The organism is Affinundibacterium nitidum (assembly GCF_014284155.1).
Taxonomy (GTDB): domain Bacteria; phylum Pseudomonadota; class Gammaproteobacteria; order Burkholderiales; family Burkholderiaceae_D; genus Undibacterium; species Undibacterium nitidum.
Window position 1 is genome coordinate 993230 of sequence record NZ_JACOFZ010000001.1, and the last position, 57671, is coordinate 1050900.

General features: G+C 47.9%; 52 protein-coding genes (2 of these 52 running past the window's edge). 33 read left to right on the forward strand and 19 right to left on the reverse strand.

The genetic code is table 11. The features are described 5' to 3' along the window. The 7 genes from H8K36_RS04330 to H8K36_RS04360 all read right to left on the reverse strand — a co-directional run. On the reverse strand, nt 1-723 hold the 5' portion of the coding sequence (locus H8K36_RS04330) for an acyl-CoA dehydrogenase family protein (protein WP_186914914.1). Its footprint begins 468 nt before the window's first position; only the first 723 of its 1191 coding nucleotides appear in the window; its start codon is at nt 721-723; its stop codon lies beyond the left edge, outside the window. Nucleotides 724-726: 3 nt separating this feature from the next. Then, the gene (locus tag H8K36_RS04335; protein WP_186915735.1) at nt 727-1581 is read right to left on the reverse strand and encodes an enoyl-CoA hydratase family protein; all 855 of its coding nucleotides are present in this window, start codon (nt 1579-1581) and stop codon (nt 727-729) included. 399 nt (nt 1582-1980) lie between these two features. Beyond that, nucleotides 1981-2514, reverse strand: a complete 534-nt coding sequence (locus H8K36_RS04340; protein ID WP_186914913.1) for a MarR family winged helix-turn-helix transcriptional regulator — start codon at nt 2512-2514, stop codon at nt 1981-1983. Beyond that, nucleotides 2511-3308, reverse strand: a complete 798-nt coding sequence (locus tag H8K36_RS04345; protein ID WP_230404286.1) for an SDR family NAD(P)-dependent oxidoreductase — start codon at nt 3306-3308, stop codon at nt 2511-2513. The genes H8K36_RS04340 and H8K36_RS04345 overlap by 4 nt, the downstream gene beginning before the upstream one ends. 2 nt (nt 3309-3310) lie before the next feature. Then, a complete protein-coding gene (locus tag H8K36_RS04350) occupies nt 3311-5704 on the reverse strand; it encodes a bifunctional salicylyl-CoA 5-hydroxylase/oxidoreductase (RefSeq protein WP_186915733.1) in 2394 nt (797 codons plus the stop codon). A 73-nt stretch (nt 5705-5777) separates the two neighbouring features. Beyond that, nucleotides 5778-7406 carry an AMP-binding protein gene (locus tag H8K36_RS04355; protein ID WP_186915732.1) on the reverse strand — a complete coding sequence of 543 codons (1629 nt, stop codon included), beginning with the start codon at nt 7404-7406 and terminating at the stop codon, nt 5778-5780. A gap of 244 nt (nt 7407-7650) precedes the next feature. Then, nucleotides 7651-9609, reverse strand: a complete 1959-nt coding sequence (locus H8K36_RS04360) for an alpha/beta hydrolase family protein (RefSeq protein WP_186914912.1) — start codon at nt 9607-9609, stop codon at nt 7651-7653. A gap of 309 nt (nt 9610-9918) precedes the next feature. Here H8K36_RS04360 and waaA point away from each other — a divergent pair, with 309 nt between their 5' ends. The 3 genes from waaA to H8K36_RS04375 all read left to right on the forward strand — a co-directional run bounded on the left by waaA (nt 9919) and on the right by H8K36_RS04375 (nt 14426). Beyond that, entirely contained in the window at nt 9919-11193 is a 1275-nt protein-coding gene (gene waaA, locus H8K36_RS04365; protein WP_186914911.1) for a lipid IV(A) 3-deoxy-D-manno-octulosonic acid transferase, read from the forward strand. 26 nt (nt 11194-11219) lie between these two features. Next, entirely contained in the window at nt 11220-12125 is a 906-nt protein-coding gene (locus tag H8K36_RS04370) for a DUF2785 domain-containing protein (protein ID WP_186914910.1), read from the forward strand. Between the two features lie 105 nt (nt 12126-12230). Then, on the forward strand, nt 12231-14426 hold the full coding sequence (locus H8K36_RS04375; protein WP_186914909.1) for a S9 family peptidase: 2196 nt from the start codon (nt 12231-12233) through the stop codon (nt 14424-14426). An 80-nt stretch (nt 14427-14506) separates the two neighbouring features. On the opposite strand, the gene H8K36_RS04380 is transcribed toward H8K36_RS04375, so the two are convergent. From H8K36_RS04380 to H8K36_RS04395, 4 genes are all read right to left on the reverse strand, one after another. After that, nucleotides 14507-14917: a hypothetical protein gene (locus H8K36_RS04380; protein WP_186914908.1), complete on the reverse strand. Its 411-nt coding sequence runs from the start codon at nt 14915-14917 to the stop codon at nt 14507-14509. A 399-nt stretch (nt 14918-15316) separates the two neighbouring features. Further along, a complete protein-coding gene (locus H8K36_RS04385) occupies nt 15317-17293 on the reverse strand; it encodes a peptidase U32 family protein (RefSeq protein ID WP_186914907.1) in 1977 nt (658 codons plus the stop codon). 95 nt (nt 17294-17388) lie between these two features. Continuing rightward, on the reverse strand, nt 17389-20877 hold the full coding sequence (locus tag H8K36_RS19265; protein WP_186914906.1) for a response regulator: 3489 nt from the start codon (nt 20875-20877) through the stop codon (nt 17389-17391). A 256-nt stretch (nt 20878-21133) separates the two neighbouring features. Continuing rightward, the gene (locus H8K36_RS04395) at nt 21134-22876 is read right to left on the reverse strand and encodes a M1 family metallopeptidase (RefSeq protein ID WP_230404287.1); all 1743 of its coding nucleotides are present in this window, start codon (nt 22874-22876) and stop codon (nt 21134-21136) included. 203 nt (nt 22877-23079) lie between these two features. On the opposite strand from H8K36_RS04395, the gene dacB reads away from it, so the two are divergent. Together dacB and H8K36_RS04405 are read left to right on the forward strand one after the other, a co-directional pair. Further along, entirely contained in the window at nt 23080-24531 is a 1452-nt protein-coding gene (dacB, locus tag H8K36_RS04400; RefSeq protein WP_186914905.1) for a D-alanyl-D-alanine carboxypeptidase/D-alanyl-D-alanine endopeptidase, read from the forward strand. A 288-nt stretch (nt 24532-24819) separates the two neighbouring features. Next, complete coding sequence (locus tag H8K36_RS04405) at nt 24820-25017, forward strand: hypothetical protein (protein ID WP_186914904.1); 198 nt, start codon at nt 24820-24822, stop codon at nt 25015-25017. An 82-nt stretch (nt 25018-25099) separates the two neighbouring features. Here the strand turns inward: H8K36_RS04405 and H8K36_RS04410 are convergent, their stop codons facing one another. Together H8K36_RS04410 and H8K36_RS04415 are read right to left on the reverse strand one after the other, a co-directional pair. After that, nucleotides 25100-25963, reverse strand: coding sequence for an HDOD domain-containing protein (locus H8K36_RS04410; protein ID WP_186914903.1), 864 nt, complete (start codon nt 25961-25963; stop codon nt 25100-25102). 250 nt (nt 25964-26213) lie between these two features. After that, nucleotides 26214-26678, reverse strand: coding sequence for a CreA family protein (locus H8K36_RS04415; RefSeq protein WP_186915730.1), 465 nt, complete (start codon nt 26676-26678; stop codon nt 26214-26216). Between the two features lie 148 nt (nt 26679-26826). On the opposite strand from H8K36_RS04415, the gene H8K36_RS04420 reads away from it, so the two are divergent. From H8K36_RS04420 to H8K36_RS04525, 22 genes are all read left to right on the forward strand, one after another. Continuing rightward, the gene (locus H8K36_RS04420; RefSeq protein WP_186914902.1) at nt 26827-27210 is read left to right on the forward strand and encodes a hypothetical protein; all 384 of its coding nucleotides are present in this window, start codon (nt 26827-26829) and stop codon (nt 27208-27210) included. Between the two features lie 213 nt (nt 27211-27423). Then, the gene (locus H8K36_RS04425) at nt 27424-29727 is read left to right on the forward strand and encodes a TonB-dependent receptor (protein ID WP_186914901.1); all 2304 of its coding nucleotides are present in this window, start codon (nt 27424-27426) and stop codon (nt 29725-29727) included. A gap of 16 nt (nt 29728-29743) precedes the next feature. After that, nucleotides 29744-30265, forward strand: coding sequence for a YcnI family copper-binding membrane protein (locus H8K36_RS04430; protein ID WP_186914900.1), 522 nt, complete (start codon nt 29744-29746; stop codon nt 30263-30265). Between the two features lie 338 nt (nt 30266-30603). Further along, nucleotides 30604-31362, forward strand: coding sequence for a molybdate ABC transporter substrate-binding protein (gene modA / locus H8K36_RS04435; RefSeq protein ID WP_186915729.1), 759 nt, complete (start codon nt 30604-30606; stop codon nt 31360-31362). A gap of 28 nt (nt 31363-31390) precedes the next feature. Further along, complete coding sequence (modB, locus tag H8K36_RS04440) at nt 31391-32071, forward strand: molybdate ABC transporter permease subunit (protein WP_186914899.1); 681 nt, start codon at nt 31391-31393, stop codon at nt 32069-32071. Between the two features lie 27 nt (nt 32072-32098). Then, nucleotides 32099-32767: a sulfate/molybdate ABC transporter ATP-binding protein gene (locus H8K36_RS04445; RefSeq protein ID WP_186914898.1), complete on the forward strand. Its 669-nt coding sequence runs from the start codon at nt 32099-32101 to the stop codon at nt 32765-32767. Beyond that, nucleotides 32764-33585, forward strand: coding sequence for a TOBE domain-containing protein (locus H8K36_RS04450; RefSeq protein WP_186914897.1), 822 nt, complete (start codon nt 32764-32766; stop codon nt 33583-33585). Before H8K36_RS04445 ends, H8K36_RS04450 begins: the two co-directional genes overlap by 4 nt. Nucleotides 33586-34186: 601 nt before the next feature. Beyond that, nucleotides 34187-34357: a hypothetical protein gene (locus tag H8K36_RS04455; RefSeq protein ID WP_186914896.1), complete on the forward strand. Its 171-nt coding sequence runs from the start codon at nt 34187-34189 to the stop codon at nt 34355-34357. 806 nt (nt 34358-35163) lie between these two features. Further along, a complete protein-coding gene (locus tag H8K36_RS04460; protein WP_186914895.1) occupies nt 35164-36066 on the forward strand; it encodes a hypothetical protein in 903 nt (300 codons plus the stop codon). 493 nt (nt 36067-36559) lie between these two features. Beyond that, a complete protein-coding gene (locus H8K36_RS04465) occupies nt 36560-36901 on the forward strand; it encodes a YciI family protein (protein ID WP_186914894.1) in 342 nt (113 codons plus the stop codon). Between the two features lie 101 nt (nt 36902-37002). Next, nucleotides 37003-37560 (forward strand): hypothetical protein, encoded by a 558-nt coding sequence (locus H8K36_RS04470; protein ID WP_186914893.1) that lies wholly within the window; start codon nt 37003-37005, stop codon nt 37558-37560. 182 nt (nt 37561-37742) lie between these two features. Then, entirely contained in the window at nt 37743-38201 is a 459-nt protein-coding gene (locus tag H8K36_RS04475; protein ID WP_186914892.1) for a hypothetical protein, read from the forward strand. Between the two features lie 108 nt (nt 38202-38309). Beyond that, the gene (locus H8K36_RS04480; RefSeq protein WP_186914891.1) at nt 38310-38690 is read left to right on the forward strand and encodes a cupin domain-containing protein; all 381 of its coding nucleotides are present in this window, start codon (nt 38310-38312) and stop codon (nt 38688-38690) included. Between the two features lie 218 nt (nt 38691-38908). Continuing rightward, a complete protein-coding gene (locus tag H8K36_RS04485; RefSeq protein WP_186914890.1) occupies nt 38909-39496 on the forward strand; it encodes a hypothetical protein in 588 nt (195 codons plus the stop codon). Between the two features lie 345 nt (nt 39497-39841). Continuing rightward, complete coding sequence (locus H8K36_RS04490; RefSeq protein ID WP_186914889.1) at nt 39842-40687, forward strand: tyrosine-type recombinase/integrase; 846 nt, start codon at nt 39842-39844, stop codon at nt 40685-40687. Nucleotides 40688-40701: 14 nt separating this feature from the next. Further along, on the forward strand, nt 40702-41877 hold the full coding sequence (locus H8K36_RS04495) for an IS91 family transposase (protein WP_230404288.1): 1176 nt from the start codon (nt 40702-40704) through the stop codon (nt 41875-41877). A 333-nt stretch (nt 41878-42210) separates the two neighbouring features. Further along, nucleotides 42211-42771, forward strand: a complete 561-nt coding sequence (locus H8K36_RS04500) for a DUF6985 domain-containing protein (protein ID WP_186914888.1) — start codon at nt 42211-42213, stop codon at nt 42769-42771. Nucleotides 42772-42828: 57 nt separating this feature from the next. After that, complete coding sequence (locus tag H8K36_RS04505; protein WP_186914887.1) at nt 42829-43248, forward strand: hypothetical protein; 420 nt, start codon at nt 42829-42831, stop codon at nt 43246-43248. Further along, on the forward strand, nt 43217-43591 hold the full coding sequence (locus H8K36_RS04510; protein WP_186914886.1) for a hypothetical protein: 375 nt from the start codon (nt 43217-43219) through the stop codon (nt 43589-43591). The genes H8K36_RS04505 and H8K36_RS04510 overlap by 32 nt, the downstream gene beginning before the upstream one ends. A gap of 67 nt (nt 43592-43658) precedes the next feature. Next, complete coding sequence (locus tag H8K36_RS04515; protein ID WP_186914885.1) at nt 43659-43979, forward strand: hypothetical protein; 321 nt, start codon at nt 43659-43661, stop codon at nt 43977-43979. A 106-nt stretch (nt 43980-44085) separates the two neighbouring features. After that, nucleotides 44086-44436 (forward strand): hypothetical protein, encoded by a 351-nt coding sequence (locus H8K36_RS04520; protein ID WP_186914884.1) that lies wholly within the window; start codon nt 44086-44088, stop codon nt 44434-44436. A gap of 76 nt (nt 44437-44512) precedes the next feature. Next, nucleotides 44513-44887: a hypothetical protein gene (locus H8K36_RS04525; RefSeq protein ID WP_186914883.1), complete on the forward strand. Its 375-nt coding sequence runs from the start codon at nt 44513-44515 to the stop codon at nt 44885-44887. A gap of 106 nt (nt 44888-44993) precedes the next feature. On the opposite strand, the gene H8K36_RS04530 is transcribed toward H8K36_RS04525, so the two are convergent. Continuing rightward, the gene (locus H8K36_RS04530) at nt 44994-46280 is read right to left on the reverse strand and encodes a metal-dependent hydrolase family protein (protein ID WP_186914882.1); all 1287 of its coding nucleotides are present in this window, start codon (nt 46278-46280) and stop codon (nt 44994-44996) included. A 291-nt stretch (nt 46281-46571) separates the two neighbouring features. Continuing rightward, nucleotides 46572-48221, reverse strand: a complete 1650-nt coding sequence (locus tag H8K36_RS19585; protein ID WP_186914881.1) for a methyl-accepting chemotaxis protein — start codon at nt 48219-48221, stop codon at nt 46572-46574. Between the two features lie 361 nt (nt 48222-48582). On the opposite strand from H8K36_RS19585, the gene H8K36_RS04540 reads away from it, so the two are divergent. The 5 genes from H8K36_RS04540 to H8K36_RS04560 are packed head-to-tail and all read left to right on the forward strand — an operon-like array spanning nt 48583 to nt 53711. Next, nucleotides 48583-49245, forward strand: coding sequence for a TetR/AcrR family transcriptional regulator (locus tag H8K36_RS04540; protein ID WP_186914880.1), 663 nt, complete (start codon nt 48583-48585; stop codon nt 49243-49245). Then, nucleotides 49238-50227: an HlyD family secretion protein gene (locus tag H8K36_RS04545; RefSeq protein WP_186914879.1), complete on the forward strand. Its 990-nt coding sequence runs from the start codon at nt 49238-49240 to the stop codon at nt 50225-50227. The genes H8K36_RS04540 and H8K36_RS04545 overlap by 8 nt, the downstream gene beginning before the upstream one ends. Continuing rightward, nucleotides 50221-51180 carry an ABC transporter ATP-binding protein gene (locus H8K36_RS04550; protein WP_186915727.1) on the forward strand — a complete coding sequence of 320 codons (960 nt, stop codon included), beginning with the start codon at nt 50221-50223 and terminating at the stop codon, nt 51178-51180. Before H8K36_RS04545 ends, H8K36_RS04550 begins: the two co-directional genes overlap by 7 nt. A 2-nt stretch (nt 51181-51182) precedes the next feature. Beyond that, nucleotides 51183-52334: an ABC transporter permease gene (locus H8K36_RS04555; protein WP_186914878.1), complete on the forward strand. Its 1152-nt coding sequence runs from the start codon at nt 51183-51185 to the stop codon at nt 52332-52334. A 33-nt stretch (nt 52335-52367) separates the two neighbouring features. Further along, nucleotides 52368-53711: a DUF885 domain-containing protein gene (locus H8K36_RS04560; protein WP_186914877.1), complete on the forward strand. Its 1344-nt coding sequence runs from the start codon at nt 52368-52370 to the stop codon at nt 53709-53711. On the opposite strand, the gene H8K36_RS04565 is transcribed toward H8K36_RS04560, so the two are convergent. Together H8K36_RS04565 and H8K36_RS04570 are read right to left on the reverse strand one after the other, a co-directional pair. Continuing rightward, nucleotides 53708-55132 (reverse strand): M20/M25/M40 family metallo-hydrolase, encoded by a 1425-nt coding sequence (locus tag H8K36_RS04565; RefSeq protein WP_186914876.1) that lies wholly within the window; start codon nt 55130-55132, stop codon nt 53708-53710. The two genes, H8K36_RS04560 and H8K36_RS04565, sit on opposite strands and share 4 nt — an antisense overlap. A 36-nt stretch (nt 55133-55168) precedes the next feature. Beyond that, nucleotides 55169-55684 carry a hypothetical protein gene (locus H8K36_RS04570; protein ID WP_186914875.1) on the reverse strand — a complete coding sequence of 172 codons (516 nt, stop codon included), beginning with the start codon at nt 55682-55684 and terminating at the stop codon, nt 55169-55171. Between the two features lie 426 nt (nt 55685-56110). Here H8K36_RS04570 and H8K36_RS04575 point away from each other — a divergent pair, with 426 nt between their 5' ends. Next, nucleotides 56111-56266, forward strand: a complete 156-nt coding sequence (locus tag H8K36_RS04575) for a hypothetical protein (protein ID WP_186914874.1) — start codon at nt 56111-56113, stop codon at nt 56264-56266. Nucleotides 56267-56383: 117 nt separating this feature from the next. On the opposite strand, the gene H8K36_RS04580 is transcribed toward H8K36_RS04575, so the two are convergent. Both H8K36_RS04580 and H8K36_RS04585 read right to left on the reverse strand, forming a co-directional pair. Beyond that, nucleotides 56384-56935 (reverse strand): thymidine kinase, encoded by a 552-nt coding sequence (locus tag H8K36_RS04580; RefSeq protein WP_186914873.1) that lies wholly within the window; start codon nt 56933-56935, stop codon nt 56384-56386. A 154-nt stretch (nt 56936-57089) separates the two neighbouring features. Continuing rightward, nucleotides 57090-57671: the final stretch of a sensor histidine kinase gene (locus H8K36_RS04585; RefSeq protein ID WP_186914872.1), read on the reverse strand. Its footprint extends 762 nt past the window's final position; the window shows 582 of its 1344 coding nt (coding positions 763-1344); its start codon lies off the right edge, out of view; it ends in the stop codon at nt 57090-57092.

The following is a 57671-nucleotide window of genomic DNA, read 5'->3' on the forward strand; positions in this document are numbered from 1 at the left end:
AAAGCCCTGCCCACCCTCACCAATACGTTGCGAGACTGGAATTCGGCATTGATTAAAGCGTAAGCGCGCCAAAGGATGTGGAGCAATCACATCGATACGTTCTGCAATTTCGAAGCCCGCTGTATCGGCATTCACGATTAGAGCACTAATGCCGCGTGCACCAGGTGCTTCACCTGTACGTACAAACACCACATAGAAATCGGCGATACCACCATTGGAGATCCAGGTCTTTTCACCGTCGACCAGATAATAGTCACCCGCGCTATCATGCACCAATTGCGCAGAGCACTGCATGGCTGCCACGTCCGACCCCGCTTGTGGCTCAGATAAAGCAAATGCTGAAATCAATTCACCCGCAGCGACTTTCGGTAAATAGGCTTGCTTTTGCGCCTCAGTGCCAAACAAACTAATGGCGCCGCTTCCCAAACCTTGCATAGCGAAAGCAAAGTCTGCGAGGCCAGAATAGCGCGCTAAGGTTTCACGCAAAATACAAATAGAACGGGTATCGATGACATCCACTTTACCGCCATACGCCATACCGCCTATCGCGTATCGCAACCAATCGGCTGAACCTAATTGCTTGACCAAATCACGACAAGCTTGATCGACATCGTGGCCATGTCCTCCTTGAATATGCTTAGCCGCCCAAGCATCCAGCTCAGCTTGCAAACTACGATGCATGTCATCAAAGAAAGGCCAAGCTAAATAGCTATGATCTGCCATGATTTAATCGCCTTCAAATTCTGGTTTTTGTTTATTGACGAAAGCGTGGTAAGCGCGATGAAAGTCATTGGTCATCATGCATATCGCTTGCGCTTGTGCTTCAGCATCGATTGCTTGATCGACACCCATGTCCCACTCTTGATGCAACATTTTCTTGGTCATGGCATGGGCAAAAGTCGGGCCTGAGGCTAAATTTTGAGCGTAAGCCTGCGCTTCACCTAAGACCGATTCCGGATCAACTAAGCGATTGAAAAAGCCCCAACGTTCAGCCTCTTCACCTGACATACTGCGACCGCTGTACAGCAAATCCGAGGCGCGTCCTTGCCCAATAATACGGGGCAAGATGGCACAGGCGCCCATATCACATCCAGCGAGTCCGACGCGAGTAAATAGGAAAGCCGTTTTACTGCGCACGGTACCAAAACGGATATCCGAGGCCATCGCGATAATCGCACCAGCCCCAGCACAGATACCATCGACCGCAGCAATCACTGGCTGTGGGCAAGCACGCATGGCTTTGACCAAATCCCCGGTCATCTGCGTAAAGCGTAACAAGCCTGGCATGTCGAGCTTAGTTAAAGGTCCGATGATTTCATGAACGTCACCGCCAGAACAAAAGTTCTCGCCGGCGCCACTGATCACGATCGCTTTGATGTCGTCAGCAAAACACATTTGTCGAAACAGATCACGCAGCTCGGCATAAGAATCAAAGGTCAGCGGATTTTTCCGCTCTGGCCGATTTAGGGTAATGTTCGCGACTTGCCCCGTCACAGAATACGCAAAATGTTTGGCTTGAAAATTCGCCAAAGTCACATGATTGCCTGCGAGAGAACTCGCTTCACCAGATAAATATTTCATCATCTCTTCACAATAATAGGACTTACGCAAAACAGACGCTGGCGTTGTTGTGTTCGCCTCGCCGTGCTAGCGCACTGTCTTCAGCTCCACGCCTAACCAGCACAATTTTGCGTAAGTCCTTAATAAAATAAGGCTGACGTAAGTTTGCACTCGTGAGCAACTTCATCGCATAGCCCGAATAAAAAAACCATGTAACACTCCTACCATCCGTCAAAAAGTGCCCATACATCTGATCACACTGTGACACTCTTTGCAAAAAAGAACGCTGTTGGGAGGAACTCCATTCTTCCAAAATCGCAGGTCTTGCGTGTTACATGGTGTAAAACCCCAACGCTAGTTCGAATCACATGATAAAACGATCATGAATTCCAACCAACGTCACCATTCTAAAATAAAGCCCTAAACGCCGTCTTGCGTTGACGCAGAACCCTCATCTGCTTGTGCCACAAACTGTGACTTCAAACCGGACAACATCTCTATCATGGCCGCCTTTTGTTCTGGAGCCAATGCCGCTAACAACTCATCAACCCAAGCCTCGTGCACGCGCGCCATTCGTTCAAAGGCTTTACGCCCAGCTGCAGTGAGTTTCACGCTATAGGCGCGACGATCTTTGTGATCTGGTACACGCACCACCAACTCTTCTTGCTCTAACTGATCAGTAATGCCTGTGATATTGCCACCTGTGACCATCATGCGTTTGGATAATTCCCCCATACGCAAACCCTCAGGATGACGCTCCAGCTGAGCCATCAAGTCAAAGCGTGGCAAGGTAATATCAAACTCCGCGCGCAGGCGGTTGCGTATCTCGTTTTCAATCATGACGGTGGTCGACAGCATACGTAACCACAATTTCAAGGATTGATGGTGATCTTCACGTAGGCGCGTTTCCAGATCGAGTTGCTCGCGGTTGTGGCCATCTTGATGTTCACTCATGACATCACCTCACCGCCAGCGATCGCGATCGCCTGCCCTGTCTGCGACTGGCTTGCAGGCTGGCATAGCCACAGTACTGCATCGGCCACTTCTTGCGGTTGTATTAGACGTTTCTGTGGATTGCCTGCGGCAAGTTCGGCACGTGCTTGCTCCTCGGTGCGTCCCGTTTTTTGCATGATATTGCTGATCGCCTGTTTCACGATGTCGGTTTCTGTATAACCAGGACAAACCGCATTAACCGTGACGCCCTTACTCGCCACTTCCAAGGCCAAAGAGCGCGTTAAACCAATCACACCATGCTTGGCCGCACAGTACGCTGCGACGTAGGCATAGCCTTTGAGACCTGCCGTGCTCGCCACGTTGACGATACGTCCCCAACCACGTTCTACCATTGCAGGGAGCGCTTGCTGGGCACAAAAGAAACTGCCACTGAGATTGACCGATATCAGCGTTTGCCATTGTTCTTCACTCGTTTTTAAAAATGGAGCGGAACTCGCTTGACCTGCGTTATTGATCAAGATGTCAATCTCGCCAAAACCTGCTCGCGCCTGCGTAAAACCAGCAAGCACCGACGCAGATTGACTCACATCCATCGTCACCGATTGCACCTCGCCATAGGCGCGCAGGGTCTCTACTGCCGACTGCAAATTAGCCTCATTGCGACCACTGATACTGACGCGAACGCCTTGCTGCAACAGTGTTTGGGCGATGGCATAGCCGATACCCGTGGCACCACCAGTCACTAAGGCATGCTTACCAGTTAAGCGATGAGGCATGAGCTCTTCTGTATTCATGATTAGCCTTCCAATAATTTGGCTGCAATTTCTTGCGGACTCATCGCACGGCTCGCCGCAGCAATTTGTCGTTCACGTTCTAGATTACGTTCTAGCTGCAATTTGCCGGCAATGTATTGCTTAGGCCAATTGATATCGGTAAATCCCAATTTCGCTGCTTCGTGCAAAGTCCAAGCGGGGTCCGCCAAATGCGGACGCGCTACGGCGCATAAATCGGCACGACCAGCGGCGATAATGCTATTGGCATGGTCCGCTTCAAAGATAGCGCCGACGGCGATGGTGGCAATCTTTGCCTCGTTTCGTATGCGATCCGCGAATGGTGTTTGGAACATGCGTCCATAAACGGGTTTTTCTTGTTTACTCACCTGCCCTGATGAGCAGTCAATCATATCGGCTCCCGCCTGCTTGAAAAGCTTGGCGATCTCAACGGCGTCGTCCGGCTTAATGCCACCTTCGACCCAATCATGCGCCGAAATCCGAACTGAAATTGGTTTCGATGCGGGCCACACTTGGCGGATAGCGGCAAACACCTCCAAAGGATAGCGGCAACGATTTTCCAAAGAGCCGCCATACTCATCTTGGCGCTGATTCGTTAATGGCGAAATAAAACTCGATAAGAAGTAGCCATGCGCACAGTGCAACTCTAACCAATCGAAGCCCGCTTTATCAGCACCGATGGTCGCCGACACGAAGTCTTGCAATACTTGTTGCATCTCTTCGCGCGTTGCTGCGCGAGCCGTCTGCGACACCCCCGCTAAATACTGCTGGGCTGAGGCCGAAATCAAGGGCCATGCGCCTTCGTCCAATGGTTGATCGATACCATCCCAAGCCCGTTTCGTCGCGCCTTTCGCGCCCGCATGCCCAAGCTGAACTGCGATTTTGGCATCGCTATTGGCATGCACGAAATCGACGATGCGTTTCCAAGCAGTTGTATGCTCCGGCTTATACAACCCAGGGCAAGCAGGTGTAATACGTCCTTCGGCGGAGACACAGGTCATCTCGGCGAACACCAAGCCTGCACCACCCATCGCCCTACTTCCAAGGTGAACTAAGTGATAGTCGCCGGCCACACCGTCAAGTGCCGAATACTGTGCCATTGGTGACACCACGATACGATTGTTCAACACCACATCACGGCACTTAAATGGGGTGAACATCGGCGGAATTGTTTGCTTGGTTTTCGGCATCGGCATGCCAGCCTGGCGGAAGGCATGTTCCGCGATCCATTGCTCGAAACTACGCACATAATTCGCGTCCCGCAATTTCAAGTTTTCGTGCGACAAGCGCTGGCTGCGTGTGAGCATCGAATACGCAAACTGCGGTGCTTCCATTGCGGTATAGCGGTCGACGTTTTCAAACCATTCCATGGAATTGCGCGCCGCGCTTTGTATCTTTAAGACTTCAACCGAGCGCAATTCTTGATAAGCATCCATCACTGCCGTAATACCATCGGCTTGGTGACGCGCGAAACATTCACTCAACTCAATCGCGTCTTCCAACGCCAACTTCGTTCCAGAACCAATAGAGAAATGCGCGGTATGCGCAGCGTCGCCCATCAACACCACGGGCACCGTTTTGCCTTGCACTTGCAAAGGATGTACCCAACGCTTACAAATGATGCGAGGGAATTTGATCCAACTGGCGGATCCGCGCAGATGAGACGAATTACTCATCAAGGCATTGCCATCGAGGTATTTGGCGAATAGCTTTTCACAAAAAGCGATCGCTTGTTCCTGCGACATTTGATCCAAACCGGATTTCAGCCATACTTCCTCAGGTGTCTCGACAATGAAGGTCGCGGTATCACCATCGTATTGGTAAGCATGCGCTTGGAACCAGCCGTGCTCGGTTTGTTCAAAGGCGAACGTAAATGCAGAGAACAGTTTCTTGGTGCCCAACCAAACGAAACGGCATTTGCGTGTATCGATATCGGGTTGAAAGGTGTCGGCGTAACGCGTGCGGATACGGCTATTCAAGCCGTCACTCGCAATCACTAAATCCGCTTCATATTGCACCGCCAATGCTTGCTCATCCTGGACATCGGTTTCAAACACCAATTGCACGCCGAGCTGTTCACATCGTTCTTGCAGAATATTCAGCAAGCGCTTACGGCCGATGCCGCAAAAACCATGTCCGCCGGAAGTGACGACCTGCCCTTTGAAATGGACATCAATATCATCCCAATGATTAAAGGCCTGCAAGATGGTCTTCGCAGTTGGCTCATCCGCTTTCACCAAATTACCCAAAGTTTGATCTGAGAACACCACCCCCCAGCCGAAGGTATCGTAAGGGCGATTACGTTCAATCACAGTAATACGATGCGCAGGATTTTGCTTCTTCATCAGTAAGGCAAAATACAAACCTGCTGGGCCGCCACCGATACATAAGATATTCATCGCTTGGTCTTTGTTGTGCACTTTATCGTTCATTTCATTTTTCTTTCAAACATCTGCGCAAAAAGCAGCGAACTCAAGCACCAGCTTGCTTTAATTTGAAACGCTGCACTTTGCCCGTTTCCGTGCGTGGTAAGGCGTCGCGGAACTCGATGGCACGTGGATACTTGTAAGGAGCGACATTGCTTTTCACATAGTCTTGCAGCGTCTTCACCAATGCATCGCTGGCTTTAGTGGCATCACGTAACACCACAAAAGCTTTTACGATTTGGCCACGCTCTTCGTCTGGCAGCCCGACGACAGCGCATTCAGCCACATCAGGATGCTTCAACAAAACCTCTTCCACTTCTGGCCCCGCGACGTTGTAGCCGGCAGTAATAATCATGTCATCGGTACGGGCGCGATAATGGAAATAACCATCGGCATCCATCTCATAAGCATCGCCTGTCAAATTCCAACCTTGGTACACATAATTCTTTTGACGTTCATCGGCCAAATAGCGGCAACCTGTCGGCCCTTTGACCGCGAGTCGACCAATGACACCAGCGCCAGCAGGCTTGCCTTCCTCATCCAATACGCAAGCTTGATAACCTGGGATGGCTTTACCTGTGGCACCGGCACGTGCATCTGTGCCAGCAGCAGAAATAAAGATATGCAACATCTCAGTCGCACCGATGCCATCGATCATCACAAGGCCAGTCGCAGCCTGCCAGGCTTCGCGCGTTGCGACTGGCAACGCTTCACCGGCGGACACCGTTTTCTTTAAAGACTGCAAAGAAAACTGCGGTACGAAGGACAGCATCTGGCGGTAAAAAGTGGGAGCGGTAAAGCAGATACTGGCTTGATACTCCTCGATCGCTTTCAACAGGGTTTCTGGCGTCAATTTTTCGAGCAAGACTGCGGTGGCGCCTATGCGCAGCGGGAACAGTAGCAGTCCACCTAAACCGAAAGTAAAGGCGAGCGGCGGCGTACCAATAAACACGTCATTCACTTGAGATTGCAAAGTCGAGCGCGGGAAACAATCGCAGATCGCCAAAACATCACGATGAAAATGCATGGTGCCCTTAGGCATACCCGTTGTGCCCGAGGTAAAACTGATCAAACAAACGTCTTCAGCGGCGGTATCGACTGCGCTGAATTGGCTCGACTTGTTCGCCATTAAAGTATCGACGCTGTTTTCTACATCAGTATTGAACAACTTCACTTGCTGTAAGACCGGGCTCAAACTCTGCGCCGCATTTAGCTCTTCATGCAGTGCCGCGGAACAAAGGGCTGCAGTAATTTGGGCTTTATTGATGATGACGCTCAGTTCTTTAGCCCGTAGCAAGGGCATGGTCGGCACGGCGATACAACCGACCTTCCACACCGCCAAAATGCAAGCTGCCATCATAGGATTATTGGCGCCACGCAGAAGCACACGGTTACCCGGCACGAGATGCATATCATCGACTAAGACGTGTGCGATCTGATTGACCTTGGCAGTCAGTTCCGCATACGTCCATTGCGTATTCGCGCTGCGAATCGCAAGCTTGTCTGCAAACCCCTTCTGCACCATTTCTTCCAGAAAAGCAGACGCACAATTGATACGTTCAGGATATTGCAGCTCAGGCAAAGAAAAAATCAGCTCAGGCCATTGCTCCACCGGTGGCAGATGCTCAAAGGCAAAGGTATCGACATGAGCTGAAACAGGAAAACGAGGGGCCATCAAGATGTCTCCACAATCTGGGTTGGCGAATAGAGTTCGGGCTGTCTCAAACATGAATGCTGCGCCCCAGAAAAATACTTTAAACCTAAACTATTTATTAGTAAAGCAATTTACCACTTCTCGATGAAAGAATGCAAAAATGTCCTTCCAGATGTATCTCGCTTGATTTTAAGCAATAAAAAGCCGAGACCACGAACAAGCGTCTCGGCTTTGTTGATGAAGTTGGCAATTTTCTACGCCAACATTACTTTCCTATCGATTTCTCTAAGAATTTCTCAGCTTTCTTCCAAAAATCGATACGCGTTTGTGACAAAACCCAACTATGGCCTTCGTCGTTATACTGTATCCATTCGACATTGGGATTCGTCTTTTTGATTTTGGCATAGAAATTTCGGCCATGCTCAATCGGCACACGGTGATCTTCAACACCATAGGCCAACAAGACGGGTTGCTTGATCTGATCAGTCAGTTCTACAGGCGAAGTTTCAATCAATTGCTTCGCGTCCGTCACCGGATCTCCGACCATGACAGGCATACCATATTTTTGCCATAACTCAGATGCATCATTACTCCAACTCGATTGATACATGAGGCGAAGATCAGTTACACCAACCCAACTAACACCACATTGGAACAACTCAGGATTCTTTGCTAAACCCATCAAAGTCGCGTAACCACCATAGCTTGCACCAGCAATACAAATACGCTTTGGATCGGCAATACCTTGTGCAATTGCCCAACGGGCACCTTCCGCAATATCGTCTTGCATTGCGAGGCCCCACTGCTTCCAACCGGCCTGAAAATGTTTAAAACCAAAGCCTGTACTACCACGGAACTCGGGTTCCAAGACAGCATATCCGCGAGACGCTAAAAATTGCACTTCTGAGTCCCAGCCCCAACTAGAACCGCGCATGTATGGACCACCGTGCACCAATACGATCATTGGCAGATTCTTTTTTCCGCCTTGCGGCAAAGTCAAATACGCAGGAATCTCTAGCCCGTCCTTGGACTTGTAGCGAATCATGTCTTGCATCGCCATTTTGGTTGCATCGATCGCAGGACGCGACGAACCGATCAATTCAAGCTTCTTCGCCTCAATGTCATAGGTCAAATATAAAGATGGTTGCACATCCGAGTATGAACGCACGAGAACCGTCTTAACTAGACCAAAGCGTGGGATCGAAATAAGATTGATTGTTGCAGGCAAAAGTGCATCAACGGCTGCCTGAATGTTCTTCATTTGCGGATCGAGCCACAGTGTGGTGTAAGCATCGTTCTCGTAACGAATGCCGGTAATTTTCCCTTTAGCCAAATCACCAATCAAACTACCGCTAAAATCGTAACCATCGACTGCCACAACTGGATTTGGATCAGTCTCATTTTTGTCGAGATCAAACCGATAAAGAGCAGTCTTGTCCGTATTGAGTCGATCAAGCACATACAAAGTTCCATCAACGCCAAAATCAAATGGCGTGAAATTCGATCCTCCAAAAGTCTTTGATTCCGCAATTACCTTCCATTGATCTGACTTTGGATCTCGATACCAAATCTGCTCAACCCCAGCGTCTTGTGTCACCGTGATCCTCGGTTGCCCTTTGTGATCAATCATCCAAAAATGTGACTTACCTGGACGACGGAAGGTCTCAACCGATCCTGTTCTTGTATTCACACGTTTGAGTTGCATGGCTTCGATGTCATAAATCGCATTAAACACAGGCTCTACCACGAATACACTTTCTGAGCCTGGGCTGTCATCCACCTCAAGAAATGAATGAAAACCCGAGAGGGCCTTAGACTTAATCGAGGAGACCGCTGTGGAATCTGGAACCCATATTCTTTCAATCAAAGTTCTTTCTTCGGAACCATCCATATTGATGGCAAACAGCCCTGGAAAATAACGCTGCTGCCCAATCGCTTTCTGTTTATCAGAGGTACTGTAAACCAGACGTTCATTATTAACCCAGTGAAAATCGCCGATGTCAGCATTGGAAAACCCACCAATTACACGCGGCTGTTTGTTAGCAAGACTCATCGTCGCTAACTGCACTCGACCATTCTTGGTTGCCACCAGCATTCCTAGTGTTTTTCCATCGGGGGACATCGTCACTCGATCAATTGTGGCGTTTTGAAAGAAAAGCTCAGGTTGAAGTTTTTCTTGTGCCTGTGCCGCGTTTGGGCTCACAAGCATTAGCGCGAGGCTCATTGCGCTGGAAACAATCAATAGCACTGTTGATCGCAGTAAAAAAAGGAAATCCATAATCAATTAAAAAATATCAAAAAAACATTATAACAAAGCTGGTCCTCGATATCCGCTAAACAATTAATTTTCATTCATCGAAATGAAGAGATTCTGTTCTCGAGCACAAAGTCACGCGCCTTGACAAGGCATATCTCTCTGAAAAGCATTCTTGAAAACAACGAATTCTTCTCTGGAAATACCTTGATTTAAGGTATATTCAACACCTATCGAACAAACTCTCAGACAGAAACGCTCTGTCGCTGACTTTCTTACATGCGCCTCATTTACTCACTTGCTTGGTCTTTAGCACTTCCCTTTGTACTTTTACGTTTATGGATTCGCGGCAGACAAGAGCCTGGTTATCGTCAGCATATTGCTGAGCGCCTCGGGTTTTATCCGTCTTGCTCGAACAAAAAGAGAATTTGGGTGCATGCGGTGTCCGCTGGGGAAACACGTGCAGCAGAACCCTTGGTCAGAGCCTTGCTAGCGCAATATCCAGAGCATGACATTTTGTTGAGCCATATGACTCCCGTTGGGCGCAGTACTGGCAAAATCTTATTTTCCAATGTCGAAGAACGCATTACCCAAGTCTTCGTGCCCTACGATATCAATTGGATGATTCGACGCTTCTTGCGTCATTTCAAACCCAGCATTTGCGTGCTGATTGAAACTGAGGTGTGGCCGAATTTGATCGCCCAATGCAAAGCCGCGCAGGTGCCAGTGACTTTGGTCAATGCGCGTTTATCAGAGCGCTCACTGCGCAAGGCGCAACGCCTGTCTTCCCTATTCGTGCAAGCAGCCGATGGCATCGATTATGTGGCAGCGCAATCCGGGCCCGATGCGGAACGTCTTGCCACTTTGGGCGTCAAGCATTTCTGCATCACGGGCAATATGAAATTCGATGTCACACCGCCGCCGCATATGGCTGAGCGCGGTGCAAAACTGCGCAGTTATTTTGATCATCGGCCTGTCTTCATATGTGCCAGTACGCGCGAAGGCGAGGAAACGCTGATCCTTGATGCCTTCATGAAATTAGATTTGCCGCGCGCTTTACTGATTATCACGCCGCGGCATCCACAACGTTTTGATTTAGTCGCATCGCAAATCGAACAACACAACTTGCGCTATGTCAGACGTTCAAGTTTAGATCTCGACGCCGACGAATTACCTATCCCTGAGAATACACAAATCCTACTCGGCGATAGCATGGGTGAAATGTATATGTACTACGCGGCCAGCGATCTCGCTTTTGTCGGCGGCAGTTTGGTACCGCTCGGTGGACATAATTTGATCGAAGCATTTGCCATGGGCAAAGCGGTACTCACTGGCCAACATACGTTTAATTTTTCGGAAATCACAGAACAAGCGATCGCCGCCAATTGTGCGGTACGCACCCTGCATGCGGAAGATATGCTCAAACAGGCACAGAAATTACTCGACAGTCCCGACACCCGACGAGTGATGGGGCAAACGGCCTATGCTTTCTTCCTGAAGCACCAAGGTGCAACACAACGTACCATGCAAGCAATCCAAGGTTTTATTCGCTAAAACGAGAACATACACTGGAGCCAAGAATGCCGACAAGACTAATCCTGTCATTACTCGTCTTCGGCACTCTTGCCTTTCCAGATTCAGCATGGAGCGCCGAACCATGCTCACCTTTGGGCATGAAGCCCCAAGCGCTCAAAGAACTACGTCAGCAACAATGGCAGTTGAGCGATCACCGGCAGCGTCAGCAACTTGCCAAGGCCATGCTTGCCTGTCTTGCTAGCCCAGACCCGATAATGCGCGATGAAATCGCCTTTGAAAGCCTGTCATTTTGGATGCGTGGTAAATTGCTCGACGTGGACACCATTCGCCACATCTCTGAACAATTACAGCAGCAACTGAGCACAAATCAAATCACCAAGCATCACGATTTTGCGCGCCCATTCGCAGCGTTAGTGTTGGCGGAGGTAGCCAGAGTGGATCGCGTCACTCCATTCATGACGGAACTCGAACGCAACCATATGGTGAAGCAAGCGGCGACCTTTTTGAGCACCGTCAATGACTATCGAGGTTACGATGAAAAACAAGGTTGGCGGCATGGTGTGGCTCATGGTGCAGATTGGATGTTGCAGTTGTCACTCAACCCTGCACTAACCGCAGCACATCATCAACTCATGTTGGAAGCGCTCGCCACACAGATCAAGACCGATCAGCATTTTTATCAATACGGCGAAAGCGAACGTTTAATGATGCCGGTATTGTATTTGGCACTGCGATCTCCTATCGATCAAGCTGCATGGCAACAGTGGTTTGAAATGCTTCTTCAAACCGAACTCGATCTGAAGAAAACCACACAAAAGAGTCTAGCACGTCGACACAATCTACAAGCCTTCTGCAACGTTCTGTATGTGAATGTCCAAGAAAGTAAAAAGGCAGAGTTGCAAGAAAAACTGCTACTCCCCTTGATTAGCACTATAAAAAAATTGAACTAAACTGTGCCATTTCAGTCATAAAATGTCGGCTAAACGCTTGATTTAACAATAAAAGAATTTAATTTCGTCTACCCAGAACCTCAAGAAAAAATATTTGGAGGAAACATGTTGAAACACACTTTTAAACTGAGTCTAGTCGCAGCAACGATCTGCAGCGGACTCTTTGCAACGGCGGCTTTTGCGGGTGACGGCAAGCTCAGCTTGGAAATGTTGTATCACCCGAAAGAACGCATCAATTTTAGCCCCGCGCCCTTAACGCGTTTGTCTTGGGACAATCAAAATCGTTTGATTGAGTCTAAGGTCAATAAAGGCTCTGCCGAGTTGTTCGTGGTGAATCCAGCGACATGGGAAAAAACCGCCTTACCAGCTGACGGCAATGTTTTAAGTATCTTGAAGGCAGCTAAGATCGACGAGAAAGAAGTCAGCAAATTGGCTGACCAACTCAGCGCTCGCATCAAGCCTGAAAACAAGTCCTATATCTTTACCTACAAAAATGATATTTGGTTGTTAGACTTAGCAGCGAATAAAGCACGCGCTTTGACGAACACGCCAAATGTGCAAGAAGACGAAGCTCTGCTCTCACCAGACAACAAATCCGTTGCCTACCTTAAAGGCAATGATATGTACGTGACTGACGTCGCCACTACCAAAGAGACACGGTTAACCACCGGTGGTAGCGAAACCGTTTTCAATGGTCGCTTGGACTGGGTCTATCAAGAAGAAGTGTATGGCCGCGGTGACTTCCGCGCTTTCCGTTGGGCACCTGATTCCAAAAAACTCGCTTTCTTGAGTTTTGATGAAACGAAAGTGCCTGTCTACACTTTAGCTGGCGATCACGCACAACCGGTCAAAACAGACCGCACACGTTATCCAAAAGCGGGCGATCCAAATCCGATTACTAAACTTGGTGTGGTTGATCTCAAAGGTAAGATCAGTTGGACGCAAGACCCGTATCCAGGCAAAGAGACTTTAATCGTACAAGTCGACTGGACACCCGATGGTCGCTTGATGGCCTCATGGCAGGACCGTGTACAAACATGGTTAGACCTGCGTATCTATGATGCCAAGCTTAATAGCAAAGCGGTGGTAAAAGAAACCAGCCCAGCTTGGACTGAACGTCTGCCGTTACCGCACTTCTTGAAAGACGGTAGCTTCTTGTGGGAATCTAGCCGTACTGGCCATCACCACATCTACCACTACGACAAAAATTTCCAATTGGTCAAAGCAATCACGCAAGGCGATTGGGATGTGCGTAGTGTGCAAGGTGTCGATGAAGTGAAGGGCCGAGTCCTGTTTTCCGCCAACGAACGTAACCCTATAGGTAACGACGCGTACAGCATCAACTTCGATGGCAGCAATATGAAGCGCCTGACCGAAGAAAAAGGTTCACACATGGTGCGCTGGAACAAAACTTTTACTCACTTCCTCGACAGCTGGAGCAGTCTGACGCAAACCCCAAAACAAGCACTGTTCACGGACGAAGGTACACAAGTAAAATTGGTCGACAATGCAGGTGAGCCAGAGAAGTTCAAAGCCTTGCAATTGGCCACAGTTAAGCAGCAGCAAGTGAAATCACGTAATGGCTTCCCGATGGAAAGTCTTTTGTTCTTGCCGCCGAATTTTGATGCAAGCAAAAAATATCCTGTGTATCAACACTTGTACGCTGGCCCGATGGCACCGCAAGTACGTGATCAATGGAGCACCAATTTGTACTACCACTTCTTGGCACAACAAGGCTATGTGGTGTGGATCCTCGACAATCAAAGTGCAAGTAACAAAGGTGTTTCTAGCGCTTGGCCAATTCACAAAAAATTGGGTCAATTAGAGTTGCAAGATCAACTCGATGGTTTGGATTGGTTGCGTCAGCAAGGTTGGGCGGATATGGATCGCATCGCTCTCAATGGTTGGAGCTATGGTGGATACTTCACTTCCTACGCCATGACCCATAGCAAAGCATGGAAAGTGGGCTTTGTTGGTGCACCTGTAACCGATTGGCGTTTGTATGACAGTATCTACACTGAGCGCTATATGGGCTTGCCACAAGAGAATGCAGAAGGCTATGACAAAGGCTCTACTTTGAAAGCAGCGCAGGACTTGAGCGGCAAGATTCTGATCATGCACGGCACCATGGATGACAATGTTCATCCACAAAACAGCATCATGCTGATTGATGCTTTAGCCAAAGCGAATAAAGAATACAGCTTGCAACTCTACCCCGCGCAGGGCCACGGTGTAGTTGATCCTTGGTTGAATTGGTCGTTACAAAAAACCAAATGGAAGTTCTTGCAAGAGAATCTGTAATACCCTCAGTCTCAATAAAAAAACCGACGGCGAAACCCGTCGGTTTTTTTTGCGCAAATCACATTGTGATGTGAGAAGGCTCAAGCGTATATGCACAAGAAGAAGTTGGAACCACCTTTGGAATTTTTATACAAGTCAATGAATTGCGTTTGTAAATTGATCGACTTGCCTACAAATTGTTTAAATGCGCTGGTGACATCAGTCGGTGGCAAGGGAATGATTCGCCCACTATTTCCATTGCTGTAGTCATGAGTGTAAAGCGGTGAGCTTGTGCTGCCGTTCACCGCAGCCACCACCACTTTATCGTCGACGTAAGTATTGCCTGTACCGTCAGCGCTTCCACACAGAACGAACTGTGTGGCGTTTGCTGGAATTGGGAGGTTATAGTCGGTAGAGCTGTAAAAAATATCGTTAGGCCCTGGTGTGCCTGAAGCACGAGCTTCACGTTTGGTTGCCAATTGCAATGCGCTAATCAAAGTCTTCGTCGTCATTTTCGAACTCCATTCATTAAGAAAGTGGCGGTGCACATGCGGCATCACAGCGCGCTGCCGATGCCAATCACTTGCAAAACCGCCGATCAAAAAAGATGGTCATTGAATCTCTACTTCAACCACCATTGCCAGCCCACCATGAGCGGCAACACTTCCTTAATCGCAGTTTTCATGCCAGGTCAAAAACTCTCAAATATGAACAAAGTTAGTGAAATTTAAGCGCAAATCATCTAACTTACACGTCCAGAGTAAATTTTTTTCATGTAAAAAGATGTTTACTTTATATCTATTTAATTTTGAATATCGCGTTTTATGCCGACACTTTTCAAAATAAAAAACCGATGAACTTTCTAGCTCATCGGTTTTGTGATGTCTCGCAACACTACTTTTGCGAGAGGACTACTGAGGTCGTGTTTTGTGAAATACCAAAGGGCTCACCACGGTCGTCGGTGGAGGTGATTTCAAGATATGTGGCTTCATACTACCCATCACATGCATCTCGCACGGTTTGCAATCAAAACGTAGCGTGAATTTCTCATCGCCATTAACTAAGGTCATCGGCTCAGCTTTCACCTGACCTTGTACACCGGTCACACCTTTCGCCTGTTTAGGGCAAAGATTGAATGAGAAACGCAAGCAGTGCTTGGTGATCATCAACGGCACTTCACCCGCTTCTTCGTGAGATTCGTAGGCAGCCGCGATTAGCTGCACCCCATGTTTCTTATAAAAGGCGCTGGCTTTATGGTTATACACATTCGCCAAATAGCTTAAGGTCGTCTCCGGATAAGGTACCAAAGGCTCTTCCGCAGCTTCGCGCAATGGGCGTTTCCACTGACGCACACGCTCTAGCTCATGCTGAGCGATCGCGTCGCGTCGCAGTGCATTCATTTGCGAGCTAGGTACAAACCAAGGCTGGCTCAATTGCAAATCGATTTGTTCTACATAAAACATGGTATTACCAAGCTTAGACAGCGCATCTCGCAAACTCGCTTCGGCTTTTTCCGCTTGTTGCGCTGGCTCCAACGCAAGATCGATACGGGTCACTGTGTTGATACCATCCGCATCAGACAACTCTAATTGCAAGCCTCGTGTTTGTTCCAGCTCATACTCAGACAACTTCATCCACAGGCCCAATTTGCGGTCAGCCGACTTTTTAGTGAGCGCCATTTCCCATTGCTGATCTCGATTGCGATGAACTGACATCCCTATTTTCAAGCTCACGAACTCGGCCATCTTTTCATTAGGATGCACACGCCAGATAGTGCCGTTTTCATTCGTGCTTTTCTTCTCGACCGTATTGGCCTGAACACCAACCACTTCACGTTTGTGCATGTAGTTCAGGCCATCGCCATTAGCGAGATCTTCGTTGGTTTCTAATTCAAACCAATCAGGCCCCAAACGGGTGACATAACCGATATGCAAACCCACGAACTTCGGCGAATCAAAAGCGCCAATATTATCGAGGCGGCCATTGGCGAAATACGAAGTGTGTCCGCGGTGGAAAGTTTTATCGACATTTGGTGTAAAGGCGATTTGCGTGTGTCCACTAGAGGCACGATAAAACTCTGGCCGACGTTCCAAAATCTCGTCTAGCAAGAGACGATAATGTGCTGTGATGTTCTTTACATAGCCCATGTCCTTGTATCGGCCTTCGATTTTCAAAGACTGAATACCCGCATCGAGTAGCGCTTCCAAATTGGCGCTCTGATCATTGTCCTTCATCGACAATAAATGTTTATCGTAAGCGACGACACGACCTTGGTTATCACTCAGGGTATACGGCAAACGACAGGCTTGCGAACAATCACCACGATTGGCGCTACGACCATCTTTCGCATGCGAGATATAGCATTGGCCAGAGAAGGCCACGCATAGGGCGCCATGCACGAAATATTCGAGTGGCGTTTCAGTTTGTGCTTTGATCGCTTTAATTTGTTCTAGCGTTAACTCACGAGCCAGCACCAGTTGGGAGAACCCTGAAGCGCCAAGGAAATGCGCCTTTGCGGGTGTGCGAATATCACACTGCGTACTGGCATGAATTTGTATTGGGGGAATATCGAGCTCCATGATGCCCATGTCTTGCACGATCAAGGCATCCACACCAGCATCATAAAACTGGTGAATTAACTTCTGTGCTGGCTCGAGTTCAGTGTCATGCAAGATGGTATTTAAGGTGACGAAAATGCGTGCATGATAGCGATGCGCAAATTCCACCAACTTGGCAATCTCGCTGACTTCGTTACTAGCATTATGACGCGCACCAAACGATGGGCCGCCGATGTATACCGCATCAGCACCATGCAAAATCGCTTCGCGGCCAATCTCTACCGTTTTCGCCGGAGACAATAATTCAATTTCGTTTTTACGTAAGCTCATGGCTAGCCAGCCCAGGGAAATTCTCAGAAGGCGCGATTATACCTTAGGGTCTAAGGACTAGGATTTTGCACCTAGGATTCAATATCAAAAAAACATTATGGTTGTTGATCGAGCCAAGACTGCGCCTCGTTGATGGTGGTATCGAGTACTTGTTTAATTTGTACAAACAAAGTTTCGATCGCTGCTTTTCCTACATCACTGCTCGCTTCGTCTGCTTTTAATGCAGATTCAAGCTCACGCGACATACCCACAAAGGCGACTGCACCCAAGGTCCCCAAAGAACCACGCATAGTATGAAACGCGCGGGCAGCATCATCGATTCGTCCTTCCTGCCATGCGGCACGACCTTGTTCGAATTGCAATTGCCCCTTGGTGACCATGTTCTTAATCAGACCAATGAAGGTGGCCCGATAAGCTGGATTTCCTTCGCAGAAAGCCATAAAGCGATTGGGGTCAAAATATTGCGACGACTCGTGTGATTCAGCACTTTCCGCAGCACTGCTTTGTGGCTGAACACTGTCCGCACCCGAAAAATCGACACCTCGTTTGTGCAAATGCGCTTCTAAGGCTCGCTGCAATTGCGCTGCCTCAAGCGGCTTGCTGACGTAGTCGTCCATACCCGCTTGCAAACACATCTCACGATCGCCATGCATCGCTGCCGCTGTCATGGCAATAATACTTGGTTGTTTGATTGTGGCACGACGAATAATTTTTGTTGCATCGAGGCCGTCAAGATTGGGCATATGGAGATCCATCCATACCACGTCAAACCCAAGTTTTGCTGCTTCCGCTGCCATTACAGCATCGACTGCCTCACGCCCATCTGTCACCATTTTGGCTTGATATCCCAATCGTTCTAGCATCATGCCCGCAACTTTGCGATTGGTCGGATTGTCATCCACAATCAACATTCGCTGTGGAAAACGCTGGCCATAGGTTTGTGCGTTACCAATGCCGCCCGCACTCAAGGCATCTGTTTTAGTGTTTGTCGCCGCTCCGATAAAAATCGTTGACAAGGTATCGACCAAACTCTGCTCTTTCAATGGCTTGAGCAAATAGTGCGCGAACAATTGATCTTTGTCTTGTTCCCGATTATCGACAAACTTACTGCACAAGACGAACGGCAAATTCTTAAATGCATCGAATTGTTTCAAACGTGTCGCCAAGGCAAAGCCGTCAATTTGCGGCATGTGCGAATCGATCATGATGATGTCGAAAGATTTTCCAGCACTGAGAACATGATCCAACTCAGGCATGCTTTGCGCTGTATCCACTTGAATACCAAGATGCCTTAACCGATTTGAATACACACGCAAGACATGTTGATTATCGTCGATCAATAATAATCGTTTGTTTTGCAACGCTGCAGTAAATGTTTGGTCCCTTGCGTCAACGGGTGCGTCTTCAAAGGCCTCGGCATTAAGAGTTACGGTAAAAATCGTTCCTTTACCGATTTCACTAGCGAGTGCAATATCGCCACCCATTAACTGTGCCAATCGCTTACTAATCGCTAAACCCAAGCCAGTACCACCGTATTTGCGTGTAGTCGCCGCATCGATTTGAGTGAAGGCAGCGAACAAGCTATCGACCCGGTCTTCCGGAATACCGATACCTGTATCTTTCACTTGTATTTGTACTTGACTGCGACCATCACAATCTGCTCTCGCGACCATGATGGCAACCTCGCCTTTATCAGTGAACTTCACTGCATTGCTGACCAGATTCAAGACAATTTGGCGAACGCGGGTAACATCGCCAAGAATCAATGGCGGCACATGTTCATCAATTTCGTATAAGAGTTCCAAGTCTTTTTGGTTGGCGTTTTGTGCGACCAAAGAAAAACTTTCTTCAATCACTGTCTGAAGCGATAAAGGCTCGCGTTCAAAGCTCATTTTTCCAGACTCAATTTTAGAAAAATCGAGAATGTCATTAATGATCGTGAGCAAGGCATCGCCGGAGCTGCGGATCGTATCGACATAGTCGCGTTGCTCAGCATTGAGTTCGGTGCCAGTCAATAAATCGGTCATACCGATCACGCCATTCATTGGCGTCCGAATCTCATGACTCATTGTCGCGAGAAAAGCTGCCTTAGCATTCGCTGCTTGTAAGGCCTCCTCAGTCTGATGTTCAAGATCTCGGGTGCGCGCCAAGACCCGCTCCTCGAGTTGAGCATTCTGTGCTAACAAGTCATTTCGAGCTTGCTGCAGCACTGTCGCCGTATTGTCTAGCTCATGACTAATTTGTTTGAATTCAGCAAAATTCGTATTTAAAAAATCACGTTCGAATTGACCATCGCCTAGTTTGACGGTGGCGCGGGCAATTGCGCTAATACTTGAATTTAAACGACTCGCAAACAAAATCGCGAAAATAGAAGCGACCGCTGCCAGGCCAACTGCCAAGAAAATGGTGCGTTGACTTTTCTCCCGAATCACAAAATTGAAATCTTCGGCGGGCGCAGCAATTACCAATCGCCATTCGGGAAAATTAAGATCGGAGCGACGATCTAACGACTCTTGGCCCTGCAATTTACTTGGATTTAAACGTAAAGCGTGGGCTAATATCAGCTGCTGATCTTGGACAAAATCAAAGTTAACGCATCCACTTTTTGCTTGGCAACGTGGATCTTGCTGACGCGTTTTACTAGACAGCGCCTGAGCATCTAAAGCAGCTTTCTTTGATAAGGAATTAGCGCTAGTCTGCTGCATCACAAGTGGCAAATTAAGCATGGCATCTCGAATCAATGCCGATTTTGCTTGCGCGGCATTAACGCGCGGCACATCAACTGAACCGACGATATCTTCCTTGGTTGAAGAGGCAACCAAAGCACCATTTTTATCCACGATAAACGCTATCGCATTCGGACTGATTTGAAGGTTTTGCAGTGATTCACTCAGCAGCCGGAAAGAAACATCAAGCGCTAACACCCCGGCGATCTCGCGCTTCTCGTTGCGGACAACAATCGAATGCGCGATTTGCAATTGGCTGCGAGAAAACGAAGGATAAACATCCGTCCAAGCACGGCGATCGAGACCTCGCCCGTCGGCATCCGCGGCAGCCAATGCTGCGGCAAACCAAGGACGACTATGCGGCACATATTCCGCATTGTCTTTACCATCGTTCTGACGACGATCCAAAGGCTTAGCGCTGCGGTAATGGGTGCGCCGTGCTTCATTCGGGTTTTGAACTAAAACCTGAGGTAAAGAATCCTCTTCGTAAATATCGATCGCACGATAACCGCCACTAATCGGCGCAAAAGAAATAAATTTGACGAGGCGGGTCCCCCGCAGAGCACCCCAAGCAACTTCCTCGAAACGGTCTAAAGAAGAAAAATTACGTGGGTCTGGCTCACCGCCGACAGCGTCTCCATAACTAGAGAAGAAGTCCATGAGACGACTGGGCTCTGCCAAATCAGCATCGGCCGCCTCGCTAGCGCGCAAGCTAGCTTGAATCATCACGCCATGCGCCGCCTCCACCGCTGTCTGCTGCGCCGCGCGATAAGAAAACCATGTGATCAAGAGTGCGGGCACCAACACCAGCATCCCAACTGCCAATGGCAAAAATAATTTCAGTTGAATATTTTTCACAGGGCTCACACAGAAGACGAGGCGAAAAACATCTGTTTCCGCTATGAAATGAGTATCTTTCTCAGCGTCTATGGTGTCAACTTATTTTTTTCTTTTAGGCAATGTTTTGCGTCCTTGATGCGAAAACACCAAAGCCATTGGCAAAACAGCTTGGCATTTAACTATTTTTCTTAATTTTTATTTTGGACAAGGTCAACAAAAAAGGGAGAAGTAAAATCCCTCTCCCTTTGAAAATACCAACCAAAAAACTCTTGAATTACTTGGCACGAGCCTTTCGGCGAGCAGCGGCATCGGCAGCAGCTTGTTCGATACGATCTTCATCCCGCAATACTTTCGAACCTGGGTCAATCGTATAAAGCGTATTAGCAGGAACCTTCAATTCGCCTTTGCCATCTTTCATCGGCACCACATGAATGTGATTCCCTACACGCACTTCCACCGGCAACGAAAACACGCTTCCATCAGCAATTTGCCAGTGCAACTTCAAGTGACCGGACTCCAACAAAGTTGAAAGCTTTGGTAATTTAGGCTGCATCAAATACGCCTTAAAGAACCAATTCCAATCTTTTTTGGTGAGCTGATTGACTATTTGGATGAACTCTTTCGTCGTGCTATAGCGAGGCGAGAAATTACCTGGCTTTGGATCATCACGACCGTACAGCAAGCGACGTATCGCTTTGAAAAATAAATCATCACCGATTTGCCCACGTAAAGTGTGCAACATCAATGAACCCTTAAAATACACGTCATTGCCAGCACCATTCGAAACATCATGCTCACTCATCGAATGCCCCGTGACGATAGGGAATTTATTCACGATGCGGCTACGTTGTTCGTGCAAGCCCACCTGAAAATCACGTTCGCCACGCAGATATTGCAAATACAAAGGCTGCATATACGACGCAAAACCTTCATGCAACCAGAAGTCATCCCAGTTTTCATTGGTCATTTGATTGCCAAACCACTCGTGCGAAAATTCGTGGTGCAACAACCAATCATAACCATGAGGCGACTTAGTATAGTCATTGCCATAGGCGTTGATAGTTTGATGCTCCATCCCTAAGTGCGGAGTTTCAACGACACCCATTTTTTCATCGCCAAAAGGATAAGGCCCGAAACGGCTCTCAAAAAAATCGAGCATAGGAGAAAATTCAGCGAACAATTCTTTCGCCTTTTCTTTATTCGCAGGCAGATGCCACATCTTCAAAGGGATGCGATTGCCGAAGCGGCTTTGGTATTCACCTTCCATCAATTCATAAGGGCCGACATTGATCGAGATGCCATACGTACTCGGATTTTTAGTTTTCCAATGATAAGTTCGCCAGCCATCTCTCTCGTCCATGCCTTGAGCGACTCCATTGCCCGCCACCACTAAAGGTGCAGGCACGGTAATGTGTAGGGTCGCTAGCTGCGGCTTACCCATCGGGTGATCGATACATGGCCAAAACAAGTCGCAGCCTTCTCCCTGCACCGCAGAAGCGATCCAAGGTTCACCTGTCGGCGTTTTGCTCCAGACAAAACCTCCATCCCACGGGGCACGAATCGCGATCCGAGGTACGCCATGATATTGAATCGCTACTTGGGCTAATTCTCCTGCTTTGAGCGGCGAGGGTAAAGTTAGAAACAAACGCCCTTCTGGATTACTGATCGCCTCTGCGGCTAACACCACACCGTTGACGCTGACCTTGTCGATTGGCAGATTCCTATCCAGCTCTAATACCACGCGTTTGAGTTCGGACTTGGCGCGTAAGTCCAAGATCGCCTTGCCTTCGATACTGCGCGTACTCGGATCTAATTTGAGACTCAAATCGACCTTCTCGAAAATACTTGCCAACTGCTCCGCCGTGCGGTCGGTGCCCGAACTCATGGTAAAGGTGGTCGGTTGTGATGACATTGGCAAATTGGCGTTGGCGTTGTTCTGCGCCATCGCAATATGAGTAGGGATCAGCCCACTGGTGCAAACAAGAACACAAGCGGTTGCAAGAGAAGAGAGTTTCATATGATCTGCATTTCAATTCAAGAGTAAACGAGGAAAACCACGTGTGAGCAATCAAGGCATCGCTAGCTTAATATATCTAGACCTTTTAATCACGAAAAAGTTCGCACTAAAATGAAAACTAGTCTTGTCGTCCAAGATCATCAAACACCTCCATCGCTTTAACAGTCATGGCATACTTCGCTTATCTCTAGAAGGAATTTTCCATGCGTTTCAATTCAGCACTTACTTTGCTCGCTTTCGGCTTTGTATTACACAGCCACAGTTTTGCTCAATCTAAGTTACCGAGTTCGGTCGAAGCACAGCTCAAGAAAGCAGAACTATCTGCAAGTAGTTTAAGTGTAATTGCAATGCCCGCAAGCCAAGGTGCGGCAATCTTAAATCATCAAGCTGACCGTGCATTCGCACCAGCGTCGACGATGAAATTATTGACGACCTTTATCGCGCTCGACAAACTTGGGCCAGCTTACAAATGGAAAACGCAGTTTCTCGTTGAAGATGCAATCCAAGATGGTGTACTGAATGGCAAACTTTATCTACGTGGTGGCGGTGATCCCAATCTGAGTTTTGAAAAGTTCGGACTTATGCTCAGAGCCTTACGCCAAACAGGCCTGCGCCAACTGAATGGAGACCTAATACTCGATCGTCAGTTTTTCCAACCTAATCGACCTGAGATTGGCGCCCCTGCTTTCGATGAAAACCCAGATGCCTATTACAATGTGATTCCTGATGCTTTGCTCATTCACAGCAATATCACGGCTTTCATGATTGATAGCAGTAACGATAAGATCAATCTCCGATTGGCCACACCGATGGATGGCATACCCTTACGCAATCAATTGAAGTTAAATAATCGCCCGTGCAACGAATGGAAAACCGGTTGGCAATCACCGCAAGTCGTTGTCAATGCCGAAGCAGAAGTCGAACTGGTGGCCAACGGTAGTTTCCCGAAGAATTGCCAAACCATTGCCTACCTCAATATTCTCGACCGTAACGCCTATATCGCGAGCATGTTCAAAGCTTTGTGGACAGAACTAGGTGGTGAGTGGACAGGTAAGGTGCAAGATGGCGTGACGCCCAGCACCGCTAGCCTTCTACATGAAAGGCAGTCTGAAACCTTAGCTGACACGCTGCGCATCATTAACAAGTTTTCAGACAATGCGATGGCGAGAATCACCTTCCTCACCTTGGGTGCGGAGTCAGGGTTGTCGAAGCAATTGGGTGACAGCAATCAAGCCGCCAATGCCGAGATTAGAAATTGGTTCGCTAAGAATAAACTCAATGACCAGGGCTTAATTATTGAGAACGGCTCTGGCTTATCACGCATTGATAGGATCAGCGCTACCCAACTGGCATCGATTCTTCGCCTCGCGAATAATAGTTTCTGGCAAGCGGAGTTTGCCTCTAGCCTACCGATTGTAGCGCTTGATGGCAGCATGAGAAATCGACTCAAAGCGAGTGCGGCCGAAGGCCGTGCGCGCATCAAAACCGGGACACTTAGAAATGTAATGGCAGTTGCAGGCTATGTGAGAGATCCCAACCAACAAGATTGGATCTTGGTCGCTTTTATCAACACTGAAGATGCTAGCGCCATGCGTGGCAAAGCCGTATTAGATGAGTTAATTAATTGGCTAGCTAGCGGGCGCGCGTCAAATTAATCTGACTTGTCTTAAGTTTAAGATTGGAGTGCCATGAGCAGCAGCGGCTTTCCATTCATCGCATTTTATCGACGTGCAAGCGCAGGTTTCCGCAATTCGTCGCAAACCTAGGGCATGCGTTATTCAGATTGGTTACAGTCACACCATCAAACACTGATAACCGAAATCTATACACGTATGAAAAGTTTTCACCGCCCCTCAATTTATCTCGACCTAGCGATGATGAGCATCGTCAGCTCCGCTCTTAGTTTGAGTTTAATTATCTGTTTCTTATTTTAAGGAGAAACCATGTTCACCTTCTTGATCTGGATTTTTCTATTTATCGTTTGCTGGCCATTAGCACTACTCGCTTTAGTGCTCTACCCGCTGGTATGGCTTATTTCTTTACCATTTCGCTTGTTGGGTATCGCCTTCGATGGCGTGTTTGAACTGCTTCGTGCGATCTTCATGCTGCCGGCACGCGTCTTGGGTGGCGGTAAGCGCTAAGCAGTAAGCAGTAAGCAAAAATCGATAAAGAAAGCGGACGTGATGTCCGCTTTTGGTTTTTATCCATCAACGCCCATTGAACCTAGTGCGGCTGGTTAAACAGCTCTTGCAACTCGTCGCACCAATCTTCTGCATCGTGCACGCCAATACCTAGAAACTGACGCACGCGCTCACTGCTCTTAAACCACTCTGAAGAATTTTCCTGGCCTTCGTATTTTTGAATCGCATATTCGGCCAACGCTGTCAGTGCGATCAAACCACGCACCGACTCATCGGTCGAAGTATCTTCCAAGCTCGCATAGTCGTGATGCAGCAAGATAGCGGTCGAAACTTGTTCCGGTAAGCCCCAGGTACGAGCCATCAAGGACCCGATTGAAGCATGATTAGTGACGTGCTGTTCTTCCTCAACATCAGTCAAAGCAAATTCAAAAGAGGTATTTGCTTTTTTCCACGTCTCGGCATAGCCCGGAAAACGCTCCATCAAAATCGGTACGCCAATATCGCAAAACAAGCCAAAGGTGTGTGCCACGTCTGGTGTACAAACGGGCAAGCGTTTGACCATCGCACTTAAAGCTTGTGCGCGTTTTGAAGAGATGTCCCAAAATTTTCGGAGAGATTGACCTTGTGTCGCAATTGATTGACGCGCAATAATACCCGTCATCACTAAGCCTGTTTGACGCATGCCCAACAAATCGACCGCATGGTCTACCGATTGTGCCTTTAAACGTAAACCAAAAAAAGAAGAGTTCGCGAGCTTCATCAATGAAGCGGCCATCGCCACATCATTCGCAATAATGCGCGCGAGTTTACGCGGGTCTGGATCGTCTTTATTCAATTCCTTCTGCATTTCGACCAAGAGGCTTGGGCGCGGTGGAATTCGAATAGTACTAACCAAACTGTCGAGCGATTGCTTGTCAGCGACCACTTGCTTGACTTGTGAATTCATTGCTTTGTCGTATAGGGAGTATTTTTTTGATTCAAATAAGACTGGAAAACCAACGCACAAAATGAAGCGACCTTAGTTTCTGCTTCATCACCATTGCACCAGCACCACCAAATTTGCGCGCCTTGCAGCCAGACAAGACGCTTATTTCATTAGCCTCTATTAGAACTTATTTCCACAAGGAAATCAATTCCATTACCCTAGACTCACTCATTAAGTATCTAAAATTCTACTTAAATAATCACTTAAATAGCTACTTAACTGGAATCATCGTCGTACGATCAACTGGCACCGCGGTCACACTATTCTGTGGCGAACCATCAATCAATTTGTCGGAGTACGTCAAATACACCAAAGTATTACGTTCAACATCGACCATGCGTACGATACGTAATTTCTTAAACAAGATGGAAAGACTTTGGTTGAATACTTCTTCTTGCTGCTTTAAGGGTTTCTCAAAACTGATTGGTCCGACCTGACGGCAAGAAATCGAGGCCTCGGCTTTGTCTTCGGCCAAACCAAGGCCGCCTTTGATACCGCCGGTCTTAGCACGCGACACATAACAGGTTACGCCTTTCACTTTCGGGTCATCATAGGCATCAACCACGATTTTATGATCGGGATCGATCAAAATAAAGGCCGTATCTACACTCCCTACCTTCTGTGCCATCACCTGCGAACCAAGCATCATAGAGCCCAACAATACCAATGCTTTCATGCATGTATGTAATCGCATATGTACTTCCTTAAAGTTTAATTCGTTATCAAATAAAAGCAGCATAGCCTAAAAGATTCGATCAGATTTAACATCGGTCAAATGCAGGCATCTTTCCACGTTACGTGCTGCGGTGTTAGAATCTCGCCTCATGAAAGCCTTTTCTCCATTCAAACTATCACGTCGCTTGATTATCGCGGTGTTATTCCTTTACGGATTAACGCTCGGTATTGCTACTGCTGCGCCAGTGATCAATAGTTTAAATGGCGAAGGCATTTCAATGATTTGTACCAGCACTGGCGTTAAGTTCGTCACCGCCTCAGGCAAAATCGTCGATGGTAAAGCGAGTAGCCATACGCTCGATTGTTCCTTCTGTATGCCCAGCGCAATTACACCAAGCTTGCCACAACTCGACGCTGCACCTCCGGTACATACGCTCTCTTACGCTACACAAAGTATTCCCTCGGCGCGTTTGGCCGCCATTGTCTCAGCCCCACTTCCACCTCGCGGGCCACCCGCACTCAACGCAATCTGATACTGAATTCGCCTCAATGTTGTATTTGAGGCTTGATGTTTGGTATCGCTCCCGTTTCTGATCATTCGTTTAGACGAAAAGCTCACGTTTTAGCACGCGAACTCGCGTCTTTGCTTCTCCGAACCTCGCTTTGATCAGGCATCTACAAGATACCTAGAGCCCAAAACCCGGCGCCTTATTGTGCGTTTGGCTCTTGATTGCAATGAGAACACAATGAAATCTTCTACACCTATTATTCTGCGTCGTACCGCTTTAATCATCGCTTTGTCTGCAGCATTTCCCGCTTTTGCCAACGATAACAATAGTGACCAAGATGCCCAAAAAGCGATAGCTGAACGCGTCATCATCAAAGGCGATAAGCCCACTACCCTACCAACTGAAATCCCGACGACAATCGAAGGCATCAACGCCAAAGCGATTGAAACCACGATCAATGCACTCGATGCAGAAGACGCTTTGAAATACTTGCCTAGTCTCTTGGTGCGTAAGCGTTACGATGGCGACTACAACCACGCTGTACTGGCGACACGCGCTTCTGGCACAGGTAATAGCGCCCGTTCTATGGTGTATGCAGACGGCATTTTGCTATCGAATCTTTTAGGCAATGGTGCAGGCTTTACACCACGTTGGGGCTTGGTCACACCAGAAGAGATTCAACGCGTTGACGTGTTATATGGCCCATTCTCCGCCGCCTATGCAGGCAACTCTGTCGGTGCAGTGGTTGACTACGTCACACGCATGCCCGAAAAATTTGAAGGCCACGTCAAACTTGCTGGCTTCACTGAGAACTTCCAAGAAGTTGCCACGGATAAAAGCTATAGCGGTCATCAACTGAGCGCCAGCCTTGGTAACAAACAAGGTGCCTTCTCATGGTGGGTCAACGTGAATCGCATGGACAGCGATAGTCATCCTTTGGTCTTTGCCAATAAATTGCTGTCTGCGGGCACAGTTAGCACTGCCGGCAAACCTGTGACTGGCGCAGTGGCAGGCCGCAATCCTCAAGGTTTAGACTGGTGGCTGATCGGCGCCACCACGCAATACCACACGATACAAGATCATGCCAAAATTAAATTAGCCTATGAGATTACACCGACTGTGCGTGCCAGCTATACGTATGGCATTTGGCGCAACGATATGAATAGCGGTGCAGAGAGTTATCTGCGTGACGCTAACGGTGCAGCGGTCTACAGCGGCGACGTCAACATCGCAGGACGCAAGTTCACGATTAACCCAACTGACATCGCCAACAGCAAAAATGATTTACAGCACGTGACACATGGCTTAAGTGTGAAGAGCAATACCAAAGGCGAATTTGATTGGGAAGTCGCTGGTAGCATCTACGACTATCAAAAAGATATCGCTCGCGCGCCGACAGTCGCCATTCCAAGCGCCGACACTGGCGGTGCTGGACGCATCACCGATGGCAGCGGCACAGGTTGGAATACCTTGGCACTCAAAGGAATCTGGCGCCCGAACACCGAGCACACTGTAGAGTTTGGCTATCAACGTGAAGCTTACAAACTACGTACTTTGGTATCGAACACCACAGATTGGATCAACGGTGCTGCAACGACACGTTTCTCTGCCTTCCAAGGCAACTCAGAGTTGTCTAGCTTCTATGCGCAAGATGCTTGGCGTATCAACTCTGTATGGAAAACGATTATCGGCGGCCGTTTCGAGCAATGGTCAGCACATGATGGTGCATTGTCTAATGCCACGACCACGCTGCCATTCGTGAAACGTGATGAGAATGAATTTTCACCCAAGGCGGCGCTGGCTTTCCGCGCTGCTGACGATTTAATTCTCAAAGCATCGATCGGTCGTGCAGTACGTAATCCGACGGTTTCTGAGCTGTATCAAGGTACGGTATCGACGCAAACCATCGTTAATAATGATCCTAATCTGAAAGCGGAAAAATCTTGGACCAGCGAATGGAGTGCTGAACAGTCTTTAGACAATGGTAAAGGTTTGTTGCGCACCACCTTCTTCCATGAAGACACGAGCGACGCGCTGTATTCACAAACAAATACCTTGGTGACGCCGAATATCACAAATATCCAAAACGTCGATAAGATTCGCACCAATGGCTTAGAAATCGCCTACCAAGCGAGTGATGTGTTCGTGCCAGGTTTGGATGTCGCATCGAGTTTGACTTACGCCGATTCCATCATTACCAAGAATGACAAGTTCATCAAGAGCGTCGGCAAATGGCAACCACGTGTACCAAAATGGCGCGCCAACTTTGTGGCGAGCTATCGTGTCAACGATCAGCTGTCGACCACATTAGGTGTCCGTTATAGCGGTCGCCAATACGGTTCCCTCGACAACAGCGATGTCAATGCCTTCACTTACTTAGGCTTCTCTAGCTTCCTCGTCGCTGACGTGCGTGTGCGCTACAAAATCGACAAACAATGGACAGCCGCTGTTGGCATTAATAACCTCAACAATAAAAAATATTGGGCTTTTCATCCGTACACACAGCGTAGCTTAGTTGCGGAATTGAAGTTCGATTATTAATCATCAAGGAGTTCACATGAAAAAATTAATTTGCCTGCTGTCGTTGTCGTGTTTTTCAACCTACCTCTCTGCCCATGTCGGCCTTGAGCAGCCTAAAGCAGTAGCCGGCAGTTACCATAAACTGACCTTCAAGATCGGCCATGGCTGCGAAGGCACCGGCACGCATATGGTGAAAGTGAGCTTACCGGAGACAGCAATGGGCGCGAAACCGATGCCAAAAGCGGGATGGAAAATCGACACCGCGATCGCCCCCTTGAGCAAGCCTTATACCTCTCACGGTAAGACCATAGAAAAAGATGTACGCGAAGTGACATGGAGTGGAGGTCTCTTACCTGATGCGTTTTACGACGAATTCTCGATTCAAGTCAAACTCACCGACACTCCTGGCAAGGTCTATTTCAAAGTCACACAATTGTGCGAAAAGGGGCGATGGGATTGGGTGGAAATTCCTGCAGAGGGGCAAAGTGCGAAGGGCTTAAAGGCACCAGCGCCCGTGCTAGAAGTTGTCGCGCCAGATTCGGAAGTGCCGCATCATTAAGGCGGACGAGTGTTTGTGTCGAATTTTCTACCAGTATCATCGTCTTTCCAAACTTGGCTGTGATGGCTTTGGTACTTAGGTATCGACACAGCTTCAGCCAACAGCAAAATCAATTCATCGTCACTCCTGCGCAGGCAGGAGTCCAGTGTCTTTTGTTCATCAACCAACGTCGCTAGATTCCTGCCTCCGCAGGAATGACAGCTGTCTCTTTCTGCTTCCCATCTCCTTAGCTAAACCTATTCCAAATCAAGTTTTCAGCGTTTCAAATAGCGAAGCGCTATATACCAGTGTATATTACGCTTTTTAGCCCAGCTATTTCAGGACGAAATCGACCAATGATGCTGACAACTTTGCTACGCCCTTTCATCAGCCTTGCCTTGCTCTTTAGCATGGCAACCTCAGCTTTTGCAGGCGAGCTCAATGTCTCTGCCGCTTCTAGCCTGACCAATGCTTTCAAAGACATCGCACAGAGCTATCAACATCAATACCCAGGCACCAAGCTGCAACTCAATTTCGCGGCGTCTGGCGCGCTGCTGCAACAGCTCGTCAAGGGCGCACCGGTCGATGTGTTAGCGACAGCCGATCAAGACACGATGGACGCCGCTGAAAAACAAGACCTGATCCTAATCAAAGAAAGAAAAGACTTCGTGCGCAATAGCTTAGTCTTGATTCAGCCGATGAACGCCACCATCAAAATCGCACGCCTCGAAGATCTACAACAAGGTGCGGTGAAACGCATTGCCATCGGCAACCCTGCCAGCGTACCAGTCGGTCGTTACGCGCAATTAGCGCTGCAAGCGGCACGTGTCTTGCCTAGCATTGAAGGCAAACTGATCAATACCGTAAACGTACGCCAAGCGCTGGACTACGTGGCGCGTGATGAAGTGGAAGCCGGCTTTGTGTATGCGAGCGATGCGGCTCTCATGCTCGATAAAGTCAAAGTTGCTGCGCAGATCAAGATCGACAAAACCATTACCTATCCCGTTGCGGTCACAAAGGATAGCAATAACCAAATCGAAGCTAAACGTTTTGCGCAGTTTTTAGCTTCACCCACTGCACAAGCCATTTTCAGAAAATATGGTTTTAAGCCACTGTAACTCACCACTTCAGTAAAAACAGACCAACATGGACATCGCCTGGACCGCCCTCCTACTCTCACTCAAAGTCGCTGGACTCGCGACTTTGATTAATTTAGTGCTGGGCATAGGCTTAGGCTTTTGGATGGCACGGCGACGTTTTTGGGGACGCGAGATTCTCGATACGATCTTGACCTTGCCGATGGTGATGCCACCTACTGTCTTGGGTTACTACCTACTGGTCTTGCTCGGCAAAAAAAGCTGGTTAGGGGCGTGGCTGTATCAACACTTTGGTATCAATCTGATTTTTACTTGGCAAGCGGCCACCATCGCCGCTGCAATCGTGGCTCTGCCTTTAGTGATCAAACCTGCTCGTGCGGCGTTTGAGGGCGTTGATAGCCAGCTCGAACAAGTCGCACGCACCATGGGTTTATCCGAAACGGCGGTCTTCTTCCGCATCACTTTGCCGCTGGCTTGGCGCGGCATTTTGGCGGGCGTTTTACTCGGCTTTGCTCGCGCACTCGGAGAATTCGGCGCGACCTTGATGGTGGCTGGCAGCATCCCGGGCAAAACGCAGACGTTGTCGATTGCCATTTACGAAGCAGTACAGGCTGGTGACGATGCCCTAGCGAATACCATGGTGCTCATGGCATCCATCGTTTGTATTGTGATCTTACTGGCAGCGGGTAAATTAGCGCCGGGCAGGGTTGCTCACCTCGCGCCTAAATAACGCAAAAAAATACAGCAAAACGACACTATGGAATTCGACCTACATCTGCATAAAACCCTAGGTAACGGAAACAAGCAATTCGTGCTCGACGTGCGTTTGCAAACCCAAGCGCAACGCATCGTTATCTTTGGCGAATCTGGCTCGGGCAAAAGTCTCAGCCTGCAAGCGATTGCTGGCCTGATAAAGCCAGACCATGGCCATATCCGCATCGGTGGCCGTACTTTATTTGACAGCACGCAAGCCTGTTTTGTGAAGCCACAAGAACGCGGCTTCGCCTACGTCGCGCAAGATTATGCCTTGTTCCCACACCTGAACGTACAACAAAACATTGCCTTTGGCCTCAACAAGTCTTGGCGCAATCCATCGAAAGAAATGCAGAACGATGAAGTCGAACAATGGCTACAACGATTTGCACTCACTGATTTAGCGCAGCAATATCCGCATCAACTCTCAGGTGGACAAAAACAAAGAACCGCCTTAGCCCGCGCCCTAATCACACAGCCCAAAGCCCTGCTCTTAGACGAGCCTTTCGCCGCGCTTGATACTGGCCTCAAGCACAGAATGCGCGAAGAGCTAGCACAACTGCAAAGCGCGCTGGCGATACCGCTGGTCTTAATCAGCCATGACGAACAAGATGTCAAACAATTTGGCGACACCGTCCTACATTTGCATCAGGGAAGCAATCACACACCATGAGCGCGACGAAAAAAGAATCCCCAAACATCGCGCTGCAAGCCGACGTCTGGCTACAAGTGAATGGTGAAAAATTCGGCGGAACGCAGCGCATCGCCTTACTCGCGGCAGTGGCGGAATGTGGTTCCATCACGCAAGCAGCGAAGAATATCCATATGAGCTACAAAGCTGCGTGGGATGCGATTGAGCAGATGAATAATCTCGCAGGTGAGCCACTCTTAGAACGCGCCACCGGTGGCAAAGGTGGCGGCGGCACACGTCTCACCCCACGCGGCCAACAATTGGTCGACAACTTCAAACTGATCGAAAATGAGCACCACGCCTATATCACGCGTCTCAACCAACTCGCAACCGGCTTGGCCGATGAAATGCTTTTGATCAAAAAGATGAATATGAAAACCAGCATACGCAATCAATATCGCGGCAACGTGAGCCATATTAAAACCGGAGCGGTCAACGATGAAATTGAAATTCAAATCGCAGGCAAACAAAGCCTAATCGCCATCATCACCCACGACAGCACCGAAGAACTCGCCTTAACGATAGGCGCGGAAGTGTTCGCCTTAGTGAGCGCCTCGTCGGTGATCTTGATGGACGCCAAACAAGAAGCCAAACTCTCAGCCCGCAACCGCCTCACCGGAAAAATCACGCGCATCCAAACGGGCGCAGTCAACACCGACATCAGCATCGCCCTTCCCGGCGGCGCGGTGTTATCGGCGGTGATTACCAATGAAAGTTGCGAGGAAATGGGGTTGAAGAAAGGACAGAAGATTACAGGACTGTTTAAGGCTTCTGCTGTGATTTTGGGGGTGCCGGGTTGATGACTTGAATTTGGTATCGTATGGATTTTATTGCCATAAATTCACCATCATGTTAATTTCGACAATCAAACCAACTTTGGGCAAGTCTTAGAATATGACAACCACATCAAAAGTAGGCACTGCGATCTGCCTAACATTACCAATTTGGGGCACAGTCTTAGCGACGCGATTAATTATTCACTTTAAAGACGAAGGTGTTGCAAAACTAATCATTATGGTTGGAATCATGCTTATCGCGTTCAGCAGCGCACCAATCATTAACTCAGCAAAGTTAACGACCGGCGAAAAAGTCGGTCTAACCCTAGCCTACTTCTTTTTATCTGCAATTTGTGTACTTGTTTTGGGTCTATTTTTGTTTTGCATGAATAAGTGTAGCTAGGAACAGGCAACGCAGGTTACACCCGCCCTACAAAACATTAAACCTATATTGCGCCGACGATCACTCGCCTTTCAATGAAACATCAAAATTAAGAAAATGAACTGCCCAAACTGCAAGCACAAGCTCACACTTGACCACCTCGGCCGTATTGGTCGTCCAAGCAATGTCTGCCCTAATTGCAATCAAGGACTCAAAACATATCTACCAACGAAGAGGAGATGGTTGTTAACAGCCTTCGCACTGATTGCAGCGGCTGGCTCACCAACGATCGCTGCAATGCTTGGAATTACACAATGGATGCTTTTACCAATCATCATCCTTGCCTACGTGATTGCAATCCGATTGATAAACAGTCGATTTGCCGAAGTTGCGCTTGCCAATCCGAAAGAATGAAAGCGACTTAGCACCGATAATGCCCGTCGGAAGCACTTGCGCTACGAAAAAGCCATTTAAACTAAAGTAACACTCAAAAAATAAACACATAGCTGATCAAAAGATCAAACGAATCAATTGGCCTTAGAGGGGGCAAAAGGCAGGCAAACAGTTCGCAATTTGCCTGCAATCGACATAAAAACGGCTTATCAGAGTGCACAAAGAATTCAACATCCGTCGTACAGATGTCAGGCTTTGACTATGGTGGCTGAGAAAGCATCCGTTGGCCTCCGGCAGCAAATGCTTCTTGAATCTTTAGCTAGTGCGAAGGAATGTCACGATGAGAATAGAAGAATTACAGTTGTGTATTGGCCTCTCAAAGTTGCGTTAAATAGCAATATTCGACCGGTTGTAGACCTTATTTTCAATTTCATTTCCGGACAACTTCCTCGTGAATTTGACCCGATTAGCAGGTGGTTTTCAGTGTCATTGCTCTGGACGATCAAAGGCAATAGTGAGCTACTTCATCGTTCTTTTCCCATTGTTCGAAAGTGCAACATCAAAGGGACATGGTTGGCGAGTAGAACGAGATATCAAAAGCCTATTATCAGATGCTGACATCAAGAAACATCCGAGTTACATTAAATACCTAACCGCACGTCAAGCAGGAATAGCTGATTGGAAAATCAATAATCACAGACATTGAAATTTACCCAAGCAGAGTGTGAAACACGCTCTGCATTTACTAATCAGAATGCAAAGAGCCTTCATACAACGTTGGTTTCAAACGCTCAACGAAACTGAGCTTTAGTTTTCATTGGAGATATATGACTTACATAAAATTAAGCGCATTTGCGTTAGCTTTGTTTTTTTCATCTAGCGCGAGCGCCTCGATTGAAGATGCAAGAAAAGACATTCTCAACACATACAACTTTGATCCATCGATGATGACCTATGAAGAACAGGCCAATCGCGCTCCTACACTTAGTCAGTTGTGGTCTCGGTTTAACAAATCCCCTGAAGGGTATCGTGACGCATTGAGAATACTTTTAAAAGAAAAAGGGCAACAAGAAATTTTATACTGCGACGGTGGGATGTTATTCCTTGCAAACGCCACTTCGCCTGCGGACCAAAATTTAGGAATGGATTCAATTAAGAAGTGCACTTTAACTGAGATTCAACAGACACCGTATTTTTATACGATGCACCAACAAGCAATTCGCGGTGTCGATACAATTGAACTGCAGTTTAAAATGCTTACGAGACCGGAATATCAGATCACTGTTCCAGCGCATGCCTTGAATCTTGCCCAAGATTATTGTTTTGTTTATCCCTTATTGGTCCAAGATGAAACAAAATACACATTAAGATTAATTGAGAAGATAAAGCTTGAAAAAGACCCAGTAGCACTCAAAACACTTTTGCTGGCGTTGTACTACGCTGCACTTCCGAATTCAGAAGCGGCGATCCACTTTATATCCCAATCAAAAGAATATCCCGTCGATATACAAGAGCTCGCGCGACAAATTGAAATGGGAATCGCGAAGGCACGCCAAGCAGCCCCAAGCAAAGTCTTCAATTGGCTCAAAGAAAATGGCTCCAAAATTAGTCCGAATGCCCTAGAGAAGGAACTACGTGATGCCCGCCGCGAAAGGATGCGTACGATCAGTGACGAAGCCTTAATGGAACTCGGCGCCTATACTCTTTTGATCTATCACAGTCAAAGGTAATTTTAAGTTCAATGCTCGACGAGTTTGCAATCTTTGTTTATGCTTCTACTCACCAACCAAAGGATACAACGGACAAACACCCTGCTTCGTCTTTTCTACTAAGCTTCGCTCCGGCAATTGTTCCAGCCATGTAGGGCGGGTGCAACCCGCGCTGCCAGGAAATTATCGAAGCCCGAAACCGCGGGGTTGCACCCGCCCTACAAGTTCGCAGCAACAATTGGATCTTTACTCACCCACCAACGCTATCCACTTTGCACTTCTGATATATCGACTACTTCGCCCATCATCGGCGCACTGATTTTGACTTGATGTTGATGCGCTAAATCAACGATAGGGTCAAATGGTTCGTACTAGGATTGTAGTGCCAGATCAAAAGTACCGTTATGGATTGGTAGCAAACGTTTGGCGCGTAAACAAAGAACAAAAGCGAGAAGTAATGTAAAGTAAACCAAAGCGCCCCTCATCAAAATCTACTCCTTAAAGCCGCCCCAATATGACGAAATACCTCATCTCCTTCCCCGCCTCTGCGATGAACATCCAAGCAGAAGATTTAGCCGCAGTTAGCCATGACTCACATGAGGTCATACGCGAAGCGAAGCAAGCTGGTGTTTATGTGTTTGGCGGTGGCATCAACGAAGCGACTGGTGCCGTGATGGTTAATGGCGACGGCACGGTGAAAAACGATACCTATCCACAAACTAAGCACTTCAACGGCGGCTTTTGCGTGCTAGAACTGTCGTCAAGAGAGGCTGCCATTGAGTGGGCAGCCAAACTGGCGAAAGCCTGCCGCTGCGCGCAGGAGCTGCGGGAATTTGGGTTTGATCCTGAGAGTTAGTTGAAAACACTTCAACGTCAATATTTTATTGACACCTACAACAAGTCAATATATTCTTGACACGTCAATAAAAACTTGACGAAATCTCAAGGAGAAAAAAATTGAAGAGCATTACCCCGACAACCGATTTAGTTGAACACATTAGGCTAAGAAACGACATAGAGAAGGCTATCTTGACTCACGCTGGCCTCTCGAAAAACTCCGAAACAGATCCTTCTTCCCTACTTCGCTTGGTCGATGCGACGAGCGAATCCGTTGAGGTATGCAGCCAACTTCAAAGAGCCGCGGTGCACCAAGCTCGGCGTTCAGATGTTCCGTGGTCGGAAATTGGATCTGTCATGGGCATTACTCGTCAAGCGGCACAACAACGATTTGCGCCAGAAGAGTCAAACGAACAGGCCGCGGAAAATTCAAAGCGAATTTCCGGCGCGAATGCTTTCAACGAAATGCAAATTCTCGAAACAGAAGGAAAAGCTGGTTATCACCTAGTAGGCTTTGGGCCCCATTTCCTCACCGTCTTGGCCTCGAAAAAGGTGTGGGAACATCGTCGATTGTATGCGCTCAATATCGCGAATAAACAAAGCCAAATGGAAGATGAAGGTTGGACCTATGTTGGCAGCTGGTTTCCCTTCCATTTCTTTAAGCGTGTCGTTTCTTGACAGATTAAACAATCGCTAGCGATCCCAACTCTGATTTTTTACTGGTACGTCGCTATTAAAGATAAAATTCAAATGCGATTAAATTTATCAATTCTAGTCTTTTACGTATCAATGCTTACGCTGTCCTTTCGTTCTACAGATTGCTAGGAAAGCCTCATTTGACATTCATCAATGGTCTACACATGAGCAACTATATTCGTCGCGAAAAAAACAACTTCCTAGGACTTCTCTCCGTTTTTCGTTGGCCGCTAGGTCTTGTTTTTGGAGTTGGTGTAGGGCTGCTGTTCTGGACACCGCTTCCTGCGAATGAGCCGATTGGATTTCTTGGAATGTTGTACTGGGGTAGAATTTTTGGTGTGATGCTAGATTCAGCTGTGGCTTTGGTTACTGTCGTTGTATTTGAACTGATCGGTAGTGAAACAATTCAACTCAGTACTACAGCTGAGGTCATTCAGATCGCGCTCAATGAATTCCGAAATACATCAAGAATCAGCGTCAAATGCCTCGTCTGCAAAGAAAAACTTTCCGCTGAGCGCATTTTTTCTGCTAGCGAAGGACGTGAAAACATTCAACTAGTTTGTCGCTACGGCGCTTGCAATAGCACCCACCCTCTTTATTCAAAAAATCGTTCATTTTCTTAAGCACAGACCCTCTATTATCTTGCAAAACACCAATTAATAGACCTACCGTAAGCTAGCCATCCTTTAACCTCTAGATTCATCAAATATCCAGATCACAAGCGAAACCCTATGCCACTGAATCCTCAACACACCTATGTTCATCTCGCCGAGGACGGCGCTGCAACTCAACTGCCCGGTGGAGAAGCTTTTTGGCGTATGCCTGAAGCAGATATTGAGCGCTATGGTAGCGGCTGGCTTGTTTCGGAATTTGAGTTTGACACGGATTGGCCAACTTGGGAAATGCACCCCAATGCAGACGAGTTCGTCTATTTACTATCAGGCTCGGTCGAGTTGCATTTGGAACAGCCAGATGGTGTACACAAAGTAAGCTTGAATGGTAGTGGTACTGTCGTGGTGCCGCGAGGTATCTGGCACACCGCCAAAATCAATGCGCCAAGCCGCATGCTTCATGTTACGCGTGGCGCTGGAACTGAGGTGCGCCCAGTATAGAAAAACACATCCTCATTCGAGTTGCGGCAACCTCGTTGGCTTAAATTAGGGATGGAACGGCAGCGATCAAATCGACTAGTAACCCGTTTGCGAAAAGCGATTCAAAATATTAAACTTTAGTAAAATCGCATACCTAGATGCAGCCTACCAATCTCTGCCGCATACGATGGTTGAACCCTCATCTCCTTCAAACAAAGTTCATCGTGAATATCTGAATCATGAGTGAAAACAGTCTTTGGCTTGTACCAAGCGATCAAAACCCCAGCCCCGAACGACTTTGGGAGATTGCTGAGCAATTATGGACACGTGGAATTATCCCCATGCTCGACTTAGCGGATATCGATAGCCATGACACGCATGCAGGACAGGCTGTCCCCTACAATTACTTCGACAAGCGATATGACGAGTGGAAGGCCAGCGGCCGCCCCCTCCCGACACTTCAACATGGCGATTTCGATTCCGTTTGGATCAAGTGGCGTCCATATCAATTTCTTGTTCCCTCCACAGTCGATCAATTTTGTGATCTGCGTTGTCCGCACTGCCAAACTAAAGTAACTCCCAGTATCGATTGTTCTGCAGGCGCTCTATTCGGACAGACGGTAGGTGCAGTTATACGATGCCGTCAATGTGAGAGAGATTTTCCAGCCACGTCAATTGAATTCGACCCAACACAAGCAACATGGGCGCAATGTAGCGTCAGTTTTCATCAAATGCCCAACTGCGAGGTCAGTGGCGATGAGCAATGGTTAATAGACGCCTTAGCGATACTTGGACCATGCCGCCAATTGCATGGTTGGGAAACCTAGCTTGGCGAGCTCGACAAGGATCAGCAACGATCAATTTCGATTTGGACGTAGTCAATCACTGCTGATGATGTACAAAAAGAAGATCTAATTTAGGTTCTTGCTGTTATACCTTTTTTGGAGCAGTCACTATCAACAAGAATAAGGCTTAACAAGCCTTTCGACAGAATTAGTGCTTGATTGCCTATTTTTTCTCAATGTGTTAACTTCGGTTTCTTTCACTCTAAAACAAGTTGAACTAAACCGCTCCGCGGTGGGCTGTTCCTCAACGAATTATCGCTAGTAAAACGTGTATGGTTTTCTACTCTGAAACTGGGAATTTTCCCAGTTTTTGAGAAGGAAATTATCATGAAGTCATTACGTCAGCGTTTTCAGGACGACATGGTGTTGCGTGGTCTGGCTGAACGCACCCAAGTTGCCTATGTGGATGCAGTAGCAAAGATTGCGAAGTATTACCATCGATCTCCCGACCTCATCTCGCCAGAGGAAATTAAGCAGTATTTGCTGCATTTAATCAACGACAAACATCGCTCCACGTCAACGACCAACCAAGCCGGTTGTGCTTTGCGATTTTTGTTTCGGTTTACGTTGAACCAGCCGAACATTTGCATTGAGATACCGCTGCGCAAACCACCAGAACGCTTGCCTGAATTGCTGTCGAGAGAAGAAGTGGAAAGCATTATTGCTGCCTGTACGAATCTACGTCACCGCACCATATTAACCACGATTTACGCAACCGGCTTACGCGTGTCTGAGTTGTGCCAGCTCAAAGTTAGTGATGTTGATAGCAAACGCATGATGCTACGCATTGGTCATGGCAAAGGTGGTAAAGATCGTTATGCTTTGTTGCCCCCTAAATTGTTGGACACGCTACGTATCTATTGGCATACGTGTCACCCACGAGTTTGGTTGTTTCCGAATAAGCTGGGAGATGGACCTATTACCGACAACCAAGTGCAGCGCTATTTTTATTCGGCCAAAGAGCGTGCCAACATTCATAAGAAAGGTGGAATCCATAGCCTGCGCCATGCGTTTGCCACACACTTACTCGATAGTGGTGTCGATCTGCATAGCATTAGCCGTTTAATGGGGCATGATCATCTCAGCACCACAGCACGTTATCTCCATCTACAACAGCGTGTCGTGAAGAAGGATTCACCGCTCGATTTACTCTCGCATCTATCGAAGCTGTAAAGCGCTCAGGTTGTATGCCCAAGCATGCAAGTGTAGAGTTGGCTGATATCCTGCGTCAACAAGAGAAGGCAGGATGGGAGCAACACGGCCTTAATCTTAGTCAACGTAAAGTTTGGCGCGCCATCACAGCTTGTCGTACTGCGGCATTAGGCGGCCATATTGAGCGCTGTGATCAATGTCAAACGACGCGACACATCTACCATTCGTGCCGTAATCGTCATTACCCCAAATGCCAAAGTCGGACTAAAGATCAATGGCTTGCAGCGCGTCAACGTGAATGCCTGAGCGTTCCCTACACCCATTTAGTGTTTACGATTCCACATGCATTAAACGGCTTAGCAGTAAGTCACTTCCGCATGATCACCGACATCTTGTTTAGTGCCAGTGCAGAGACTTTGTTAGCCTTTGCTGCCAATTCGCGTTGGCTTGGTGGTGTGCCCGCGATCACCTTAGTCCTGCACACGTGGACGCAAACACTGCAACGTCATTTGCACATACACGCTTTAATGCCCAACGGCGTACTCACTGAAGACGGGCAATGGAAACAAAGTCGACGAGGCTTTTTATTTCCGGTCAAAGCACTGTCTAAAGTGTTTCGTGAGAAGTTCATCGATGCGCTCAAATTAGCGAGAGCCGACGACCGAATTCCCAAGGAAATGATGGATGACCAAGCGTGGAAGCATCTTCTGATTGAACTACGACGGCATGATTGGGTGGTGTACGCAAAAGCGCCTTTGGGTGGCCCACAGCAGGTGCTTGATTATTTATCGAGGTACACGCATCGGGTCGGTATTTCCAATGAGCGACTGCTTTCATTTCACGATGGGCTAGTGCGATTTAAGGTGCGAGACAACACTCACGCTGGTAAAAAACGTGTTGCGCAATTACCGGCAAGCGAGTTCACTCGCCGTTTTTTACAACACGTCTTACCGACGGGGTTTAAACGCATCCGTCACTACGGTGTACTCGCTAACTGCCACAAGAAAGAGAAGCTAGCGCAATGTCGATTGGCCCTACAAATGTCGCAGCCACAGCCTGCCATCATTGAGGGCGTGCAAGCGTTTATGCTGCGCGTCAGCCAGATCGACATACTACGTTGCCCGCATTGTGGTCTTGGCGCGATGCAGGTGATTGAGGTCATCGTGGCAGCCAAGCACCGACCAGTATTAACGACAGGGCCACCGCCATGATCCCATCGTCTTGCCTAAATACTGTAATTCGAAACAAGTTCTTAAACGAACTTCAGGCGCGTTCGCGCCGAAGCTCAACAACTCAAGTAAAACACTTCCACAAGGAAAGACCGACCTCATCACCGTCTGCCCAAACATCAACACTTCAACACAAGTTGAATAATTTCCTTGCCAATCTACTAGCAAACAAGCAATCAATTCGCATACAATCCCCTTAATCAACCGACTTCCTTCGGTTCAGTCCAACAAGGTTTATCCGCCGCAATGATCGCGGATTTTTATTTTGCGTTTCCGGTGCGGCGGATAAACGCTATTCGTTAGGTCTTCAGAAACATGTCAAATATGCAACTAGATTTTAAACTTGAAGATGGCATATGGTGGGTTGCCGATGCATTATTCTCCTCATGGAAAGGCTTCCAGAATAGAAGCGGGGCTTATGGTGCACAAAGTTCTGCCATTCCTTCTGATGGGAACGTTAAGGTTGTATTTGCCCCTGAGGGCCGAGGAAACGAACCATTAAATGATATTGAATTATCAGCGATTGGTTGGGTAATTGAACATGAAGCAGAATTAACAAAAGTAGTACTTGCATCAATTCTAGAAAGCTATCCATCACTCCAAGAACAATACGGCTATTCTGGGAATGAGAAAATAAAATACATGCCCGATATTCAATCTGTAGATGACTTACGAGGTTTAATCGGGCTACATACTATAAACATTCACCCCATACTAAAGCATGGAGTTCCATACATTGGTTTTGAACTAGGCTGTACTTGGGATGATGAGCACGGCCTTGGCGTTCTGATGCATGGCACTCGTACCGTCGAAATTGGCGGTGCAGATACAGCTATATTGTTATGGATTGCGGAAAAAGATGCAGTGCAGATCTAACCCATCATTCAAGCGGGACGCGCTAAAGCGCGCCTCTTAATTCAAACGTTATGAGTCATGACCGAAATATCTGTCACACATGGCTTCGGCCCAATCAAATTCGGTTCAACACCAAGAGAAGTTAAATTGGCGTGGGGTGCTGAAACGCTCTACGAAGAGTGGATGGGAGGTAATCTTGAAAATTTCCTATTTTTTGAAGGGCTACTTGTAGGTTTTCGAGGTGAAATATCTGATCAGCCAACAGAAAATTCTTTTGTTTGCATGTTTCAGGTCAAAACCGTTCACCCGTTAAGTCTGTGGGGGCAGCAAATCACCGGTTTTTCAAAGGCAGAAATTGAGGCCTTATTAATGAGTAAAAACATAAAATATAGGTATCTCAGCAAAGACATTATTCGCTGTGCCGACCAGGAGCTGCAATTCAGCTTCAATAATATTGGCGTTTTGGATGAGGTGTACTTTGCAAGAGAAAACTCATAATTCTGCGTTAGCCACAGTGAGAAAGAACGCATCACTTATCGTTGCCTTTGTGGTGGTCGTTGTCGGCTGTGCAATTTGGGTTGCAGACGTAATCGGCGATCGAAGTTACCAAGTCGTGGTTGTCTCGCCGGCGCGCCTTCTGTCAATTGCACCAACGGACTACCCGGACAAAAATCCGGTCGTCACCACTATTAAGCCCGGCGAGTCCCTGAAAGTCATCCGTGTGCGCTACGGCAAAGACTTCGAAACGCTCAAGGTAGAAACAACCAGCGGCAACGTTGGTTGGGTAATCCCTGGCGATGGAGTGAAGGTGGTGTCGCGTGGTGAGGCAAATGGCGGCTAACTAGTCAGGCAACCGGACAACCCACTGCTGCGCTCCAGTGCTGGTTACAGTTCAGGTTTGAAAAACAATGCAAGACTATATTTCTATTGATGTGCAATCAAAACTTGGCCAAGCCGATATCTATTACTGCTTAAGCCAAGCATTTTCAGGCTTTAAATGGCGTAGCGGGGATAGCGATGTTATGGGACTTTACGTCTCGGGCCAAAGTAACGAAGGTGCAAATATTCAAATATGGCTATCTGAAAGCCCTTTTGAAATGGCCATATCGTTTCGAGGCTTGCCGCACGATATGGTGGGCAGAGATAAATTCAAAGAGACTATTATGGAGAAGTTCAAAGCTGAAGTTTTGCCAAAGCTTGGTCAGCTCGTAAAGCTTCAGGAAAGTTGAAGATACTTGGCATCCCTCCTTTTCTAACTCATCATTGCAAACCGACCCTATTCAGCGCCGGTGAACTTAGTCGTCACGCGCCTCATTCTGTGAAGGCAAGATTGAAATGAAACTGTTTATTTTTATTGTTCTCATCGTTTGTAACGTGTCAGTTTCCGCAGCCAATAATGAGTTGCAGACTGTTAAATTTTCTATGCCGCGTCTTTCGCCGGAGAGAGTAGTTGAATTAACAGAAAAGTATCTGCACAAAGAAAAACGAATTGACCTCAAAAACTACAAACTTGGACGCATAGATTTCACCTATTACTCATCATCTAATGGGCCAAAAAATATTGACAAGATTGGTTGGACAGTGGAATTTGAATGCAAGCCGGAAAAAGCTGTACCGGGTTGCGATGTTCTAGTTGGTGTCTCAAACGATATCAATCCAAAATTTACTTTTTACCCCGGAATGTAGCTGTGCATAGCCAGTCAATCCACAGAGAATCGTCAACGATTTTTTCAGTCAAAATCTCGAAGCTTGAACGTAATAAATGAATTCGCGACAACTCATAAATCTTGCAAAGGAAGGGGCACTTCAGACTTCGGCATTAACGGCCATCTGCACATCGCTAGCGATTAGTCTGCCGAAATTATGCGATATGCTTTCCAAAGAGATAGCGAGAGACTACCTTCGCGGTGACATCACTTGGGATGATGGTGACATGGCAATGAACAGTTTGTTTGCTTGGGCCTATGGCGCAGATGATGTTGGTTTATCTGAATTTTCAATGAGCGTATTCTTGGCCTTTGATCAAGCCGAATTCAAGCATGATCAGCCTACGGATTCTGGTCCAGAGTTTCATACGATTCCTCGTCTCAAGCGCTTATTGGTAGCTCTAGAGTGCCAAGCACAACATCGAGAGTGATATTTTACGGTGCCACTGAATTAAACGCTTTGCACCTCAAGATCAAAAAAAACGCCCACAAAGAACAACAGCTCTCTGTGGGCGTTTGAATTTCTAAAACAGAAAATTACTGCGCAGCTTTCACGACTTTGCCGCCCTTCATCACCCATTTCACACGTTCTAATTCGGTGACATCTTTGAGTGGGTCGCCGTCGACGGCGATCATGTCGGCGAATTTGTCTTTGTCGATGGAGCCGACTTTGTCTTCCCAGCCCATGAGCTTGGAGGCATTGACTGTTGCTGTACGGATGGCGTCTGCTGGCGTCATGCCGAGTTTCACTAACACTGCAAATTCACGGCCATTTAAACCATGTGGGTACACTGCGGAGTCTGTGCCGAAGGCGATAGGTACACCAGCAGCGATCGCTTTGGCGATGTGTTTGCGGGCATCTGGCAAGACGACTTTGGCTTTTTCTAATAATGGCAAAGGCAGTTTGATCGCTTCAGCATTGGCGATGAGCCAATCGCCTAAGTACAAAGTGGGCACCAAGAAGGTCTTGTGCTCTTTCATTAGCTTAGCGCCCTCTTCGTCGATGTAAGAGCCATGTTCGATGGAATCAACACCTGCTAACACCGCATTCTTGATGCCATCACCGCCATGCGCATGAGCTGCAACTTTGCGGCCTAAGCGATGCGCTTCACTGACGATGGTTTTCATTTCGTCTAGCGTGTATTGCGATGTGCGTGGGTCATCACCAAAAGACAACACACCGCCTGTGGCGCAAAACTTGATCACGCTGGCGCCGTATTTGATGACTTCGCGCGTCTTCTTCATCACTGCATCGACACCATCGGCCACGCCGGTGCCGGAGATTTTGTATTCAGGTGCATGCATGGTGTCGTCGCAATGGCCGCCAGTAATGCCGAGCGCTGGGCCGGAGGCCAACATACGAGGGCCGACGACGTCGCCAGCATCGATCGCATCGCGCAGGGCAATATCAGTGTAGCCTTCGGCACCCACATCACGTACCGCGGTGAAGCCCGCTTCGACTGTCAACCGTGCATTCTTCGCGCCAATCAAGGCCACGCGTGGCATAGACAAAGCGACTACCGAGTAACCTGCGTTTTCTGGGTCAGCCGTTAAATGGGTATGCATATCAATCAAGCCTGGTAATAAAGACTTATTGCCAAGGTCGATCACTTTGGCACCGCTAGGCACGGCGACGTTGCTACCCGCCGCGACGATCTTGTCGTTGCGAATTACCACCACCGCAGGGAAAACCCATTTGCCATCGTTGACGTTCAACATACGCGCCGCTTTGACGACGATGGTGTTTGTTTGCTCAGCGAAGGCAGTGTGAGCACTGAACATCAATGGTGTGACTAGTGCTAAAGCTAAACCGATACGTTTCATCCTTATCCCCTCATTATTTGAAATTATTGTTAAAACGAAGCTTGTTAGAGCAAAAAAGCCGCAACAAAGTTCCGGCTTTTTTTGTGATTCTGATTTCAGGATGAAATACATTATGCTCTGTCAACGCATGGGTGGGAATCTCGCGACACTGCTTGTTGGTCTAAAAAGACAGTAGGCTCCTGCCTCCGACTAATTCTTTCGAGGGCAGGCTCTCCGCTGGAGTGACGTTAGTTATTTTCTATAAGCATTCCTATTGCGTTTCTAGCGATGCTTACCTCCGAGGGTTGCTGCCTAGGCACTCAAACGCAAAGGATCACGGGAAATATTCTTACGTACCGGTTTAGCTTTTATTGCATGACTACTTGGCACTGCCATACCTCGCATCGCTGAACCAAGGTTGTCATGTAATTTAAAGACGTTCACCAATTTCGACAATTCCTGCGCTTGATCTTGCAAGGATGAAGCCGCCGCCGCTGCCTCTTCCACCAAAGCGGCGTTTTGTTGGGTGACGTTGTCCATACCGGTAATCGCGATATTGATTTGTTCAATGCCGACCGATTGCTCATTGCTTGCTTCGCTGATTTCGGTGATGACCGCACTCACTCGGCGCACACTATTGACCACATCACTAATCGTCGCACCCGCTTCATCGACCAACTTGGTGCCAACGGCAACTTGTTGTACAGAGCTATCGATGAGTGTTTTGATTTCTTTCGCAGCACTGGCAGAGCGTTGAGCCAAAGCGCGCACTTCTGAGGCCACCACCGCAAAGCCGCGGCCTTGCTCCCCTGCACGTGCTGCTTCTACTGCGGCATTTAAGGCCAAAATATTGGTTTGAAAAGCGATACCGTCAATTACACTGATGATGTCGACGATGCGTTTTGAAGATTCGTTAATCGACCCCATTGTGGTGACGACTTCTGCCACAACGTTGCCACCTTTCACTGCCACTTGAGAAGCATCACTGGCCAACTTTGTCGCTTCGCGGGCATTGTCGGCATTGTGGCGTACGGTACTGGTGAGTTCTTCCAAAGCCGATGCTGTCTCTTCTAATGAGCTCGCTTGCTCCTCAGTGCGTGAAGACAGATCCATATTACCTGTGGCGATCTGCGTTGATGAAGTGGCGATAGTATCGGTCGCGCCTCGCACTTGGCTCACCACCGTTGCCAAACTTTGATTCATTTCGCGCATATTGAACAAGAGGCTGCTGCGATCGTGTTCTTGCACATCAAATTCTTGCGTTAAATCTCCCCCCGCGATCGCTTGTGCTACGCGCGCTACCTCGGCTGGTTCTGCGCCTAGCTGGCCGCGTATGGTTCTCACGGTGTACCAACCAAAAATACCCGCTGCCAACAAACCCAAGAGCGTAACCATAATTGATGTATTGCGAATTTCACGATAGCGCGCAACGGCAGCGTCGTATTCGGTTTTAGCGACATCCATTTGCAATTGCAATAAATCGTCACCCGCTTTCTTCACTGGAGCCATTAAAGGCGTGACTTTTTCTACCATCAATTGACGCACGGTCTCTAGGTCATTGTTCTTCAACGCTGCCATCGCTGGTAGTAAGCCCTGCTGCACATAGGTTTTACGATGCTCGGCGAAGGTCTTGGCAATCTGTGCTTCTTCGGGCGTGAGATAGGTTGCCATGTAGGCGTCCCATAACTTGGTGATGTTGGCCATATTGGTTTCGAGTGCGGCCACACTTTGCGCGTTTGCTTCTGGCTTTTGCTCGACTAATGCGTTGGCAATTGCAAGGCGATTACTCACGACCATTAACTGTATGCGACCAAGATCGACCGCAGGTGTGGTGCGGTCTTCATAAATGGTTTGTATGGCTGCATTGGCTTTCACTAACCCGAATAAGCCGATCCCACTCACAACAAAAATGACGCTGGCTAAACTTACGATGAGTATTAACAACCGGGTAGAAACTTTCATACGCGCTTCCTTTGCAAGACGAACAAAAACACATTTTGATCACAGCAACATCGACATCTGAAAAACCTCTCAGCCATAGCAAATTTGAATGGCACAAATACTTTCTAAGATTAAAACGAAGTATTGCCCATAGTCACTATTTATTTTTCATTTCGCATCTGTTTAGTGAAAATGCTCACCGCAAAAACAACAGAAAAACAATCTAAGTTATTGATTTTAAACATTTACGTGTAAATCACCGAATGTTTTACACACTTTCAAGTGCAAAAAATCCGCTTGACATCACTGCCTAAAAAATCGACACTCTCAATTATTAGTCAACCGCCTAATAACTTATAAAAAATTCCTAGAAACCTGTTTCATGGCCCGCCCTTCACAAAATATTGACCAAACTCTGCTACAAAGCGGACGCGAATTATTCCCGCTTTGCGGCTGCTGCGACTTGTCTTTGCGTGCGCTCACTGAGCATGCGAAAGTCAATATGGGTATGTTCCACTATCACTTCCGCACTAAAGACAATTTCCTCTCCATCCTGCTGCAAACCATGTATGAGGAATTGTTTGCGCAACTGCAGGCAGAAACCGAACAGCCGGGAACTGCAATCCAAAAGCTAAAACACACCATGCTGCGCCTCGCCCGTTTGCTGCGTGAACACGGTGGCTGGCTTGGTCGTGTATGGGCCGATGCAGCACGTGGAGACCAAGTGGCGCAAGACTTTTTAAAGAAAAATGGTTCGCGTCATATGCAACTCATCATTCTCTTGATTCTTCAAGCCAAGCAAGAAAAAGAGCTGGGTGACATCGCACCTATGCAGGCCTTCACTTTTTTGATGGGTTCGATTGCAGCGCCGATGGTGATTGCGCCACGCGTCATGCAACTAGGCTTTGCCCCGCAATTTTTCCATGAACAAATGCAAGAAAGTGTGCTCAGCGACGACGCCATTATGGAACGCGTTGAACGCGCTTTGTTTGCACTGACTATTCCCAAGACTTCCCTTCCCTGCGGAGATCAGCATCATGCGTAAGAACGCTATCGTTTTAGCTCTATTGGCCACAACTTTCATGTTGAGCGCCTGCAGCCCAACGCCAAGCAAATCTTGGTCTGGTTATGTCGAAGGTGAGTACCTGTATATCTCTTCGCCGCTGGGTGGTCGCATTGAAAGTTTGAATGTGCAAGCAGGCCAAGACGTGGCACAGAACGCGGCCTTATTTAGCCTCGACAAAGAAGCGGAAATAGCGAATGTGGAAGAAGCCACAGCGCGTGCGAAAGCAGCCAAAGCGCAAGCGCTGAACACGGAGAAAGGCAAACGCCAAGAAGAGATTGCCGTGAATCGCGCACAGTTAGCAAGCGCCGAAGCGCAAGCAGCATTGGCACAACATGAACTGCAACGCCAACAACAGTTATTGGCGCAAGGTTTCATCTCCAAAGCCAAAATTGATGATGCCACGACTAATCTCAAACTCACTCAAGCACGCGTCAATGAATTGAAAGCAGCGCTTGCCGTGGCGAGTCTGCCAGCACGTGTAGACGAGCGCGCGGCCGCGAATGCCAATGCGCTCGCAGCGGAACAAGTGCTACGTCAAAGTCATTGGCGTGGAAAGCAAAAAACTGAAATGGCACCACAAGCGGGTTTGATTAGCGATGTGTTCTTCCGTGCCGGTGAGGTTGTTAGTCCTGGACAACCGGTCTTATCGCTACTACCACCAGGGAATGTGAAATTTCGCTTCTACGTACCAGAAGCCGAGTTAGCCACGATACATGCGGGGGATAGCGTGACGGTTCAATGTGATGCTTGCGCCGCGCCAATAATCGCAACGGTCACGCGCATCGCTAGCCAAGCGGAATACACACCACCAGTCATTTATTCTAATGCGCAACGTGCGAAGTTAATGTTCTTAATCGAAGCGCGCCCTGATCCCGCTGTCGCCAAGCAGATGCATCCTGGGCAACCGATTGATGTCAAGCTAAGCAAAGCCACAACCCCAGTCGCGGAGAAAAAATCGTGAGTAACTTGGCGATTGATGTCAAAGGTCTCAGCAAGTCGTATGGTGGCCGCGCGGTCGTAGATCAAGTCGATATCCAAGTCGCACAAGGTAAGATTTGTGGCTTCCTCGGCCCTAACGGTAGTGGTAAGACGACGACTATTCGTATGCTATGTGGCTTGCTAACACCCGACGCTGGCAGCGGCACTTGCCTTGGTCTCGACATCTTCCAAGACGCTGCTAAGATCAAACGACAAGTCGGCTATATGACGCAGAAATTTGGTTTATATGAAGACCTGTCGATACGTCAAAACTTAGACTTCATTGCGCGTTTGTTTGAACTACCCCATCGCAAAGACGCGGTTGATGCTTCCCTCGAACGACTTGGCCTGACTGCACGCGCTTCACAGTTGGCAGGGTCACTCTCTGGAGGCTGGAAACAACGTTTGGCACTCGCTGCTTGCTTAATTCATGAACCACGTCTCCTGTTGCTAGACGAGCCTACAGCGGGCGTAGACCCCAAAGCACGCCGCGACTTTTGGGACCAAATTCATCACCTAGCAGCGCAAGGCATTACGGTGTTGGTATCCACGCATTACATGGATGAGGCTGAGCGTTGCCATGAGCTTGTGTATATCGCCTACGGCAAGATTTTGGCGCGCGGTACAGAAACTGAAATCATCGATCAATCGCAACTCAAAGTGTGGACCGTACAAGGCGAAGGCCTAGGTCAAATTTTAGAGCCGCTTAAACAATCAGAAGGTGTTTTGAGCGTCGCTGCCTTTGGCAATGCGGTGCACGTGGCGGGCTTAGATCAAGACTTGGTGCTAGCCGCATTAGAACGTGTACGCCATCAGCACCCTATTCGCATTGAGGCTAGCCGCGCCAATTTGGAAGACGTCTTTATTAGCATGATCGCCTCTGCGCCCGATAATTTTCAGCAGAGTTTTCAACACGCACAAGAACGAGGACGTTGATCATGAGCCGCTTCTCAGAAGTCTTGAACTTTTCTTGGAAACGCTGCTTAGCGGTGTTCATCAAAGAGTTTCAACAAATGATGCGAGATCGTTTGACTTTCGCCATGGCCGTCGGCATTCCTATCATGCAGCTGATCATGTTCGGCTATGCGATTAACACTGATCCCAAGGGTTTACCCACCGCCCTAGTCAACTTAGACCAAGGCCCCTTTGCGCGTAGCTTCACGGCTGCTTTGCAAAACACTGGCTACTTTCGCATTGACTACAATCTCAAGACCGAGAAAGAAGCGGATGACTTAGTGGAAAATGGCAAAGTGCAGTTCATGGTAGTGATACCGCCACGCTTTACAGAAAAAATTATTCGAGGTGAGAAGCCTAGCTTATTGATTTCAGCCGATGCCACCGACCCATCCGCAGCAGGCAACGCCATCGCGGCTCTCAGTGCTATTGCTCCACTCGCGTTGAAGAATGATTTAGTTGGCCCCTTGCAGCGCCTGCAATCTAATCCGCAGGCTTACGATATTCGTATTCATAAACGCTATAACCCAGAGGGCTTATCGCGCTATAACATCGTGCCTGGTTTGATCGGCACTATTCTCACCATGACCATGATCATGTTAACCTCACTCGCCATGACGCGAGAACGCGAACGCGGCACCATGGAGAACCTGCTCGCCACACCAGTGCGCCCCGCTGAAGTCATGGTCGGCAAAATCCTCCCCTATGTTTTGATCGGCTATATCCAACTCACTGTCATCATGACAGCCGCCTTCATCATCTTCGATGTTCCTATGGTCGGGAGCCTGCCTTTATTGCTGAGCTTAATTGGCATTTTCATCATGGCGAATCTAGCGGTAGGTTTCACTTTCTCGACCATCGCCAAAAATCAGTTGCAAGCGATGCAGATGACTTTCTTCTTTTTCTTACCATCGATTCTTCTGTCAGGCTTTATGTTCCCTTTCCGAGCCATGCCAGTGTGGGCGCAGAACATCGGTGAAGTTCTGCCACTGACTCACTTCCTACGCATCGTCCGCGGTATTCTTTTGAAAGGAAACTCCGTCGACCAATTAGCGCAAGAGCTCTGGCCTATGTTGGCATTCTTATTTGTGGCAGGCTTTATCGCTTTAAAACGTTATCGTCAGACACTAGATTAAACAACATCCAATAGATCACTTTCACAACAACAGATGAAAAATACACTCACCGGTTTCACCGTTTGCGTCGCCCTTTCCATGTCCAGTGTTAGCTTTGCAAATGACGTTGGACGTATTGACCAATATCTATCAAAGTACAGCAAGAACTTTAAGGCACTGGGTCAAGGTGGCGATGTCGAGTTCGCCTATCAAAAACAGATCGAGAAAATAATTCAGGAAAAGAACCAAGAAGCGCAAATTCGTTTCTTAGAAAACCTCAAGAGAGATAAACAGCAGTTCACAATGGGGGGAAAACTAGAAGAAGCGACTGAATGCCAAAAAGCGCAACTCGCCATGATCGATTATGAAACGCAATTTCTGAGTGAAAAACTGGCCACCGCAAAAGCTTATCGACAGCTTGGAAAAAAAGCAGTCCTGTCAGACAAAGGTCTTGCCAACAGCAGCATGGGTAAAGAATGGTATCGTTTATTACGCAAAGCCTGGTTAAGCTCAGACATCAGTCCAGAAGACTTGATCAAGATGGGCAATGTTGAACTGGACCGTGCCTTGGCACACTATCATCGACTACAAAAAAACATGGGATACGAAGGACGCGATGCTGAATTCTATGCTTATCTGAATAGCTCCACTTTTCAATACCCAGAGGACACCACACCGCAAGCCGACTATGAACAAAGGCAAGCGATTGTCTATCAGAATATCGGTAAACTTTTCCTACCGAACTGCGTACAAGCACCGATGATTCGTGCTTCCAATCGCGGCATGAGCTTTCCTGTCGATGGCTATTATTTGCCAGAAGAAGGTGCCTTCTACTTCAACAAAGCAAAGTCACATTACGATAGGCGCAGCCTTGACTGGTTGTTATTGCACGAGAGCACGCCAGGCCATCATTTTCAGAATCGCTATGCGGTGAAGCAAGCTGCTTGTACCACGACAATTCCCCACAGTTTTTATGCGGCCTACGTCGAAGGCTGGGCGGCTTATGTGGAAGAATATGGTCACGAACTCGGGCTGTATCAAACCGATGCTGATGAACTTGGTGCAGTAGAATGGAACTTGGTTCGTTCAATTCGCGTGATTCTCGATGTGGGGATTAATCATTTCGACTGGAGCGAACAACAAGCAAAAGATTTTTGGCAAAGCAAATTACCGATGTTGCCTAGTTTGGCCGATAGAGAAATTAGTCGTGTACGCAATTGGCCAGTACAGGCCATTACGTACAAGTTAGGGGCAGTGAAATTCCGCGAGCTACGTGAGCAGCAAAAGAAACGATTGGGGCCACAGTTCGACATCCGTCAATTTCATCACGATGTCTTAAAATATGGCCCCTTACCTATCGATGTACTTGATCAAATCATGGCAGCCACTCAGCACTAAGGTGACTTCGGATTTGCTTGATGCGGTAACTTGGGCGCGTTCAACAGCGACAAGCTTAACAATCCCAAGACCTTGGCGTTATGAACTAGATACTCAGGCTTAACGTGGTCAATGGTATCGACTTCACTATGCCAAGTGTGGCTCATATAATCGAGAGGCTCTTGTATCGCCGAAAATGCTGGAACACCACGCTCATAAAAGCTCTCATGATCTGAGCCCTTAGAATGCGCATAAACGATATCAAGTTGATGCAAGCCATTCGTATTCGCCGCGATTTCACTCAATGCGGAATACCAAGCATCCACTTGCATATCAGGGAAGCCGATAATACGCCCCGCCCCGGCATCGACTGTGAGCATTGCCTGAACCTTGGGCATCTCGGCGAGATGCCTCTCCACATAGGCTTTACTTCCCATCAAACCTTGCTCCTCGCCCGAAAATAAAACCACGCGCAGACTGCGTTTGATGGGCAATTTACTTGCCTGAATACCGCGCAAAACTTCCATCGCTAACACCACGCCTACACCGTTATCAGTCGCTCCCGTGGCTAAATCCCAAGAGTCTTGATGGACACCAATGATGAGCATCTCATCAGGTAACTCAGAACCTCGAATATCTGCAAGCACGTTATAAGCAAGCGCAGGTTGTGGGCTAAACTTCCCGCCAAATTGTAATTCCAGTTTTGGCTTGATACCTCTAGCGATCAAACGTTGCAAAAGGTTTGCATGTTCCTTTCCAATGATTCCGACATTATGTTTCAAACGCGCCTTGGGGCTGCCGTTCATATCGAGAATACTGCCTTCACGTTCTGAGATAAACAGCACTGCTGCCATGTTCGCCTCACTGATGATGGCATTGTATTCCTGCGAAAACAAAGCCAGATTTTTCTTCTGTTCTGCATTCGGGCTAGGCAATGCCAATGCCAGAACAATTTTCCCTTTGATCCTTGGAATGGCCGCGCGAAGCTCGTCCAAACTCTGCGCCTTCAAGATTTCAACATCACCGCGCACCTTACCTGTCGAAGACGTAGTCCACGCTCTTTGTACCATATTGATCGCTTGCTGATTGGCGTTCAATAGACGTGCACTGCTTTGCCCGCGAACCCAAGGCTTACCCATATCATAGGCTTCTTCATGCACATCAATCGCGCCATAGGCGCTTAGCTTAGCCATCGCCCATTGCTGGGCACGACGTAGCTCAATCGAGCCTGTTAAGCGCGGACCTATGCCATCGCACATTTCTTCCAAATTGCGCAGTAAAGTTTGACCACGGTCGACTTCGTTAATGAGCAAGCGATGCGCATCAGCCTTAGGTGCTAAGCGCTGCGCATCGAGTTCTTGCGCAAATACGGTTGTGAAATATGCACTTGCGGCACACAATACCAATAAGCTTTTCGCACATTGGCGACGGATGAATGACATGATTTTTCCTAGCGAAATAAAGTTTGGCGACCGGGATTAACGCTTAGGCATAGGCGGTAATTTATTAACGAAATCACGAAGTCCACCTTTGTCGCGAATCACTAACAGATCATCGATTGCTGGTACACGATTTTCAGGATTCTTCGCAACCAAACTCTCGTAGGCGCGCAATAGGCCCTCAACACCAGCAATTGTTTTGGCTTCCATTGCCGCAGCATCTTTCATTGGATCGGTAATGTTCTTTTGCACCTGAAATGCTGCTGCACTTACGCCATGATGAAAACGTAAAACACGAGCTAGATCTGCCTTCGCGACTCCGTTATGAAACCAAAACACGCCAGCATCTGGGCCGAACATATAATCAGGCACTTCGTCTGACCATTTTTCAAACCAACGCCCCTCCGGCGATCGCATCACACCAATAGGGTCTTTATCTGCAGCCGCAGCCAACTTCACCACGCGCTCTTTTTCTTCTGCCGTAGCAGGGCCACGATCCGCCAAAGCTGAACCAGCGCTGAATAAACTTGCGGCCAGCATTAACGCTGAAGCCATACGATTCCATATTCTTGAGAGTGTCATTTTATTTTCCGATTCATTAGTTGCTCAGACCGGCAGCTGAGGGGTATTTTTCGAAATGAGTGCCAGTGCATTCGCAGATTAAAGAAGCGTGAGCACGCTGTCGCGCAGGAACCGACCAAACCGAAAAATGGGCGACGAATACGGGAAAACCTCAGATAGAGACGAATCTACATTCGTGGAAATCTCTTACTATGTTCGATAAGGAACAGTTGTTGAGATGAGTCTTGGGCAGACTCTATTTGGAAGTCAACAATTCGACTTTCGTCGGCAAAAGACACTGGATTCCTGCCTTCGCAGGAAGGACAATTCGTTGGTTCATTGCTCTATCGTGGGCCGTAGTATTGATGTCATCCAGTGAGTCAATGCTTTTAATGTCAATTCCATCCAAAGGAGAGAATCATGAGTAAGAAAACACCCGCGCAAAACCAGAAACCAAACAAGTCGCACGCTCCGCCTGTGACGGATGCGCAATCATTACGACAAAAACAGGAAGAGAAAGAAGTCGCTGGGCGGCATCAAAATGACGGTCAGAAGCACTTTAAAGGCGCTCGTTAGGTTTCTAAGCGCAGCGATGGAGGCAAGCAGCCCTTGAGCTGTCATCCCTGCGAAGGCAGGGATACAGTGACTTTTAGGCTTGTCTGCGGGAATTGAAGTTTAATCCGTAAATCAAACTTAGCCGTGGTAGAAACAACGTCCGCAGACATGGTGATAACGATCATTACCACCGATAGAAATTTGCTCACCCGCAGTCATGCGCTTTCCATGTTCGTCGACACGGATATTCATGGTTGCCTTCTTTCCGCAGGTACAGATATTTTTGAGCTCTTCGATGGTGTCGGCCAGTGTCATCAAGTAGCTAGAACCTGGAAATGGCTCGCCAAGGAAATCACTGCGCAAACCATAGCAGATCACAGGAATACCGCGCACGTGAGCAAGCTTGTGTAATTGACGTGCTTGAGCTGGCGACAAAAATTGCGCTTCGTCCACTAGAATACAACTGACAGCTGGCGCGTTCTCAAAAAAATCAAATTCCGCATCGAAAATAGCTGCCTCGCGCTGCGGGCCTAGTCTAGAAGTAATTTTTCCTGTGCCATAACGATTATCGATCGCAGCGGTGTAAAGGCAGACTTTCTGCCCTTGTTCTTCGTAATTATGCGCAACTTGTAATAGTGCAGTGGACTTGCCGGCATTCATTGCCGAGTAGCGAAAATAAAGCTTAGCCAATTTCTTATTCCTGATGATTCTTGTTATGTGATGTCGCTACTCAAGGTAGCGAGACAAGAAGAATTATAGCGGAGCCGAGCAGCTTGGTCTGTGGCTTTTGTCCACGAATCGGCACAATGAGAAGCCATCGAAAGCAATTTATAAAGAAATAGAACTACGCTTTCAGAACGATATCAAACTGAGTATCACCTTGTGCATTTTCTGCCAAACGATGAGTAAAGCCATGGCGATTGAGGACTTCGCGCACAAACATCAAACCTATGCCCTGCCCGCCTTTCTTGGTGGTGAAGAAAGGTGTGAACAATTGCGCTGTAGGAATATTTTGTAAGCCTTTACCTGAATCGATAATCGACAAGCGAACACCACCAGGTTCGGCATCCAAGCACAAATCAATTTGCACGAAAGCGGGATGATCGGGCACTTTGGCTTGCGCTGATTCGACCGATTCAATCGCGTTCTTGACGATATTGAGAAGCACTTGCTCGAATAATTGATGATCTACGCTTTGCAATGGCACATCGTGTTTGATACCCCAGGCCAAACGTATGCCGCGTTCGGCACAGCGTTGCCGGTACAAGATCATCGCCGCTTCAACCATTTCCGCGATATCGTTTGCATGCAATTGTACTTCTGGCATTTTGACGACTTCAGTGAAGCGAGCAATGAATTGACCTAAGGTGCGATTACGGCGCTGTACAGCACCGATTGCTGTCGAAAAATCGTTTGCGTCTTCTTC

Coding starts and splice junctions, on each gene's coding strand:
- H8K36_RS04355 (WP_186915732.1), bottom strand. CDS start 7,406: ATGGCCCCTCGTTTTCCTGTTTCAGCTCATGTCGATACCTTTGCCTTT.
- H8K36_RS04340 (WP_186914913.1), bottom strand. CDS start 2,514: ATGAGTGAACATCAAGATGGCCACAACCGCGAGCAACTCGATCTGGAA.
- H8K36_RS04515 (WP_186914885.1), top strand. CDS start 43,659: ATGCAAGACTATATTTCTATTGATGTGCAATCAAAACTTGGCCAAGCC.
- dacB (WP_186914905.1), top strand. CDS start 23,080: ATGCGTTTCAATTCAGCACTTACTTTGCTCGCTTTCGGCTTTGTATTA.
- H8K36_RS04385 (WP_186914907.1), bottom strand. CDS start 17,293: ATGAGCTTACGTAAAAACGAAATTGAATTATTGTCTCCGGCGAAAACG.
- H8K36_RS04475 (WP_186914892.1), top strand. CDS start 37,743: ATGAGCAACTATATTCGTCGCGAAAAAAACAACTTCCTAGGACTTCTC.
- H8K36_RS04565 (WP_186914876.1), bottom strand. CDS start 55,132: ATGTCATTCATCCGTCGCCAATGTGCGAAAAGCTTATTGGTATTGTGT.
- H8K36_RS04370 (WP_186914910.1), top strand. CDS start 11,220: ATGCCGACAAGACTAATCCTGTCATTACTCGTCTTCGGCACTCTTGCC.
- H8K36_RS04460 (WP_186914895.1), top strand. CDS start 35,164: ATGACTTACATAAAATTAAGCGCATTTGCGTTAGCTTTGTTTTTTTCA.
- H8K36_RS04510 (WP_186914886.1), top strand. CDS start 43,217: ATGAGGTGTACTTTGCAAGAGAAAACTCATAATTCTGCGTTAGCCACA.
- H8K36_RS04485 (WP_186914890.1), top strand. CDS start 38,909: ATGAGTGAAAACAGTCTTTGGCTTGTACCAAGCGATCAAAACCCCAGC.
- H8K36_RS04495 (WP_230404288.1), top strand. CDS start 40,702: ATGCCCAAGCATGCAAGTGTAGAGTTGGCTGATATCCTGCGTCAACAA.
- H8K36_RS04375 (WP_186914909.1), top strand. CDS start 12,231: ATGTTGAAACACACTTTTAAACTGAGTCTAGTCGCAGCAACGATCTGC.
- H8K36_RS04450 (WP_186914897.1), top strand. CDS start 32,764: ATGAGCGCGACGAAAAAAGAATCCCCAAACATCGCGCTGCAAGCCGAC.
- H8K36_RS04530 (WP_186914882.1), bottom strand. CDS start 46,280: ATGAAACGTATCGGTTTAGCTTTAGCACTAGTCACACCATTGATGTTC.
- H8K36_RS04480 (WP_186914891.1), top strand. CDS start 38,310: ATGCCACTGAATCCTCAACACACCTATGTTCATCTCGCCGAGGACGGC.
- H8K36_RS04445 (WP_186914898.1), top strand. CDS start 32,099: ATGGAATTCGACCTACATCTGCATAAAACCCTAGGTAACGGAAACAAG.
- H8K36_RS04425 (WP_186914901.1), top strand. CDS start 27,424: ATGAAATCTTCTACACCTATTATTCTGCGTCGTACCGCTTTAATCATC.
- H8K36_RS04345 (WP_230404286.1), bottom strand. CDS start 3,308: ATGAATACAGAAGAGCTCATGCCTCATCGCTTAACTGGTAAGCATGCC.
- H8K36_RS04335 (WP_186915735.1), bottom strand. CDS start 1,581: ATGAAATATTTATCTGGTGAAGCGAGTTCTCTCGCAGGCAATCATGTG.
- H8K36_RS04525 (WP_186914883.1), top strand. CDS start 44,513: ATGAATTCGCGACAACTCATAAATCTTGCAAAGGAAGGGGCACTTCAG.
- H8K36_RS04410 (WP_186914903.1), bottom strand. CDS start 25,963: ATGAATTCACAAGTCAAGCAAGTGGTCGCTGACAAGCAATCGCTCGAC.
- H8K36_RS04490 (WP_186914889.1), top strand. CDS start 39,842: ATGAAGTCATTACGTCAGCGTTTTCAGGACGACATGGTGTTGCGTGGT.
- modB (WP_186914899.1), top strand. CDS start 31,391: ATGGACATCGCCTGGACCGCCCTCCTACTCTCACTCAAAGTCGCTGGA.
- H8K36_RS04405 (WP_186914904.1), top strand. CDS start 24,820: ATGTTCACCTTCTTGATCTGGATTTTTCTATTTATCGTTTGCTGGCCA.
- H8K36_RS04555 (WP_186914878.1), top strand. CDS start 51,183: ATGAGCCGCTTCTCAGAAGTCTTGAACTTTTCTTGGAAACGCTGCTTA.
- H8K36_RS04540 (WP_186914880.1), top strand. CDS start 48,583: ATGGCCCGCCCTTCACAAAATATTGACCAAACTCTGCTACAAAGCGGA.
- H8K36_RS04500 (WP_186914888.1), top strand. CDS start 42,211: ATGTCAAATATGCAACTAGATTTTAAACTTGAAGATGGCATATGGTGG.
- H8K36_RS04570 (WP_186914875.1), bottom strand. CDS start 55,684: ATGGCTTCAGCGTTAATGCTGGCCGCAAGTTTATTCAGCGCTGGTTCA.
- H8K36_RS04560 (WP_186914877.1), top strand. CDS start 52,368: ATGAAAAATACACTCACCGGTTTCACCGTTTGCGTCGCCCTTTCCATG.
- waaA (WP_186914911.1), top strand. CDS start 9,919: ATGCGCCTCATTTACTCACTTGCTTGGTCTTTAGCACTTCCCTTTGTA.
- H8K36_RS04420 (WP_186914902.1), top strand. CDS start 26,827: ATGAAAGCCTTTTCTCCATTCAAACTATCACGTCGCTTGATTATCGCG.
- H8K36_RS04545 (WP_186914879.1), top strand. CDS start 49,238: ATGCGTAAGAACGCTATCGTTTTAGCTCTATTGGCCACAACTTTCATG.
- H8K36_RS04415 (WP_186915730.1), bottom strand. CDS start 26,678: ATGAAAGCATTGGTATTGTTGGGCTCTATGATGCTTGGTTCGCAGGTG.
- H8K36_RS04350 (WP_186915733.1), bottom strand. CDS start 5,704: ATGAATATCTTATGTATCGGTGGCGGCCCAGCAGGTTTGTATTTTGCC.
- H8K36_RS04395 (WP_230404287.1), bottom strand. CDS start 22,876: ATGAAACTCTCTTCTCTTGCAACCGCTTGTGTTCTTGTTTGCACCAGT.
- H8K36_RS04380 (WP_186914908.1), bottom strand. CDS start 14,917: ATGACGACGAAGACTTTGATTAGCGCATTGCAATTGGCAACCAAACGT.
- H8K36_RS04430 (WP_186914900.1), top strand. CDS start 29,744: ATGAAAAAATTAATTTGCCTGCTGTCGTTGTCGTGTTTTTCAACCTAC.
- H8K36_RS04465 (WP_186914894.1), top strand. CDS start 36,560: ATGACGAAATACCTCATCTCCTTCCCCGCCTCTGCGATGAACATCCAA.
- H8K36_RS19585 (WP_186914881.1), bottom strand. CDS start 48,221: ATGAAAGTTTCTACCCGGTTGTTAATACTCATCGTAAGTTTAGCCAGC.
- H8K36_RS04575 (WP_186914874.1), top strand. CDS start 56,111: ATGAGTAAGAAAACACCCGCGCAAAACCAGAAACCAAACAAGTCGCAC.
- H8K36_RS04505 (WP_186914887.1), top strand. CDS start 42,829: ATGACCGAAATATCTGTCACACATGGCTTCGGCCCAATCAAATTCGGT.
- modA (WP_186915729.1), top strand. CDS start 30,604: ATGCTGACAACTTTGCTACGCCCTTTCATCAGCCTTGCCTTGCTCTTT.
- H8K36_RS04520 (WP_186914884.1), top strand. CDS start 44,086: ATGAAACTGTTTATTTTTATTGTTCTCATCGTTTGTAACGTGTCAGTT.
- H8K36_RS04360 (WP_186914912.1), bottom strand. CDS start 9,609: ATGAGCCTCGCGCTAATGCTTGTGAGCCCAAACGCGGCACAGGCACAA.